The 57,671-nt window shown below is 73.3% G+C and carries 34 protein-coding genes (2 of these 34 cut by a window edge); 14 read left to right on the top strand and 20 right to left on the bottom strand.

Annotation, left to right across the window (positions count from 1 at the left end):
* Positions 1-1,089: the 3' portion of a DUF1552 domain-containing protein gene (locus NQZ70_RS20805; RefSeq protein ID WP_129581469.1), read on the top strand. 258 nt of this gene lie to the left of the window's left edge; the window shows 1,089 of its 1,347 coding nt (coding positions 259-1,347); the start codon falls outside the window, past its left edge; the stop codon is at positions 1,087-1,089.
* 20 nt (positions 1,090-1,109) lie between these two features.
* On the opposite strand, the gene NQZ70_RS20800 is transcribed toward NQZ70_RS20805, so the two are convergent.
* Together NQZ70_RS20800 and NQZ70_RS20795 are read right to left on the bottom strand one after the other, a co-directional pair.
* Positions 1,110-2,678 carry an FAD-dependent oxidoreductase gene (locus NQZ70_RS20800; RefSeq protein WP_129575765.1) on the bottom strand — a complete coding sequence of 523 codons (1,569 nt, stop codon included), beginning with the start codon at positions 2,676-2,678 and terminating at the stop codon, positions 1,110-1,112.
* 16 nt (positions 2,679-2,694) lie between these two features.
* Positions 2,695-3,843, bottom strand: coding sequence for a polysaccharide pyruvyl transferase family protein (locus NQZ70_RS20795; RefSeq protein ID WP_129575764.1), 1,149 nt, complete (start codon positions 3,841-3,843; stop codon positions 2,695-2,697).
* 480 nt (positions 3,844-4,323) lie between these two features.
* On the opposite strand from NQZ70_RS20795, the gene NQZ70_RS20790 reads away from it, so the two are divergent.
* Both NQZ70_RS20790 and NQZ70_RS20785 read left to right on the top strand, forming a co-directional pair.
* Complete coding sequence (locus NQZ70_RS20790; RefSeq protein WP_129575763.1) at positions 4,324-4,845, top strand: HPF/RaiA family ribosome-associated protein; 522 nt, start codon at positions 4,324-4,326, stop codon at positions 4,843-4,845.
* Between the two features lie 170 nt (positions 4,846-5,015).
* Positions 5,016-5,663 carry a histidine phosphatase family protein gene (locus NQZ70_RS20785; RefSeq protein ID WP_129575762.1) on the top strand — a complete coding sequence of 216 codons (648 nt, stop codon included), beginning with the start codon at positions 5,016-5,018 and terminating at the stop codon, positions 5,661-5,663.
* On the opposite strand, the gene NQZ70_RS20780 is transcribed toward NQZ70_RS20785, so the two are convergent.
* A complete protein-coding gene (locus NQZ70_RS20780) occupies positions 5,632-6,654 on the bottom strand; it encodes a phosphotransferase family protein (protein WP_272828933.1) in 1,023 nt (340 codons plus the stop codon). The genes NQZ70_RS20785 and NQZ70_RS20780 overlap by 32 nt on opposite strands.
* A 324-nt stretch (positions 6,655-6,978) precedes the next feature.
* On the opposite strand from NQZ70_RS20780, the gene nhaA reads away from it, so the two are divergent.
* Complete coding sequence (nhaA, locus tag NQZ70_RS20775) at positions 6,979-8,385, top strand: Na+/H+ antiporter NhaA (protein ID WP_129575761.1); 1,407 nt, start codon at positions 6,979-6,981, stop codon at positions 8,383-8,385.
* Positions 8,386-8,414: 29 nt separating this feature from the next.
* On the opposite strand, the gene NQZ70_RS20770 is transcribed toward nhaA, so the two are convergent.
* Both NQZ70_RS20770 and NQZ70_RS20765 read right to left on the bottom strand, forming a co-directional pair.
* The gene (locus NQZ70_RS20770; protein ID WP_129575760.1) at positions 8,415-10,130 is read right to left on the bottom strand and encodes a DUF389 domain-containing protein; all 1,716 of its coding nucleotides are present in this window, start codon (positions 10,128-10,130) and stop codon (positions 8,415-8,417) included.
* Positions 10,127-12,391 carry a bifunctional alpha,alpha-trehalose-phosphate synthase (UDP-forming)/trehalose-phosphatase gene (locus NQZ70_RS20765; RefSeq protein ID WP_129575759.1) on the bottom strand — a complete coding sequence of 755 codons (2,265 nt, stop codon included), beginning with the start codon at positions 12,389-12,391 and terminating at the stop codon, positions 10,127-10,129. The genes NQZ70_RS20770 and NQZ70_RS20765 overlap by 4 nt, the downstream gene beginning before the upstream one ends.
* Before the next feature lie 494 nt (positions 12,392-12,885).
* Between NQZ70_RS20765 and NQZ70_RS20760 the strand changes: the two genes are divergently transcribed.
* Entirely contained in the window at positions 12,886-15,816 is a 2,931-nt protein-coding gene (locus NQZ70_RS20760; protein ID WP_129575758.1) for a molybdopterin oxidoreductase family protein, read from the top strand.
* 94 nt (positions 15,817-15,910) lie between these two features.
* Here NQZ70_RS20760 and NQZ70_RS20755 read toward each other — a convergent pair whose 3' ends face one another.
* Complete coding sequence (locus NQZ70_RS20755; protein ID WP_165374076.1) at positions 15,911-16,339, bottom strand: CBS domain-containing protein; 429 nt, start codon at positions 16,337-16,339, stop codon at positions 15,911-15,913.
* A 672-nt stretch (positions 16,340-17,011) separates the two neighbouring features.
* Between NQZ70_RS20755 and NQZ70_RS20750 the strand changes: the two genes are divergently transcribed.
* Together NQZ70_RS20750 and NQZ70_RS20745 are read left to right on the top strand one after the other, a co-directional pair.
* Positions 17,012-19,060 carry a rhamnogalacturonan lyase gene (locus NQZ70_RS20750; protein WP_207217904.1) on the top strand — a complete coding sequence of 683 codons (2,049 nt, stop codon included), beginning with the start codon at positions 17,012-17,014 and terminating at the stop codon, positions 19,058-19,060.
* 176 nt (positions 19,061-19,236) lie between these two features.
* Positions 19,237-19,728 (top strand): DinB family protein, encoded by a 492-nt coding sequence (locus NQZ70_RS20745; RefSeq protein WP_129575756.1) that lies wholly within the window; start codon positions 19,237-19,239, stop codon positions 19,726-19,728.
* On the opposite strand, the gene NQZ70_RS20740 is transcribed toward NQZ70_RS20745, so the two are convergent.
* Positions 19,706-20,428 (bottom strand): AraC family transcriptional regulator, encoded by a 723-nt coding sequence (locus NQZ70_RS20740; protein ID WP_272828931.1) that lies wholly within the window; start codon positions 20,426-20,428, stop codon positions 19,706-19,708. The genes NQZ70_RS20745 and NQZ70_RS20740 overlap by 23 nt on opposite strands.
* Before the next feature lie 241 nt (positions 20,429-20,669).
* Between NQZ70_RS20740 and NQZ70_RS20735 the strand changes: the two genes are divergently transcribed.
* Entirely contained in the window at positions 20,670-21,128 is a 459-nt protein-coding gene (locus tag NQZ70_RS20735; RefSeq protein ID WP_129575755.1) for a hypothetical protein, read from the top strand.
* A gap of 8 nt (positions 21,129-21,136) precedes the next feature.
* On the opposite strand, the gene gspC is transcribed toward NQZ70_RS20735, so the two are convergent.
* Positions 21,137-22,174 (bottom strand): type II secretion system protein GspC, encoded by a 1,038-nt coding sequence (gene gspC / locus NQZ70_RS20730; protein ID WP_272483665.1) that lies wholly within the window; start codon positions 22,172-22,174, stop codon positions 21,137-21,139.
* 94 nt (positions 22,175-22,268) lie between these two features.
* Here gspC and NQZ70_RS20725 point away from each other — a divergent pair, with 94 nt between their 5' ends.
* From NQZ70_RS20725 to NQZ70_RS20715, 3 genes are read left to right on the top strand one after another with little or no spacing between them, the layout of a single operon-like run.
* Positions 22,269-22,586 (top strand): hypothetical protein, encoded by a 318-nt coding sequence (locus tag NQZ70_RS20725; protein WP_129575754.1) that lies wholly within the window; start codon positions 22,269-22,271, stop codon positions 22,584-22,586.
* 37 nt (positions 22,587-22,623) lie between these two features.
* Positions 22,624-24,138 carry an ATP-binding protein gene (locus tag NQZ70_RS20720; protein ID WP_129575753.1) on the top strand — a complete coding sequence of 505 codons (1,515 nt, stop codon included), beginning with the start codon at positions 22,624-22,626 and terminating at the stop codon, positions 24,136-24,138.
* Positions 24,135-25,508 (top strand): sigma-54 dependent transcriptional regulator, encoded by a 1,374-nt coding sequence (locus tag NQZ70_RS20715; protein WP_129575752.1) that lies wholly within the window; start codon positions 24,135-24,137, stop codon positions 25,506-25,508. The genes NQZ70_RS20720 and NQZ70_RS20715 overlap by 4 nt, the downstream gene beginning before the upstream one ends.
* A gap of 36 nt (positions 25,509-25,544) precedes the next feature.
* On the opposite strand, the gene NQZ70_RS20710 is transcribed toward NQZ70_RS20715, so the two are convergent.
* Positions 25,545-26,999, bottom strand: coding sequence for a hypothetical protein (locus NQZ70_RS20710; RefSeq protein ID WP_237245467.1), 1,455 nt, complete (start codon positions 26,997-26,999; stop codon positions 25,545-25,547).
* Between the two features lie 845 nt (positions 27,000-27,844).
* On the opposite strand from NQZ70_RS20710, the gene NQZ70_RS20705 reads away from it, so the two are divergent.
* Positions 27,845-29,320: a sensor histidine kinase gene (locus tag NQZ70_RS20705; protein ID WP_129575750.1), complete on the top strand. Its 1,476-nt coding sequence runs from the start codon at positions 27,845-27,847 to the stop codon at positions 29,318-29,320.
* An 80-nt stretch (positions 29,321-29,400) separates the two neighbouring features.
* The gene (locus NQZ70_RS20700) at positions 29,401-31,338 is read left to right on the top strand and encodes a TrkH family potassium uptake protein (RefSeq protein ID WP_129575749.1); all 1,938 of its coding nucleotides are present in this window, start codon (positions 29,401-29,403) and stop codon (positions 31,336-31,338) included.
* A gap of 64 nt (positions 31,339-31,402) precedes the next feature.
* On the opposite strand, the gene NQZ70_RS20695 is transcribed toward NQZ70_RS20700, so the two are convergent.
* Together NQZ70_RS20695 and NQZ70_RS20690 are read right to left on the bottom strand one after the other, a co-directional pair.
* Complete coding sequence (locus NQZ70_RS20695) at positions 31,403-31,738, bottom strand: DUF6968 family protein (RefSeq protein ID WP_129575748.1); 336 nt, start codon at positions 31,736-31,738, stop codon at positions 31,403-31,405.
* Between the two features lie 19 nt (positions 31,739-31,757).
* Positions 31,758-32,039, bottom strand: a complete 282-nt coding sequence (locus NQZ70_RS20690; RefSeq protein ID WP_129575747.1) for a hypothetical protein — start codon at positions 32,037-32,039, stop codon at positions 31,758-31,760.
* Positions 32,040-32,975: 936 nt separating this feature from the next.
* Here NQZ70_RS20690 and NQZ70_RS20685 point away from each other — a divergent pair.
* Entirely contained in the window at positions 32,976-33,500 is a 525-nt protein-coding gene (locus NQZ70_RS20685) for a GNAT family N-acetyltransferase (protein WP_129575746.1), read from the top strand.
* 87 nt (positions 33,501-33,587) lie between these two features.
* On the opposite strand, the gene NQZ70_RS20680 is transcribed toward NQZ70_RS20685, so the two are convergent.
* From NQZ70_RS20680 to NQZ70_RS20640, 9 genes are all read right to left on the bottom strand, one after another.
* On the bottom strand, positions 33,588-34,871 hold the full coding sequence (locus NQZ70_RS20680; RefSeq protein ID WP_129575745.1) for a hypothetical protein: 1,284 nt from the start codon (positions 34,869-34,871) through the stop codon (positions 33,588-33,590).
* 316 nt (positions 34,872-35,187) lie between these two features.
* A complete protein-coding gene (locus NQZ70_RS20675; protein ID WP_165374653.1) occupies positions 35,188-36,156 on the bottom strand; it encodes an aldo/keto reductase family protein in 969 nt (322 codons plus the stop codon).
* A 59-nt stretch (positions 36,157-36,215) separates the two neighbouring features.
* Entirely contained in the window at positions 36,216-37,826 is a 1,611-nt protein-coding gene (locus tag NQZ70_RS20670; RefSeq protein ID WP_129575743.1) for an MBL fold metallo-hydrolase, read from the bottom strand.
* Entirely contained in the window at positions 37,823-45,010 is a 7,188-nt protein-coding gene (locus NQZ70_RS20665) for a non-ribosomal peptide synthetase (RefSeq protein ID WP_129575742.1), read from the bottom strand. Before NQZ70_RS20665 ends, NQZ70_RS20670 begins: the two co-directional genes overlap by 4 nt.
* 85 nt (positions 45,011-45,095) lie before the next feature.
* Positions 45,096-46,136: a TauD/TfdA family dioxygenase gene (locus NQZ70_RS20660; protein WP_237245466.1), complete on the bottom strand. Its 1,041-nt coding sequence runs from the start codon at positions 46,134-46,136 to the stop codon at positions 45,096-45,098.
* 67 nt (positions 46,137-46,203) lie between these two features.
* Complete coding sequence (locus tag NQZ70_RS20655) at positions 46,204-47,553, bottom strand: radical SAM protein (RefSeq protein WP_165374075.1); 1,350 nt, start codon at positions 47,551-47,553, stop codon at positions 46,204-46,206.
* A gap of 86 nt (positions 47,554-47,639) precedes the next feature.
* Positions 47,640-52,259, bottom strand: coding sequence for a non-ribosomal peptide synthetase (locus NQZ70_RS20650; protein ID WP_129575740.1), 4,620 nt, complete (start codon positions 52,257-52,259; stop codon positions 47,640-47,642).
* The gene (locus NQZ70_RS20645; protein ID WP_165374074.1) at positions 52,256-56,773 is read right to left on the bottom strand and encodes a type I polyketide synthase; all 4,518 of its coding nucleotides are present in this window, start codon (positions 56,771-56,773) and stop codon (positions 52,256-52,258) included. Before NQZ70_RS20645 ends, NQZ70_RS20650 begins: the two co-directional genes overlap by 4 nt.
* Positions 56,774-56,778: 5 nt before the next feature.
* On the bottom strand, positions 56,779-57,671 hold the final stretch of the coding sequence (locus NQZ70_RS20640; RefSeq protein ID WP_165374073.1) for a non-ribosomal peptide synthetase. Its footprint extends 4,417 nt past the window's final position; the window shows 893 of its 5,310 coding nt (coding positions 4,418-5,310); its start codon lies off the right edge, out of view — the gene reads right to left on this strand; it ends in the stop codon at positions 56,779-56,781.

The following is a 57,671-nucleotide window of genomic DNA, read 5'->3' as shown; positions in this document are numbered from 1 at the left end:
GAGCAGCACCAGTGCGGGATCATCGCCTGGCTCACGGGCACGGAGCAGGAGGGCGCGAACAACGGCGGCTACGGGAGGGGGCCGTCCATCGATCAGGTGATCGCCTCACGGATCTCCGCCGGTCGGAAGGCGAAGGCGAGCATCCAGCTCGCGGTGCGCTGGGCGACGGGCAAGTCCCACGGCCTGATGTCGCCGATGAACGTCGTCAATTTCGAGGAGACCGCGCCGTACAGCCCCATCCCGCCGCGCCTCGATCCGGTGCAGATCTTCACCGAGCTCTTCGGCACGCTGAACCCCGGCGCCAGCGACGACGCCGCCCTCCGCCTCGCGCGGAAGCGCTCGATACTCGACTTCCTCGACGGGCGCTACGCCGCCCTCTCCGCGCGGCTCGGCGCGGCCGACAAGCAGAAGCTCGACCAGCATCTGACGAAGATCCGCGAGATCGAGCAGAGCCTCGGCAGCACGCCGGCTGCGGCGGGCGCTTGCCGGGTCCTGACGGGGGTCGACACGTCCGACTACGACCCGAGCTCGGGGCTCAACTCGAGCGATGACGGCACGATCGTGGACGCCTCGACCGACGCGGCCATCCCCAAGGTGGGCAAGCTGATGACGGACATGCTGGTGATGGCGCTCGCCTGCGACATCACCGCGGTCGGCACCCTGCAGTGGAGCGACACCGAGGCGAAGCACACGTTGCCGTGGCTGAACCTGACCGAGAACCACCATTTCTACCAGCACAACGGCGGCTACAGGCCGGTCGAGTGCGCGCGCATCCACACCTGGTACTCGCAGCAGCACCTCTATCTCTTGCAGGAGATGGAGAAGGTCGACATGGGCGGGCGCTCGCTGCTCGACGAGAGCGTCGTCTTCTTCGGCTCCGAGATCTCGGATCCGGCGGCCCACGCGAAGAAGGACATGCCGTTCCTGCTGGCTGGCGGCGGCGGGGGCCTGCGCACCGGGCGCTGGGTCCAGTACCCGAGCCTCCCGCACAACAATCTGCTCGTCTCGATCTTGAACCTGTTCGGCGACCCCCGGACCAGGTTCGGCTCGCCGGAGTACTGCACCGGGCCGCTCACGAACCTCACGTAGGCATTTCCCGCGATGCCGGCTCACACGGGCATCAGCGCCGGCCAGGCCAGCTCGATGCCCTCGCGGACCAAGAGCGCCTGGAGCTCCTCGCGAAGCGACCCCCGGGCGCGCACCTGCCGCGGCGGCACATGGCGCTCCAGGCAGAACGCGGCGAGCAGCCCCGCGGCCTCACCCACGCTCCACTCCACCGGATGGACCCGGAAGGCGCCGTTGGTGATGTGGGTAACGCCGAGGGCCTTGCCGCCCGGCAAGAGATTCTCCACCCGCACCGGGATCAGCGACCCCAGCGGGATCTGGAACGGCCAGCAGCCGAGGTCGAGGTACCCCGCGCCCCCGACGCGCGGATGCAGGTCGATGCGATAACACCCGATGCCCACGCTCTCTTCGAACGTCGCAGGGCCGTCGGGCCGGAGCGGATAGGCGATGTGCTGCTCGAGCACCGTGAGCTCGGCCCGGATCCGGCGGGACTCGCGGATGTAGGGCGCCGGCGCGAGGCCGTCGGCCGTGCCGCCGACCACGTCCCCGCGGAGCCGCAAGCCCGGGTAGCCGACCCCGCCGTCGGGGCGAGGCGCTTCGGTCTGCATCCAGTACAGAAGGCTCAGGCTGAGCTGCCGCGCCGCGTCCAGGTTCCGCGCGGCCTCCACCTCGTCGACGCCGCAGACGGGCCCGAACCAGTAATCGTTCTGCGGCCAGTTGACGATGGTAACGTCGCTCGGCGCGAACCCCGCCTCGAAGACCGTTCTGTCGAGGATCCGCCGGAAGGTCCACCACGGATGCCCGTCGTCCGCGACGAACAGACCCCGAGTCAGCGGCTCGTGCGTCTCGGGACGAACCGCCGTCCAGTCCAGCAGGCAGCCCGGCCAGCCGGGCGGCCGGAGAGAGCGCCAGAGCTCGTATTGACAGGGCCTGTCGATGGTATGGTCCTCCCCCGGGAGGTGCTCCATCGCAAAACATACGGTGATCGCCTGCTGGGCCCCCGGATCCGCGCGCTCGGCGGCGTGCGGCTCCCCCGTCTCCGCCCGCGACTCCGCCCCGAGCGCGTGCTCCACGCCCGCGAGCGCGAGGAGCTCGCCGTGCGGCGTGGCATCGATGAAGAGATCGGCGACGAGGAGGTAATTGCGCCCCGATTCAAGCCCTCGAACCAGGACGCCGGTCACCCGATCGCCGTGCGTCCACGCCGAGATCGGCCGGTGGGAAGGGAGCACGCGGAGGCGCCCGTTGAGCAGATGGGGCGCGAGCATCTCGCGCAGGACGGCCACCGCGACCCGCGGATCGTGGCACAGGCGGCTGACCCAGCCGTTGCCGGGGTTGAGCCCGGGGAGCGACCTGGCCGAGGCGGCGAGGGGCAGGTGCCTGCGGTAATACTCGCGGATCCCCTGGCGCAGCGCGCGGTAGCTCCGGGTCGCGCCGGTCTCCTCGATCCACGGGTGCTCGTCCGGAGGGACCGCCTGGTTCGTGAGCTGGCCTCCAAGCCAGCGCGTCGCCTCCGTCAGGACGACACGGCGGCCCATCCGGGCCAACGCCAGCGCGGCCGCGCAGCCGCCGAGCTCTCCGCCGATGACGGCCACGTCGGTCCGGATCACGTCCATCGCGCGCTCCTCGCGCTCACGCGCTCTTCCGCTCGAGCTGCGCCGCCGGGGCTCGCTGCGCGAGGATCTCGGTGACGAACCGGTTTGTCTCCCTGGCCCGAGCCTGAAGGCCGGGGAGCAGCCGGCGGATCTTGGCGCGGACCTCGTGACGCGTGTCCCACGAGCGATCGAGCCTCGCGATGAGCTGACCAGCGCTGATGCTGCCGAGCGGAGGCGTCTCCATCTCGAGATCCTCGATGAACCCCGTGACCTTGGCCGCGTAGGGCAGCGCGACGAACGGGGTCTCGCGGAGCGCCGAGAGGATGAGGAAGTGGAGGCGCATGCCCACCGCGAACTCGAGGTGTCCCACGAGGCCGAGGATCTGCTGCGGCGTGTACCGGCGCCTCAGGACCTCCGCCCGTTCGGCGTTCTTCATGTGGGCGGCGACGGCGTGGCTGTGCTGCACGTCCGTCCGTTCCATGGACACGAACACGACGTCGGCGTCGAGCCGCTCGACGACGAAGTCAGCCGCGTTGGCGAGCAGGCTGTAGTATTCGTCGGGGTCGATGTGGGGCGCCGCCGGGCCCGGCTCCCTGACGGAGAAGCCGACCAGGTGCCGCTCGAACTCGACGCCCTCGGCCCGGATGGCCTCGACCGGCAAAGGCTCCTCGCGCAGCAGCAGGGCCGGATCCGCGGTGAGGTGAATCTCGCGATCCACCCCGGCCTCTTCGATCAGGCGATATCCCTGCTTGTCGCGTACGGTGATGACGTCCGCTGCGTTCAGCGCCTCCCGCACGGCTTGCTTCGCGCTCGGGTCCGACAGCGGCCCGGCGCTCACGGCGTAGATCACCACCGGAACACCGAGCTCTTGCGCCATGAACACCTCTCTCAGGTAGAGCGCCGCGTCCTGGTCGTAGAGGATGCCGCCCCCGCCGAGGATCAAGAGATCGAGCCGCTCGACCTCGGCGGCCGCTTCCTTTCGCGTGAGGTTGCGGACGGCGACGGCGCGCTCCACCCGGTGGCGGATCCTCGTGTCCTCCGGGCACATCGAGAACACGGTGATCTCCGCTGGAACCGACTCCCGGAGCTGCGAGACGATGCCGTCGAGGATGGCCTCGTCGCCCAGGTTCATGCCGCCGTAGGACCCTGAAATACCGATTCGGAACGGTCGGTTCGCCTTGTCCATCGTGCGCTCCTCCACCGAGCGCCGCGCCGGCGCGGCGGGCGAGCGCGGCCCTCCGGTATCCGCCGCCAGCTCGGCTGTCCGAGATGGTCTGCGAGGTCGCGAAAGAGCTTGCCACCGCGGCGGCGAGGCGCAATGTCATGCGCGGAGGACGCGCCATGGGGGGCACGCAGCGGCGGGTGGCCCGGATTGACGCAGAAGCGCCGGGCGACGAGCGGCGTCGGGGCGAGGAGCCGCGCGCCGGGCAGGCTGGAAAAGCGGGCCTGCCGGCCAGGCCCCTGCGTGACACCGATGTCGTGGACGAGGCCTGTCAGCAGTCCTTTCCCGCGAGCGATCCGCCGGCGTGGACGCCTGCGATAGCCGGCCTCCCACGGAATCAGCTCGTGGCTGAGCTCGGCTCGGGCGCTGAGCTCGGCCCGGTGGTGAGGCGCATGCCGCGCTCCCGTCGAGGCAGCGCTCCCCGCAAGCTGCGGGGGACTCATCATGGCTGATCGAACTCGCAAGGTGGCGACGAGCAAGTCTCGGGCAGCGCTGCCGGCCGAGCTCCCGCGGCCCGTCAAGCGGACCGGGAGCTCCCGCGGGCAGCCGCCTGCCCACGTGCGCACGATCGGGGTGGACCTCGATCCCACGGACCGGGAGTACATCCGCCTCAAGCTGGGCAGGAGGCTCAGCAAGTTCGGTACATCCATCGAACGCATCAGCGTTCGCCTGACGGACACCAACGGGCCGCGTGGAGGAATCGACAAGATCTGCCGGATCAAGGTGGTCCTGTCCGGGCTGCCGAGCGTCGTCGCCGAGCATCGAGATGAGTCGAAGCGAGCCGCGATCGATGGCGCCCTCTCCAGGATCGAGCCGGCCGTGCGGTCGCGCGTCGGGCGTGCGCGCATGAAGCCGCTGCACGGAAGAGCTTCCCGCCCGCTCGTACGCACGCGCCGAACGCCGAGGCGGGGGAGCGAGCCAGCGCGTGAACCGGCCACGCCCCGCACCCGCAGCTCGGCCGTGTAATCGTTGCGCGCCAAGCTGGGTGGCCCCGCCCGGCCGGAACGAGCCGGGCGCGTGCGAGCGCGCGGCCGGACGACCGCGGCGCAGCGCTGCGCCCGCCCCGCCCGCGCGGCGCTCGATCGGGCCGCGGCGCACGCTAGCCTCCTGGCCGAGCGCCCCCGCTCCCCAGGACCATGCGACCCTGCCTCCTTGTCCTCGTGCGCCACGGCCGCACCGCCGGCAACCGCGCCGGTACCGCCTCGCCGATGAGCGGGTGGACCGACACGCCGCTCGACGCGCGGGGGCGCGAGGAGGCCGAGGCGCTGGGCCGCCGCCTGGCCCGAGGCCCGGCGTTCGACGCCGTGTACGCGAGCCCGCTGAGCCGCGCGCTCGAGACGGCGCGGATCGCGGCCGGCGCGTGGGGCCCGGTCCGCACGCACGACGGCCTGCGCGAGATCGGCTGCGGTGACGTGGACGGCGCGCCCATCGAGGAGGTCAAGGCGCGCCACGCCGCGCTCTGGGAGGCGAACCTGCGCCAGGACGACGACGACTTCCGCTGGCCGGGCGGGGAGAGCTACCGCGAGCTCCGCGCGCGCTCCCTCGCGGCGATCGGCGCGATCGCCGCGGCGCACCCGGGGCAGCGCGTGCTCGTGGTCACCCACGCGGGCGTCATCGGCCAGATCCTCGGGGCGCTGCACGGCGTCCCGGCCGCGCGCTGGGAGCCGTTCCGACCGGGCAACGCCAGCCTCACGTCGCTCGCGTGGCAGGGCGACCGCGGCGTCCTCCTGCGCTTCGACGACCGCGAGCACGTCAGCGCCAGCACGCGTCGGCCCGGCGGATGACGCGCAGCCAGTCCGCCGCGTTCCGGGCCGCGGCCGCGCGCGCGCCCGGCGTCGCGCCGGGATCGCTCGCGCGGCACGCCATGGCGAGGTGGTACCCGAGCGCGCCCGCGAGCGCGTTCGACGCGGCCGCGAACCAGTAAGCGTCGCGCAGCGGCCGGGTCAGCGCGGGGGCGAGGCCGCGCGCCGAGAGGTAGCCGGTGAGCAGCGTGTCGTGCCGGCGCCGCGCCTCCGGCTCCCAGTAGCCGAGGGCCTGGAGCCACGAGCTCACGTCCTCCAGCGGCGAGCCGATCCGCGCGCGCGCCCAGTCGAGCAGCACCGGCTCCGCGACGCCGTCGCGCCGGCGGACCATGACGTTCCCCGGGTGCACGTCGCCGTGGATCACCGCGCGGCCGAGCGGCTGGAACTCGAGGAGCTCGCGGCGCATCGCGGGCAGCGCCGCCACGACCCGCCGCAGCGCGGGCAGCGACCGCGCGAGCGCCGGGACCTCGCCGCGGGGCAGGCGCTCGGCCAGCGAGAGGGTGCCCCGCGCCACGGCCAGGTTCTCGGCCTCGTAGTCCCACGCCGGCAGGGAGGCGCCCGGCGCCGTCTCCGCGTGGAGGCGCGCCAGCCGTTCGAGCACCTGGGCCGTGTGCCCGCCGTCGGCCCAGGGCCAGGCGTGCGCCGGCTCGATCCGCTCGAGGTAGAGCAGCCAGCGCCCGCGACCGAGCCGCTCCGCGCCGAGCAGCTCGGGCGAGAAGCGCCGCGCGACCGACCTCGAGAGCCGCCGGTAGACGGCCGCCTCGCGCGCGGCGACGCCGTGCACGAGCTTGGCCACGAGCGCGACCCGGCGCTCCCCCGGGCCGCCGCGCAGCTGCGCGGTGATCAGCGCGACCTCCGAGCAGAGCCCGCCCTGCAGCGGGCGCACCTCGACGGCCGCGCCGCTGGCGGCGTCGCCGTGGCGCGCGACGAGAAAGGCCGCCACCGCGGCGGGATCCAGGGCACCTCGCGTCATCGATCACCTCCCGGACCCGACGATGCGACGAGGCCAGCTCACGATCCACACGGCGCCTCGAATCCGGTCCACGCCCGGAGCCGTGCGCCCGGCGACGCCGGAGCGGCGGCGCGCGGCCGCGCTGGAGCGTCGGCACCGGGCGGCAGCTCGCGATCGCGCCGGCGAGCGCACCCGCCCGAAGAGCCCGTTCCCACTGGCTTCGGTTGCCCGGATGAGTATTCTCCCGGGCGGGTGTCGCGACGGCAGAGCGCCGCGACAGGTCATCACGGGACGGTCGGGCCGCCTTCCCCCTTCGCGCGATGTCGCTCGCGCCGTGGCCGTCCCTTGAGTCGATCCCCGTCACAGCACGCCCCCGGAACCTGGGCCCCCGCGCGCCGCATCGCCGAGCGCGTCCTCGGCCCGATCGAGCGCTTCCTGCACGTGGAGGCCGCCAGCGGGATCGTCCTCTTGGTCGCGTCGGTCGTCGCCCTCGCGTGGGCGAACTCGCCGTGGGGCGACGCGTACGAGCACCTCTGGCATCTCCCGATCACGATCGGCGCCGGCTCGCTGGTGTCCACGCAGCCCCTCCACTTCTGGATCAACGACGGGCTGATGACGATCTTCTTCTTCGTCGTCGGCCTGGAGATCCGGCGGGAGATCCACGAGGGGGAGCTCTCGGATCTCAAGCGCGCGGCGCTGCCGATCGCCGCGGCGCTGGGCGGCATGATGGCGCCCGCGCTCCTCTACCTGTCGCTCAACGCGTCGCCCGTCTCGCGGCACGGCTGGGGCGTCCCCACGGCGACCGACATCGCGTTCGCGGTGGGCGTCCTGGCCCTGCTCGGCAAGCGCGTGCCCCCTGCCCTGCGCGTGCTCCTGCTCGCGCTCGCGATCATCGACGACATCGGCGCGATCATCGTCATCGCGCTGTTCTACTCGTCGGGCGTCGCGTGGAGCGGGCTGCTCATCGCCGGCGGCGGGCTGCTCGCGGTGCGGCTGCTCCAGCGCTTCGGCGTCCGCTCGCCCGCCGCCTACGTGGCCCCCGGCGCCGTCCTCTGGTGGGGCATGCTCCGCGCCGGCGTCCACCCGACGATCGCCGGCGTCATCATCGGGCTGCTCACGCCGGTGCGCTCCTGGTTCGGCAGCCACGGGTTCGTCGCCGCGGCGCGCGACGCGGTGGACAGGGTCGCCGCGCTCACCGAGCGCGACGAGCACCGCACGGACGAGCTCTTGAAGCCCCTCGGGCGGATCCGGCAGGCCCAGCTCGAGGCGCTGCCGCCCGTGGTCCGGCTCCAGGCGGCGCTCCACCCGTGGGTCGCGTACGGCATCATGCCGCTGTTCGCCTTCGCCAACGCCGGCGTCCGCGTCGACGGCTCCTCGCTCGGCCACGCGGCCTCGGGGACGATCCTGCTCGGGGTCATGCTCGGCCTGGTCGTCGGCAAGCCGATCGGCATCTTCCTCGCGAGCTTCGCGATGGTCCGGCTCGGCGTCTGCGCCCTGCCGCGCGGCGTCGGCTGGCGCGGGATCGCGGTCGTGGGCTGCGTCGCGGGCATCGGCTTCACGATGGCGATCTTCATCGCCGGCCTCGCGTTCGACGACCCCGCGCAGCTCGCCGCGGCCAAGCTCGGCGTCCTGCTCGCCTCGGCCGTGGCCGCCGTGGTGGGCCTCCTCGTCGGCAGGCTCGCGCTGCCGCGGGCCCCGGCGCCCGACGCGGCGCCGACGGCCACCGAGGCGGAGGCGTCGACGGAGCAGTAGCCCCGCGGGATCGCCCGCGCCGCCGAGCCTCAGCGAGCGCCGGCGTCCGCCGCGGCGCCAGCGTCCGCCGCGGCGCCGGGCGCCGCCGCGGCGCCAGCGTCGGCCGGCGCGGGCTCCGGCGGCGCGCACGGCGCGGCCGACACGATCGCGCGCCACCGCGCGCCCTCGCGGACGTGCACCCGATCCGAGCGGAGGGCCGGCAGCGACCGCAGCGCCGCGAGGACCGCCTCGACCTCCTCGCTCGGCTTCTCCCCGGGGCTCGGCGGCACCTCGACGCACCCGTGGAGCGCCTCCACGTCGTCCACCCAGGCGAGCGCGGGCTGGGCTTCCTGGAGCCAGGGCCACCCGCCCTCGGGCTCGGCGACGATCGGCTCGGGCGCGACGGCGCGGTCCTGCACCGCCACCTCCGCGCCGAGATCCCGCGAGAGCGCGCGCCCGAGCAGGTCGGCCGCCGGGGCGCCGAGCGCCGGGCCGACGTGCACGACCTCCACGACCGCCGGCTCGTTGTCCGGGAACCGGAGCCGCCACGCGACGAGCGGCCCCGCCGCGTGCGGCCACGCGCCCGCGAGCGACGCGGCGAGCTCCCTCTGAACGAGCGCGAGCTCCGGCTCCTTGGGCGCCACGTCGATGGGCGTCGAGCTCGCGCGGACCGACGCCGCCACCTCCTCCAGCGCGCTCGCGTCCAGCACCGCGATCACGTCGACCTTCGGGGTCATGCCCGCGACGGCGGCGATCTGGTCGCGCAGATCCCGCTCGAGCCGCTCGGCCTCGTCGGTCCGGCCGAGCATCACGAGGCGCACGGCGACGCTGCCGTGGTCGACGGTGACGCTCGACCGCACCGTGCTCTGCGGCAGCGCGTCCAGCATGCGCACGATCGCCGTTCGGACGCGCACCTGCCACGACACCCGCGCGAGCGCCTCCCGGAGCGGGAGGTACACGGCCCCGAGGAGCGCGAGCGGCATCATCACGCGGAAGATCCACCCGTGGCGCAGCTCGAAGAAGACCTGCAGCGCGCGCGCCACCCGGCGGATCGCCCCCGGCTTCTGCTTCGCGAGCTCCGCGTGCTCGAGCTCCGCGGTGCTGACCGCGCTGTAGCCGAGGAGCAGGAAGCAGAGGATGGCGAACAGGAGGATCGCGCAGAGGTTCGCCGTGAAGAGCAGCGCGGCGCCGCTCGCGATGCTCGTCACCCGCGTGCCGATCCCGTAGCCGATCACGCAGAGCGGGGGCACGAGCGCGATGCCGATGGCCGTGCCCGCGGCGGTCGAGGTCGTGTCCGAGCCGGGCCGCACCGTGGTGTACGCGGCCGCGATCGCGCAGAAGATCGCGATGAGCAGATCGAGCGCCGTCGGCGAGGTGCGCGCGGCGATCTCCGACGTCACCTCGTAGAACGGCAGCGTCAGGGTGAGCGCCGCGGCGCTCGTCACGACCATGACGACGCTGAAGGCGACGCGCGTGAAGGAGCGCAGCGCCAGGAACGGCGAGCCGATGGCGAGGCCCATCCCGAGCTCGACGATGGGCCCCATGAGCGGCGAGATCAGCATCGCGCCGATGACGACGGCCCCGCTGCCGAGCACGAGCCCGAGCGAGGCGATGCCCATGGCGAGGAAGAGCTGGAGCCAGTAGCCCGCCGCCCCCTTGGCGCTCCGCTCCAGCATGCTCCGGACGATGGCCTCGCGCGCCTCGGGCTCGATCCCGAACGCGGCCGCGATGCGGTCCTGGAGCGCCCCCCACGCGGCGTGCGTCAAGCCACGACCCCGGCGCCCCGCCCCGCGCGGCCCGCGTCCAGCCCCGCGCGGCCCGCGTCCAGCCCCGCGCGGCCCGCGTCCGGCCCCGCGTGGACCACGCGCAGGAGGCGCCGCACCGCGCCGGCGTCGGGCAGCCGGTAGGCGGCGCGGCTGCTCGCGTTGCCGACGTGGATGGTGCACGCGGACGGCGGCAGCGCCGCGAAGATGTCCTCGTCCGTGCGGTCGTCGCCGATCGCGATCACCGCCGCCCTCGCCGGCACGTCGTCCAGGATGAGCGGCACCACCCTGCCCTTGTGCACGCCGCGCGGCCGGACCTCGATCACCTTCGCGCCGGCGAGCAGCTCCAGCGCATCCATGGGGAGGCGCGCCTCGAGGCGCGCGCAGAGCTCGCGCACGTGCTGGCTCGCCAGCTCGGGCTCGGCCGTGCGGTAGTGCCAGGCCAGGGTCACCGTCTTCTCCTCGATGAAGGTGCCCGGCGTGCGCCGGGTGACGTCCTCGAGGATCTTCCGCACCTCGCCCTTCCAGGCGGCGGCGTCCGGCTCGAGCGCGACCCAGTCGTCGCTCGCCTTGGGCCGCGACCAGAAGCCGTGCTCGGCGTGGAGGTGGAGCGGCAGCGCGCCGAGCCAGCGCTCGATGTCGGCGCGCGGGCGGCCGCTCACGACGTGCACGCGGTCGCGCTCGGACAGCGCCCGGAGCAGCGCGAGCAGCTCCTCGTCCGGCGCGGCGAGATCGGGGACCGGCGCGAACGGGACCAGCGTGCCGTCGTAATCGAGGATCCACACGCGCTGCGGCGCCCGGCGGACGCCCTCGACGACGCTCTCGGGCATCCCCCGGCGCGACGGGGGGGCCGCCGCGGGCGCCGTCGGCGCGGCGCGGTCGAGATCGTCGAGGAACGACTGCGCCCAGGTGTGCACGTCGTGCGTGGCCACGCGGCGGCGCAGCGCCGCCATCCGGAGCCGCTGCTCGGCGGGCGGCATGGCGATCGCCTGCTTCACGGCGGCGGCGACCGAGCCGATGTCGTACGGGTTGACGGAGATCGCCTCCGCGAGCTCGGAGGACGCGCCCGCGAACTCGCTCAGGATCAGGGCGCCGTCGTCGTCGACCCGCGCGGCGACGTACTCCTTCGCGACGAGGTTCATGCCGTCGCGCAGCGGGGTCACCAGCATCACGTCGGCGGCGAGGTAGAGGGCGACCACCTGCTCGAACGGCAGCGAGCGGTGCATGTAGTGGATCGGCGTCGCGTACGTCGTCCCGTACTTCCCGTTGATGCGGCCGACCATCTCGTGGACGAGCCGCCGGAAATCGGCGTACGCGCCGGCCGACTCGCGCGTGGGCACGGCGAGCTGGAGGAAGCGGACGTGATCGCGCAGCTCCGGCTCGCGCTCGAGGAACCGCTCGATCGCGAGCAGGCGGCGCGGGATCCCCTTCGTGTAGTCGAGCCGATCGATCCCGAGCACGATCTTGCGGCCGCGCGCCTCGGCGCGGATGCGCGCCGCCTCCTCCCGGACGCCGGGGTGGCCCGCGAGCCGCTCGATCTCGGCGGCGTCGATGCTGATGGGGTGGACCCCCAGCGCGACCCTGCGCCCGTCGTGCTCGATGGCCGCCTCGCCCGGCTCGACGCCGAGCACGTGCGCCGCCGACGCCGCGAAATTCCTGCGGAAGCCGGCCGTGTGGAAGCCGATCAGGTCGGCGCCGAGCAGGCCCCGCACGATCTGCTCTCGCCACGGGAGGATGCGGAAGACCTCGGCGGACGGGAACGGAACGTGGAGGAAGAAGCCGATCCGCGCCCCGGGGAGGCGCCGCCGCAGGAGCGCCGGGAGGAGCAGGAGCTGGTAGTCGTGCACCCAGATCGCGTCGCCCGGCGTGTACTGCGCGGCGACGACGTCGGCGAAGTGCTCGTTGACGCGCCGGTAGGCCTCCCAGTCGAGCTCGGCGTCGAGGTTCACCTTGTCGAGCAGGTAGTGGAACAGGGGCCAGAGGACGCCGTTCGAGAAGCCGTCGTAGAAGCGGTGCTGCTCCGCGGCGCCGAGGTGCACGGGCACGGCGCGCATCCCGGCGAGCGCCGCGTCGGCGTCCCTCCGCTGCTCCGGGGTGAGGCTCGCGACGCTGCCCGGCCAGCCGATCCAGACCGCGCAGTGGCGCTCGTGCGGGCCGCGCATCGCGGCGGCGAGGCCGCCCGAGGAGCGCGTGAGGCAGAGCGCGCCGCGGTCGACGCGCACGCTGATCGGGAGACGGTTGGAGACGATGAGCAGTCGGGCCATGGAATTCCCCTCCTCTGCGGTGACGACGCGCCGCTCGCCGGGCGCGAGGCGCGGCGCCGCCCTCGTCGGCCGGGCGCGAGGCGCGCGCCGGCGTCGGGACGAGCCGCGCGCCGCGAGGCAGCGTGCCGTCGAATACAAACAGGGCGCGACGCTCGCCCGGGATTGACGCGGGCGGGCGTGGCTGAGCGAATACTTTGAACTCAAAACATATCGCGCGGCGTCGCGCAAGCTGATCCGGCGCGCCGGAGCGCCGCGCGCGTCGATCGGTCGTCCACCTCGCACCTCGCCGCGCAGGCGTGTCGCGGCGCGTCGGGCTCCGATGGATGTCAGGCACATCCTGTCAGGCGCGACTCGCTCGAGCATGTCTGTTCGATCGCGCGGTATCGAGGCGGTGCATCGAAGCTGGCAACCCACCGCGCCCCTGCTACGCCACCCGCCACGGATACCCACGCTGGCGACGTGGCCCACGCTGGCGGCATGGAAGGAGTCCAAGCATGGCCCAGACACGGAACAGCGTGACGAGCCCGTGGGGCGAGCGGACGCCGTACTTCGGCGAGCATCGATGGCCGGCGCGGGTCGACGAGCAGACGGAGGAGGAGCCGGAGCGATGGGTCCAGTCCTGCTGCGTGCTGTGCACGAACGGGTGCGGGCTCGACATCGGCGTCAAGGGGAGCAGGATCGTCGGCGTCCGCGGCCGGGCCCAGGACGTCGTGAACCACGGCCGGCTGGGCCCGAAGGGGCTCCACGGCTGGGTCGCGAACAACAGCCCCGACCGGCTGACCCGGCCGCTCATCCGCACCGGCAAGAAGCCCGGCGACGCGTTCCGCGAGGCCACGTGGGACGAGGCGATGCATCTCATGACCCGCCGGTGCAGGGACGTGGTCGCGCGGTACACGCCCAGCGCGGTCGCCATCTACAACAGCGGGCAGCTCTTCCTCGAGGAGTACTACACGCTCAGCGTCATCGCCCACGCCGGGCTCCGGACGAACCACATCGACGGGAACACGCGGCTGTGCACCGCCACGGCCGGCAGCTCGCTCCGCGAGACGTTCGGCCGCGACGGGCAGCCGTCGAGCTACCGGGACTTCGACGTCGCCGACTGCATCCTGCACGTCGGCCACAACATCGCCGCGACGCAGACCGTGTCGTGGATGCGCATCCTCGATCGCCGCCGGGGCCCGAACCCGCCCAGGCTCGTCGTGATCGACCCGCGGACAACCGACACCGCGCGGGAGGCGGACGTCCACCTGACCCCGCGCCTCGGCACGAACGTGGCGCTGCTCAACGGGCTCATGCACCTGCTCATCCAGAATGGGCATGTGGATCGGGCGTTCATCGAGGCTCACACGGTCGGGTTCGACGTGCTCCGGGAGAAGGTCGCGGGGTATCCGCCTCGGCGCGTGACCGAGATCACCGGCGTCCCCGTGGAGCAGCTCAACGCCGCGGCCCGCCTGCTGGGGACGAGCGAGCGGCTCCTGGCGACCGTGCTCCAGGGCGTCTATCAGGCGCACGAGGCCACGGCGGCGGCGTGCCAGGTCAACAACCTCGTCCTGATCCGCGGCATGATCGGCAAACCCGGCTGCGGCGTGATCCAGTCGAACGGCCAGCCGACGGCCCAGAACACCCGCGAGACCGGCGCGGACGGCGAGTTCCCGGGGTTCCGCAACATGAACAACCCGGCGCACGTGGCCGACCTCGCGCGCGTGTGGAACGTCGAGCCGGACGTGATCCCCACGTTCGCGCCCCACACCCACTGCACCCAGCTGTTCCGCCTGGCCGAGCAGGGGTCGATCCGGATGCTCTGGATCATCGGCACGAACCCGGCGGTCTCGGTGCCCAACCTGCCCCGCATCCGCAAGACGCTGGCGAAGGAGGATCTCTTCGTCGTCGTGCAGGACGCCTTCCCGACCGAGACCACGCGGTTCGCGGACCTGGTCCTGCCGAGCGCGATCTGGGGGGAGAAGACAGGCACGTTCACGAACACCGATCGGACGGTGCACATCTCGTACAAGGCCGTCGACCCGCCGGGCGAGGCGCGGCCGGACATGGATGTCTTCATCGATTTCGCGCGCCGCATGGGGTTCACGGACAAGGACGGTCAGCCGCTGATCACGTGGGACACGCCCGAGGGCGCGTTCGACGCGTGGCGCGCGTGCAGCGAGGGCCAGAACTGCGATTACAGCGGCCTGACCTATGCCAAGCTCACCGGCGGCTCAGGCATCCAGTGGCCGGTGAACGACGAGCACCCCGACGGGACCGAGCGTTTGTATGCGGACCTGCGCTTTCCGACCGGCGCCGACGAGTGCGGCAGCTACGGGCACGACATCGAGACCGGCGCGGCGGTCTCGCGCGAGGAGTACTCGGCCAACGACCCGGCGGGCCGCGCGATCCTCAAGGCCGCCGACTGGTTCGCTCCGCCGGAGTCGCCCGACGACGAGTACCCGTTGTGGGTGACGACCGGTCGGCTCGTCTACCATTTCCACACGCGGACGAAGACGGGCCGGTCGCCGGCGCTGCAGGCGGCGGCCCCGGACGTGTTCGTGCAGATGAGCGCCGAGGACGCCGCGCGCATGGACGTGAGCGAGGGAGAGATGGTCGACGTCGTGACCCGCCGTGGCCGGGTGCGCGGGGCGGCGAGGATCGGGGATATCCTCCCAGGGCACCTGTTCATCCCGTTTCATTACGGCTACTGGGACGAGGAGGGAACGGACGGGGCCGAGCCGGACGGGCGGCCGCGGGCCGCGAACGAGCTGACGATGACGACGTGGGACCCGGTGAGCAAACAGCCGGCCGTGAAGTTCGCGGCGGCCAGGCTGCAGAAGGTGAGCGCCGCGCGCAGCGCCGCCGCGAAGATCGCCGGCGCGGCGGAGCGGGCGGCCGCGCGCGCCGGCGCCGCGGCCTCGGCGGTCGCGTCGGCGATCGCGCGCCCTTCCGGCGGCACCGCGGAGCGGCAGCGCCTGGGCGACTACCTCGGCCTGCTCCGGCTGGCCCACGAGCGGTTCATCGCGGCGTGCGACGCCGCCTCCGAGCACGAGCTCAACGAGGGCGAGCTGTCGATGGGGCTCGCGCGGTTGCAGGAGCTCTCGCGGCAGTCGATTTCGTGGCTGGAGCCGGCGGCGCGCCCCTACGACCCCGCCCCGCCGGCCGGCGACGCGAACGAGCTCAGCTCGCTGCCGGAGAAGATCCGCCTGAACCGGGCCAGGGAGGGCAAGCTCGGGCAGCTCCGCGGGCTGCACGAGCTCTACGTGCTCGCGGCCGACCTGCACATCACGCTCGTCGCCGTGAAAAAGACGGCCATGATGCTGCTCGACCGCCCCCTCATGGCGAGCTGCGACCGGATCGAGGAGAACACGCGCCGCCAGCAGGCGTGGCTCCTGACCCAGGTCGGCGCGCACGCGCCGCAGATCCTGGGCGTCCCGTTCTGAGCCAGCACGCCGTCGCGCTCGCCCAGCCGCGCGCGGGGCGTCCCCGCCGGAGCGCGGCGGGCCGCCTTGACGCGCGCGAGCGGAGCGGCGGGCGCTACGCGCGGGCCTCTCGCTGAGAGATCGAGCTCAAGAGCTCTGATGACCTCGCCCCGCCGTCCCTGTCGGCGATGTCCGACAGGCTGATGACGCCGACAGGATGCTTCTGGTCGTCGACGCAGACGATCCTCGACTTCTTGTGGTTGCTCATGAGGCTCGCCGCCACGTTCAGATCCTCGTCCGGACGGCAGCAGACGACCTCTCGGGTCATGACGTCTTCCGCCCGCGTCGACGAGGCCTGACGGTGCTCCGCGAGCACCCGGATCGTGAGATCGCGATCGGTGAGGGTCCCGATGATGGATCCGTCATCGCCGCAGATCGGAACGAAACCGATGTTCCGCGCCTGCATCAGCTCGGCGACGCGCTCGACGGGCTCGCCCGCCTTGCAGCACGCCACGTCGGTCTTCATGATCTCGGAGCAGTTCATTGTCTCTCCTCCTGGCATCGCATTATGCTTCGTGTTCGAGACGCCCATCGTCTCGCCGCGAGATCCAGCACCAGCAAACGGCGGGCCATCGCGCCGCGAGGCACAGGTGCCGAGCTCGCGACGAACATGGGATGGCGCGAGATGCGATCTCGCGACGACCGCGCGGGCGCGAGGCGCCAGCTCTCTCCAGCGCTCGGTCGGGTCAGTCCCTTCGTCAGCCCATCCGCAGGTTGACCTAGCCGACGTGCGGCTCAGTCCGGCGCGACGATCGAGCCGCCCCGCGCGACGCCCGGCAGCGCTCGCTCCCTTCGACGGTCGTTCGGCCCGGGCCGTGTTCGGCGATGGGCAGCCGCGCTCGCCTCGTCTCCTGGACTATTCCGCTCGGCTACAAAATTCCATTTATGCAGCTCCTTCGGGTGCGCCACCCAAAAAAGTTGAGTAGACGCCTCAGAGTGGTGACCGAAAGCCAGCACCTCATCCCACAACCCCGTCGAGCTCTGGAAACGGTGATCTCGGACGTTCCGTGGCGGCGGCTCAGCGGGCCCTCGGTCGCGGAGTGATCCGCGACCAGCTCACGCGCGCCACGTCCGGCAGCGCCGGCGTCGGCGTTCGTCTCGTTTTCGATTGGCTTGAAAGGCGAGTACTACAATGAGAGCTATTGCTTATGGGACCATGGCCCTGGTCGTGGCGGGAGCCCTAAGTGCGTGCAGCGGGTCCGAGTCGGGCGATGACGGCTCCGGTGGCGCTCCGAATACAGGCAGCGCGTCGGGGCCGACATCCAGCGGCGCGGCGGGGCCGACATCCAGCGGCGCGGCGGGGCAGACGTCCAGCGGCGCGTCCGGGCAGACGTCCAGCAGCGCGGTGGGGCAGACATCCAGCGGCGCGGCGGGCGGTGGAGAGCCCGGCACCGGCGGCACCGACAGCCCAGGCGAGTCAATCTGCGGAGTGACGCCGGCCGCCGCGACCGGCCACGTCACGCTGGAGAACCTGTGCCGCGGCGTGGTGGCCGTGCGCTCGGGCGAAGGCAACTTCATCAGCTGGCGGTTGATGGGCTACGAGGATCCCGAGATCGGGTTCAACGTCTACCGCGACGGCGCCAAGGTGAACGACACCCCCATCACCGACTCGACCAACTACTTCGACTCGGGGGCCCCCGGAGACGCGAAGTACACCGTCCGCGCCGTGATCGATGGCGTCGAGCAGGGCGACTCGGCCAACACGCGCAGCGGGGGCGCGGGCACACCCACGTGGGAGCGAAACTATCTGACCATCCCGCTCAAAACGCCCAACAATTACCAGGCCGGCGACGCCTCCCCCGGCGATCTCGACGGCGACGGCGACTACGAGCTCGTGGTCAAAGAGCAGAACAACCCGCGCGATCCGTCGCAGGACGGTCGCACCGGCCAGCCCAAGCTCGCGGCCTACGACACCGACGGCACCTTTCTGTGGCGCATCGACCTGGGCATCAACATCCGAGAGAGCGAGCACACCACGCCCTTTGTCGTGTACGACCTCGACGGCGATGGCCGCGCCGAGATCGCCGTCAAGACCGCGCCCGGCACACGCGATGGGAAGGGAGCGTTCCTGCACACCGGCCCCGCCGCCGACGATGACGACTCGCGAGACTATCGCAACGGGGCGGGCAAGATCTTGAGCGGGCCGGAATATCTCACGGTCTTCAGCGGCGTCGACGGCTCGGAGCTCGCGACCATCGCGTACCACGCCCCCATCACGAGCGGCAGCTTCGGCGACAACAACGGCAACCGCTCGGATCGCTACAACGCCACGCTGGCGTTCCTCGATGACTCGGGCCGACCGAGCGTCGTCATGCAGCGGGGCTACTACGCCCGAACGACGTTCGGAGCGTACAATTACCGCGACGGCCGGCTGAGCCTGATGTGGAGCTTCGATTCGTCGGCGAACGGCAACGGTGCCTTCGCCGGCAAGGGCGTCCACAGCGTCATGGCGGCGGACACCGACGGCGACCTGAGGCAGGAGATCATCCCTGGCGCCGCGACGATAGGCCCCGACGGCAAGGGCAAGTGCGCCGTCGACTTCTACGGGCACGGCGACGCGCTTCACGTCGCCGACCTGGTCCCCTCGCGCCCCGGCCTCGAGGTGTTTCAGCCGACCGAAGCGGACGGCGTGCCCTCGTACTTCCTGCGAGACGCGGAGACCTGCGAGATCCTGTGGCGCGGCCCCAACAGCGACGGCGAGGGGCCGGGCCGCGGCGCTGCCGACGACATCTCTCCCGACAACCCCGGCGGCGAGGCCTGGACCAACACCGCAGGCCTGTTCAGTGCGGCGAGCGGTCGCAACATCGGCTCCCGCCCCCGCCAGGTGAACTTCCTGATCTGGTGGGACGGCGACGAGAGCCGCGAGCTGCTCGACGGCAACACCGTCACGAACTTCGACGGCGAAGGTCGGGGCTTCACCGCGAGCGGCTGCACCTCGATCAACGGCACCAAATCGGTGCCGACGCTCAGCGCTGATCTGTTCGGCGACTGGCGCGAGGAGGTCGTGTTCCTGTGTGGCGACAGCCTGCGCATCTACACCACCGATCAGATCACCAAACGCCGCATCTACACCCTGATGCACGATCCGCAGTACCGTGCCAACGTGTCGGCGCAAAACGCGACCTACAACCAGCCGCCGCACACCAGCTTCCACATCGGCGACGGCATGAGGGAGCCCCCCAGACCCGACATCACGGTGCGGTGATGCCGTCGCGCCGTCGTGCGGCGGCTCACGTCGCCGCCGCCGCGCGGCGGCCCGGCGCGACGAGCTGGAGCGCGCGATCGAGCAGGGCATGGGCGTCCCGGCCCCTGCCGTGACGTGGCGCCGGGTCCGCCGTTGCGTTCAAGCGCGCAGCCCGATCGCTGGCCACGCTCGGACGTATGAACCTTCATCTCCAAACGCTCGTCGATCACGCCGCGTGGGCCAACCGACAGCTCTTCGCCGCGCTTCGCGACATCGATTCCTTCGCGTCGCAGAAGGGCGCAGACTTGATCTTGCGGGTCCTCGACCACGCCCACGTCGTCAGCCGCATCTTCCAGGCCCACCTCCAGGGCGTCTCGCACGGCTACGAGTCCACGCAGAGCGCGGTCCTCCCTGCGCTCGAGGAGCTCGATCGCGGATCCGAGGCCATCGACCGCTGGTATGTGGAGACCGCGGCGTCGCTCGGACCGGAGGAGCTCGCACGACCTCGCGACGTGCGCTTCACCGACGGGAAGGTCGTGCCGATGACCGCGGCCACGATGATCCTCCACGTGGTCACACACACGACCCATCACCGCGGAAACGTGGACGCCATCATGATCCAATGCGGGATGCCGCGCCGGAGGGACGGATTCCCCGAGTTCCTCGTCAGTCGAGCGTCCGCCACGTGATCGAGCTCAGCCCCTGTGTCGGCGTCATTCCGAACTGCTCCCGGAAGACGCGGCTCAGGTGGGCGCTGTCCGCGAACCCGGCGGCGGCCGCGGCGGCGCTCAGGCTCGCTCCCCCCTCCACCGCGGCGATGGCGCGGCGCAGGCGCTTCCACCGCAGATACGCGCGCATCGGGAGCCCGACGTCACGCGCGAAGGCATGGCGCATCTGCCGCGGCGACAGCCCGGCCTCGTGCGAGAGGCTCGCGAGGTCGACCGGGTCGGAGCCATCGAGGTAGGCGCACATCCGACGCGCCGCCGGGTGCCGCGGCTCCGGTGGCTGACGCAAGTCGACCGCGGAGAGGATCGAGGCGATGAGAGCGCGCGCCATCTCCGGCGTGGGATCGCGAGGGACGCTCACGTCGAGCGCGCCGCGGCCCCACGTCTCGCACCGGGGCTCGGCGTCGCGAGAGAGCGCTCGGCTCGCCAGGTCGTCCCCGTCGAGGAACAGCATCGCAGCGTGTGCGCACGCGCCGTGTCGATGGGGCATGCGTGGGGGGATGACGGCGGCGCCGGCGTGAAGGTGTCCGCCGGCGCCGTCCTCGATGCACAGCCCCTGCGGCGCGATGACGACCTGGGCCGCGTGATGCGCGTGACGCCTCGTGGCAACGAGGGGGCCCACGTAGAGCATCCGTGTCTCCGAGACGAACAGCGTACCGCTCAACGTCGCCGGCGTGCTCAACGGTCGCTGGCTCCGTCGGGGGATGTCGACATCCGCTGGTCCATCAGCTCGCCATCCTAGCTCAGGCGCTCTGGGGGGCGAGGGACCTCCAGGGCGGCCGCGACGCGGACGCCGGGGCGCGGAGCGGGGCGGAGCCCTGAAGAAACGAGGCCAGGTCCGAACCCGAGCGTCCGCCGCGGGAATCGGTTTGATCTCAAACAATGAGCGAGCTAAGAATCCGGTCATGAGCCTGTCCTTCTCTGGACCCAAGGGGTGGATCGAGCAGCGCTGGATCGTGTACGCCCTCATGCGGGACAGCATCCAGCACCACCTCGAAGACGGGTGTCCGACCGCTGAGTTCGCGGCGGTCCACGGCGCGGCCGGGGCCCTCGGCGGGCAGCGGGTGGTGCTCCCGGCGCAAAAGCTCCACGAGGAGCTCCGGCGGGCGCGGGCCGCGCTCGCGGGCCGTCCGATCGACGAGCTGGCGATCAGCGGCCGGACCCGCGCGGTCCTCAGCCTGCGCTGGCCGCCGGCGGAGGAGCGCGAGACGATGCTCGTCAAGGACTGGGGCGACTCGGTGCCGCTGCTCGGCGCGCCGTCCGGCGACAGCCTCGACGACGTCTTCGGCCACCTGCTCGACGGCCTCTTGCGCATCACCGAGGGGGCCTCCGAGTCGGATCACGTCGAGGTCACGGACCTGTAAGCGAAGGCTCACTGGATCCGGAGGTCGATCGTCATGTCCTTTCCGCCCCGCTGGACGGCGATCGCGAGGTTGTCCGCCGAGCGCAGCCGGGCATAGGCCTGGAGGGCGCTCTGCGGGTCGGTCAGATCGAAGCCGTTGATCGACCGGAGGGTGTCCCCCTTGCGCAGGCCGACCGCGGTCAAGAGCGAGCCGGCCCCGACGCGCGCGAGGCGGACGCCGATCACCCGCTCTCCCTCGCGGGCGGGGACGATGCGCGCAGAGCGCATGAGCTCGCCTTGCTTCTCCAGGACGAGATCGATCGCCGTCCGGTCGACGATGAACTCGGTGTCGCTCACCTTCCGGATCTTCGACGCGATCTCGGGCGGGAGCGCGCCGCGCTTCGGCGGCTTCGGCGCGGCGCGGGGCGCGGGCGGCGCCGGCGCGCGCCGGTTGTCGCCGATGCGGACCTGGCAGCGCGCCCCCGGCTCGGCCAACCACACGCGGTCCCAGCCGATCGCGAGGACCGAGCGGCCCTCGACCGCATCTCCCGCCCGGCGGAGGAGCGGCTCCCCTCGCCCCACCGCGATCGTGGCGAACGACCAGGAGGGATCCTCCGAGGCGGCGATGAGCAGGACGCGCGCGCCCTCGCAGGTCGGATCCAGCAGCGGATCGCCGAACGCTGCGGGGTCCTCGTCCGCCTCCTCGTGCGCGGGCCTCGGCGTGAGGGGCCCTGTCCTCGAGTCGAACGGGTTCCGCGCGAGGATCGCCGCCGCGCTGGTCGCGTGATCGCTGGGCTCCAGGACGGGCGGCGGCGGCGGCGGCTCCGACCGAGCCGCGGGCAGCCCGGAGAGCCACGCTTCCTCGACGAGGTACGAGATCCCGGAGGCCTGCTGGTACGCAGCCGTCATGATCATCCCGCCGAGGAGCGCCGGGAAAGCTCGCTTGATGAGGACTTCCGGGATCAACGTCGTCTTCCAGATCGAGTGTCCGCGCGAGCGCCGGCGCCCCCAGCGGCCCGTGAGCGGCCACGGATGGAGCGCGGGCGCCCGCGCGGGTGTTCCTTGCACGCCTTGCGCGCCGCGACCCTCTCGCGAGCGCAGCCTGCCCGTGGTGGAGCAGCATCCGTGCCCACGTGGCTTGGGAGTTGCTGCCCGGGGGCGCATGACGAAGAAGACAGGCTCCGCACGGCTCCCCCGCCCCATCGCGCTCCTCGCCGCGATCGCCGCGATCGCCGCTCCGCTGGCCGTGGGATGCGCTCCGGACCCGCAGAACGCCCCCTGTTCCAGAGATGCCGAGTGCCGGCGCCGCGACGAGGATCTCAGGTACTGCATCAGCGCGAGATGCGTGGAGTGCCTCTCCAGCTCGATCTGCGGCGCAGGGAACGAGTGTGTCGACGGGCGCTGCGTGCTCCGGTGCCGGGACGCGCGCGACTGCCGATCCGACCAGCTCTGCCGCGACGGCACGTGCGAGGACCGGTGACGTGCGACATCGTGTCGCATCTGGGACAATGGATCGCATGAACGCGCGAAGCCGAGAGGGGCGGACCACCATGGGGCTGACGCTCCAGCTGTGGCTCATGCTCCTCGTGCCGATCGTCCTGGCCGTCGCGCTCTACGGGGCGGTCATCCACACGACGCGGCACCAGTTCCTCCGCAGCCAGGCGGCCGCCGAGCTGCGCCACCACGCGAGCCTGGTCGAGGCGGCGATCGGCGGCGCCGTCGAGCGGGGCCAGATCGAGCTGCTCAAGCACCGCATCGAGCGGCTCGCGCAGGCCGACCGCATCCTCGGGATCGCGGCGTTCGACGCGGCCGGGGGCCCGATCCTCGTGACCGATCCGATCGCCGGCGAGGCGACGGAGCTCGCGGCGCTGGCGCGGAGGGCGCTCGCGACGGGCGCCGAGATCGAGGAGGAGCGCACGCTCGGCGGGGCGCCGGCGCTCGTGCGCACCGTCACGTTCTCGCAGCGCGGGCTGTCGGTGGTCGCCGTGGTCGTCCGGGAGCTCCGCTACCTGGACGCGTTCGCGCGCAGCTCGAACCGCGGGCTGGCGCTCGCCGGGGCCGCGCTCCTCGCCGCCACGGCGCTGATCGCCGCGTTCGCGAGCCGGGCGACGGTCGGGCGGCCGGCAGGCGCGATCGTGGCGGGCGTCGAGCGGGTGGCGCGCGGCGAGCTCGGGGTGACGGTGCCCGAGGCGGGCGCCGAGGAGCTCCGGCGGCTCGCGCGGGCGTTCAACGCGATGACCGCCTCGCTCGCCGAGGCGCGCGCCCACCTGGAGCAGGAGCAGGCCGCCCGGGCCGCCGTCGAGCGCAAGCTCCAGCAGGCGCACGCGCTGTCGGCCGTCGGGCAGGTGGTCGCCTCGATCGGCCACGAGATCGGCTCGCCCCTCAACGTCATCCTGGCGCGCGCGCGCCGCCTCGCCGACCAGCCCGGCTGGCCCGAGGCGACCCGCGGCGAGCTGGAGACGATCGCCACGCAGTCCGAGCGCATCTCCCGCGTGGTGGCGCGGCTGCTCTCCATCGCCCGCCCGCCGCGGACGCTCGGCCGCGGCAGCGACGTGGCCCAGGTCGCGCGCGAGGTGCTCGCGTTCCTCGGGCCGGAGTGCAGGCAGCGCGGGATCACGACGCGGATCGACCACGACGAGGCGCCGCTCCACGTGGCGCTCGACGCGGACCACCTGTTCCAGGTGCTCTTCAACCTGTGCCTGAACGCGGCGCAGGCGCAGCCGAGCGGCGGCGAGATCGCGGTGCGCCTCGCGCAGGCCGACGCCCGCAAGGCGTCGTTCGAGGTCGAGGATCGCGGCCCGGGCGTCCCGCCGGGCGTCGCCGCGCGCATCTTCGAGGCGTTCTTCACGTCGCGGGGCGACGGCGGCGGCACCGGGCTCGGCCTGGCGATCGTCGAGGGGATCGTGCGCGACGCGGGCGGCTCGGTCGAGCTGGTCCGCACCGGCCGCGGCGGCGCCTGCTTCCGCGTCACCCTGCCGCGCGGCGCGGCCGCGCCGCTCGTCGCGCGCGGCGCGGCGGAGGCCCGCGCGTGAGCCCGCGCGCGAGGGTGCTCGTCGTCGACGACGAGCTCGAGATGGTGAAGCTCGTGGCCGACATCGCCCGCGACATGGGCCACGAGCCGACGACGCTGACCGCGCCGCTGCTCGCGCTGCCGCTCCTCGAGGAGCGGGAGTTCGATCTCGTCGTGACCGACGTGCGCATGCCCGAGATGGACGGGATCGAGCTCATCGAGCGGATCGCGCGCTTCGACCCGCGGGCGGCGATCATCGCCATGACGGCGTTCGGCTCGATCGACACCGCGGTCCGCGCCATGCGCGCCGGCGCGTTCGACTACCTGCCGAAGCCGTTCCAGCCGGCGGACATGGCGCTGCGGATGGAGCGGGCGCTCGGGCAGCGCGCGATGACGGTCGAGCTGACCGAGCTGCGCTCGGAGGTGGCGCACCGGTTCTCGATCGCGGGCATGATCGGCCGCAGCCGGGCGATCGAGGAGGTGATCGCGCTCGTGCGGCGGGTCGCGGACAACCCGGCGACGGTGCTCGTGAGCGGCCCGAGCGGGAGCGGCAAGGAGCTCGTGGCGCGCGCGCTCCACGGCGAGAGCCGGCGCCGCGGGCGGAAGTTCGTGGCGGTCAACTGCGCGGCGATCCCCGAGGCGCTCATCGAGGCGGAGCTGTTCGGGGTGCGCAAGGGCGCGTACACGGACGCGCGCAGCGATCGGCCCGGGATGTTCCAGGAGGCCGACGGCGGGACGCTCTTCCTCGACGAGGTGAGCGAGCTCGCGCTGCCGCTCCAGGCGAAGCTCCTGCGCGCGCTCCAGGAGCGGGAGGTCCGCCCGGTCGGCTCGGTGTCGTCGGAGCCGGTCGACGTGCGCGTCATCGCGGCGACGAACCGCGATCTGCGCGCGGCGGTCGCCGAGCGCGCCTTTCGCGAGGATCTCTTCTACCGGCTCGCGGTGATCGAGATCGCGATCCCGCCGCTGAAGCACCGGACGGACGACATCGTGCCGCTGGCCGAGCACTTCCTGGCGCGCGCGGCCGCGAACGCGGGCAAGCCGATCGCGGGGTTCTCGGGCGCGGCGCTGAAGCGCCTGCTCGCGTACGACTGGCCCGGCAACGTCCGCGAGCTGGAGAACGCGATCGAGCGGGCGGCGGCGCTCTGCGACGGCGGGCGGATCTCCCCGGACGACCTCCCGGAGTGCGTGCGCTCCCGGCGAGGCGCGCCGGATTTCCTGGAGGCCGCGGCGGATCGGCTGATGACGCTCGACGAGCTCCAGCGCGAGTACGCGCAGATCGTCCTCAAGCGGGCGGGCGGCAAGAAGCAGCGGGCGGCGGCGCTGCTCGGCGTCGACCGGCGGACGCTGCAGCGCTGGTTCGGCGGGGGGAGCGACGGCGAGGAGGGGGCGTGAGCGAGCGCCCGCCATCGCGCGCCCGTCGTGGCGTGATCAGCTCGCGGGCACGACGGTGATCTCGCCGGTCGTGTACAGGGCGGAGGTGTCCCAGGCGAGCCCCGGGGCGAGCGGCAGGTCGATGATCACGGCAGCGAACGTCCCCGCGAGGTCGCCGCCCCAGCCGAGCAGCACGATGGAATCCCCGGCCTGGAACGACACGGAGCTGTCGGCCGGCGCGACCTCCAGCGCCCCGTCGAGGAGGAGGTCCCCGTCCACCTGGAGGAGCGGCGATGGACTCGAACCCCCGACGGTGATGCGCAGGGTGGACCCCGGCCCCTGGCTGTAGCTGCCGACGATGGTCGTCGAAGCGTGCTCCTCCCCGACCGCGAGCTCGCCGGCCTGCAAGTTGGCGAGATCGCCCACGAAGCTGCCGATTGCGAGGCGCCCGCCGGCGAAGTCGAAGTCGCCCTCCTCGACCTCCATGGCGCCCGCGACGAGGTCGCCGTCAGCGAGGCGCACGGAGGGCCCCAGGTAGGGATAGGTGCTGACCACCGGCGCGGCTCGGAGGAGGCCGCCGATGCTCACGAAAGCGTCCTTGTCGACCAGGAGCGACGGAGACGCATTGCCCCTGGCGAAGATGGTGACGTCGCCGCTGTTGAGCCATGACGCATAGACGTCGTTCGCCCTGATGAAGCCCCCGCCGAGCTCGGAATGGATCTCTGTATCTTCCGTCACGAGGGTCCCGTACGCCCCGACGGTGAGCTCGCCATATCCACTCGCCGCCCCCACGCGAAGGAGCCCCTGGTTGGTCCACGTACCACCCCAACCGCGCACGCTGACCTTGCTCCTCATGAGAATATCCCTGTGGCCGATCCTGGCATTGTTCGTGAAGACCTGGGCCCGCTCGATGTCCAGCGTGCCCGGGCTGTTCACGCCCACGGCGAATTCTCCCGTGCTCACCCACCTCGTCGCGGAGCCGGTCACGGTGACGTGGCCATTGCAGCTCGTGCAGCCCGACGCGCCGCTGCCGCCGCCGATGTAGACATTGTTCGAGAAGAAGGCCCCCCCTTTCTTGAGCTCGACGCGACCTTTCGCCCTGAGGCCGACGTACGTGTTCGCTCGGCTCGTCACGGTGGCGTCATACCCTTCGACGAGCAGGACACCATAGTTCTCGGAGGAGCGCTCACCCACCACGAGGTCATCGGTGAGCACCTCGGCGCCGTCCCGGACGAAGAGCTCCCCATGAGAAAGAGTGCCGCGGAGGCAGATCTGGATGGATCCGCTGTTGGTCCACTTCGAGCCGTACCCGGTGACCTGAACTTTGCCGGTGAGACCATTTCCTATCAACGCGTTCGCGCTGTTCAGCTGCCCGCCGTTCGCGACGGTCACTTCCCCTCCATTGTAGGTGGGCTCCCAGGGGTTGCTCGCGCCGCCCACGACGAGCGTGCTCGACCCCAGATCCCACGGATCACTCGGGTTTCCGGGCGACACATCCCCCGTGACGGTCACGTCTGCATGGGCTGCCCCTGCCACGCTCAGGGACGCTGCCGCGAGCACGGCGGATAGAGCGAATCGTACGTGCTGTTCCATGGTTCGTACCCCTCCAAAGAAGATTCAGTTCCCATGAGAGACCACGGCCAGCGTGATGCGCCCGCAATGCAGGAGCGATACGCGAACGTGATCTCCCATGGTGGTCTAAATAGGGGACTCGGCCAACTATTGCAACACCATTTCTTAAGTGATCGCGATTTCTCCATCGGCCGCGATCTCGGCCCGGCCGGTACGGTCCGGACCGCGGAGATCAGGCCATGAGGCGCCGCGGCTCCCGTCGCAGCGGGTGCTGCAGACCCGACCCCACGCGATGCGGCATGGCGCAGCGTCCATGAGAGCCCACGGTCAGCGCGAGGCTCCCGCAACGCAGGAGCGACACGCAGACGTGATCTCCCATGATGATCTCAATATGAGATTTGGTCCACCATTGCAACACCATTTCTTGAGCGATCGCGATTTCTCCATCGACCGCGATCTCGGCCCGGCAGCACGGTCGGAGGGGCGATGTCAGCCAGGTCGACTTCTCGACCGGCCGCGGAGGGTCACGAGCTGCTGATGCCCACCTCGGGCGAGGCGGCGCGGGCCGGTGCCTCGGCGCTCCAGGAGATGGAGATGTTGTTCAGCACGACCTGGCTCCTCGGGAGCGCCGCAGCCGGGCGTGATCGAGGAGCACCCGCACCCCCGCGGGGGAGCGCCCCGATCCCGGGCGACCTGTGCACCGAGGTCGCCGGGGCGCCAGCGGGCGGGCGGCCGGAGGAGCGCGCCGGATTTGCCTCGGGCGCGAAACCGGATCAAGCGGGTTCATGGCATCCACTGCGACGCAGCGACCAGAGGAGCTCCGCCAGCCGAGGCAGCTGAGCCTGAGCACGCTCCTCGCGGTCGCGACATGTCTCCTCACGGGCACGGCGATCGCCGTCGTCGCCGCGCTCTTGGTCGCCTCGACGACCATGCAACAGGCCACCCAGATCCTCGGCGACGCGAGCGAGAGCGTCCGCCTGGCGGACCGGCTGCAGGTCGACCTCTTCCTCGATGCGCACCAGATCAGCCGGAGGGCCGCGCTCGGCAGCCTCGGGGTGATCGCCGACGACCATGCGTGGGAGCGCGAGCTGAGGGGTGGCCTCGCGGAGGCGCACCGCTACGTGAGCAGCCCGGAAGAGGGCAGCGTCCTCGAGGACGCGCAGCGGCGCGTCGACGCGTACCTCGCCCAGCGCCGCGCCGCCGACGCCGAGAGCCCTCCCCCCTCGCCGGCCGCGGCGGCGCCCGCCGTGGACGCGCTCGCCTTCGACGACGCCTTCAGGGCCCTCGATCGCCTGGTCGCGATCAACCTCGAGCAGGCCAGCGCGTCGAAGGCGCTCGTCGCACGCCTGGGCCAGCGCGCGACCTCCGCCGGCGTCGCGGCCGTCCTCTTCTTCATGGCCGGCGCGTCCCTGGTCCTCCTCAGCGCGCGGCGGCTCGTCTACGGCCCCATCGTCGCGATCCAGGAGGCCATCGGCCGCTACGGCGCCGGGGATCGCGCCGCGCGCGCGCCGCTCGTCGGGCCGCGCGAGCTCGACGACATCGCGCGGGCCTTCAACAGCACGGCGGAGTCGCTCGAGCGCCAGCGGCAGGCGCAGCTCGCGTTCCTCGGCGGCGTGGCGCACGATCTCAGGAACCCTCTCTCGGCGCTCCGGCTGTCCGTGAGCTTCCTGAGCCTCGACGGCCCCCCGCCGGATCCGCGCGTCCAGCGGACCATGGCGCTCGTCGGGCGGCAGGTCGATCGCCTCGAGCGCATGGTCGGGGATCTCCTCGACGCGTCGCAGATCGAGGCGTGCAAGCTCGAGCTCAAGGCCGAGGAGCGCGACCTGCGCGAGCTCGCGCAGGAGGCGGTGGAGCTCTACCGCCCGGTCTCGCCGGAGCACCCGATCGAGCTCTCGCTGCCCGAGGCGCCGGTGCCCGTCCGCTGCGACGCGACCCGGATCGAGCAGGTGCTGAACAACCTCCTCTCGAACGCGGTCAAGTACTCTCCCGCCGGCGGCCAGGTCGACGTGACGGTCCACGGCGGCGAGGGCCGCGCCGAGATCGCCGTCCGCGACCGGGGGGTCGGGATCGATCCGACCGATCTGCCGCAGCTCTTCGAGCCGTTCCGGCGCCTCAAGGCGTCGGCGGGCGCGATCCCGGGGACGGGCCTCGGGCTCGCCGTGGCGAAGCGCATCGTCGAGGCGCACGGCGGCCGCCTCCTCGTCGAGAGCGAGCCCGGCGCCGGCTCGGTGTTCCGGGTCGAGCTGCCGCGCGCCTCCTGACGGGGCGCGCCGCCGCCGCCGTCGCGGGCGCGTGGACCGCCCGGGACGGCGGCTTGACACCGGCGGTCGCGGCGGCGTGAATGCGGCGCGTGGATCCATCGCCGAGCCCGTCGTCGCGACCGAGCGCGCCGCGCGCCGATCTGCCCGGCGAACCTGCCCCGCCGCAGCTGACGGTCGCCTCGATGCTCGCGCAGCCCGCGAAGGGGGTCGCCGCCGCGGGCGCCGTCTCGGTCCCGCCCCGGCGGCGCGCCGCGTGGATGCGGCCGGCCTCCCTGCTGGCCGGCAGCGCCGCCCTCCTCGGGCTCGATCTCGCCCTGGCGATCGCGCCGCGGGCCTCGGCCGCACTGACCGCGGTGGAGACGCTGCTCGTGCCCGCGTGGATCGCGGCCGTGGTCTCGCTGGAGCGCCTGCGCAAGGCGCTCGCCGGTGCCAGGGTCCAGGGTAGGAAGCCCCGGCTCGCCCTGTTCCTGCTCGCGCTCGTCCTGCTGCTCGCGTGCCTCGGCGAGAAGTGGCTCCTCGTGCTCGGGCAGCCGGCCGGGGATCCGGGGCAGCGGGTCGTCGCGCTCTACCGCACATACACGGTGCTCGCGTTCTTCGTGGCGCTCGGGGGTCTCCTGGGACGCAGGCCGCTCGAGCGGCTCCTGGCCACGGCCGCGGAGCACCCGGCCCGGCTCATGGTGGTGTCGTTCGGGGTCGCCACGCTGCTGGGCAGCTTCCTGCTCACCCTGCCGCAGTCGCTCCGGGACATCGAGCACGCCTCGTTCATCGACGGCCTGTTCATGTCCGCGAGCGCGGTGTGCGTGACCGGGCTCGCCGTGCACAACGTCGCCGAGACGTACACGCCGTTCGGCCAGGCGGTCCTGCTCCTCTTGATCCAGGTCGGCGGGCTCGGGCTCATGGTGCTGTCGACGTTCTTCGCCATCGTGGCCGGCAGGCGGCTCCGGCTCCGCGACGCGGCGGTGATGGCCGAGATGATCGACGCCGAGTCGTTCGCCCAGCTCCGCCGCAACGTCGCCGCGATCGTCCTGTTCACGCTCGGCATCGAGGCGGTGGGCGCGCTCGCCTTGCTGTTCAGCTTCCTGCCCCACCACCCGATCGCCTCCGGGCCCGTCGCCGGGGAGCCCCTCTCGGGCGCCGGCGATCACCTCTGGGCGGCCGTCTTCCACGCGGTCAGCGCGTTCTGCAACGCGGGCTTCTCCCTCTTCCGGGAGGGGCTCGTCCCGCTGGTCGGCTCGCCCGCCGTGTCCTTCGTGGTGGCGGCGCTCGTGATCCTCGGCGGGCTCGGCTTCCCGGTGCACGACGAGCTCCTGCGCCGGGCGCGGCTGCGGCTCCGGGGCGAGCGCCCGCCGCGGCTGTCGCTGCACAGCCGGGTCGTGCTGATCACGACGGCGGTGCTGCTCGTGGTCGGGGCCGCGGGCTTCTTGTCGCTCGAGTGGCGCCGGTCGATGGGCGGCCTGTCGTGGCCGGTGAAGGTGCTGGCGAGCTTCTTTCAGTCGGCGATGACGCGGACGGCAGGCTTCAACACGGTGGATTACGGGCTCATGGGCCCGGCGACGTGGATGCTCACGTGCATGCTGATGTTCATCGGCGGGGCGCCGGGCTCGACCGCGGGCGGGGTCAAGGTCACCACGGTCGCCGCGCTGTTCGCGACGCTGCGCGCCGAGCTGCGCGGCGACGAGGCGCCGAGCCTCCTCGGCCGGACGCTCCCGGCGGGCACGGTGCGCCGGGCCCTCGGGGTCGCGTTCCTGATGGTGGTGCTCGTCTCGGGGTTCTTGCTCGTGATGCTCGCCCTGGAGCCGCACAACCCGATGGGGCTCGCCCTGGAGACGGTCAGCGCGTTCGCCACGGTCGGGCTGTCGGCGAACATCACGCCGTCGCTGAGCGCGCCGGGGAAGCTGGTCATCACGCTGGCGATGTTCATCGGGCGCATCGGGCCGCTGACCTTGGCGCTGGCGCTGGCGAACCAGGCGAGGGCGCGGAGCTATCGGCTGCCGGAGGAGCGCGTGGGGATCGGGTGAGCGGGGGGCGGGGCGAGCAGGAGCGGGGGGCGAGTGAGTGGCCCGAGCACCAGCGACGTCAGCGTCAAGCCGGGATGGCCGCTGCAGGAGATGCCCCGAACCCGAGGTCGTCCTCCCCGAGCCATGTCAACCTGGCGCCAGGTGGGGCAAGGGCATTCAGGATTTGCGGCACGAGCCAGCACCCCGCGAGGAACGCCTGGAGCTCGTCGACGCCATGTACATGGCGAGAGTACGGTTCATCGAATCCCCCGATCTCAACGAGCACCCGGAAATCCCCGCCCGTGACGGGATCGCGCTCTGGCAACGCGATACGAACGACGATGTCGCAGACGACGTCCGAACCCCCCAGGGCCATCTGGAGCGTGCGTATCAGAACTCTTGGAGACATGTGCATATCCATGGGGTCGCTCAGCCAAGACTCATGATTCCGGAGGAAGAATGGGCGGTTCCAGCGTTCCTCCGCCCGCAAGCTCCACCTTGTCCGTCACCATCCGCTTGATGAACCGCCCGGCATCCTCAATTGCGGTCGCCCAGTCCACTTGTTTCAGGCGCACACTATCATCATACTTGAACCCAAGCACGTCAACGGCGACGGACCACGTGAAGCCATCTGGATCAGGGCGCACGTCGCTGATCCGGAGGGTGATGGTTCGAGGCGGGCTCCCATCTGCGGGCGTAAATACCGTAACGAGCTCAAGCATCGGCCCTCCTAGCAGTCTCGACCGCATTCCCTAAGACACGAGGCGTATTCGTCGTTGCACTTTTTGCGACAGGTCTGAGTACTGTAATTCTTATTACAGTCTTCGTGACATCCCCAAATCTCCAAACAGGCCCGGCGGTAACCATCGCCATCAGATCGCCGTGAAGCACACGGCTGCTCCCGCCAGCCCAATCCACATTGGCGCTCACGGACGCCCCAAAACGCTCGGAGAAGTACAAGTCGGCCTGGGCGTGGCCGCCCGAAGCTACCCCCACCACCCGGTTGCAGACCGTGGCTCCACATACCGGCATCGAATAAATCGACAAGGAAGGACCCAGACTGACATTGCCGGTCCTCCAGGCGTGCACGAGCGTGACTGCGGTTCGATCGCAGGCCCCCACGCGCGCGCCTGGAACGACGCTGAACATGTTGTGGACTTCGAGCAGGAGCTCTTTCTCCTGGCGCCAGAGCAAGCCGACGAAAGGACTCAGCGCCAGCCTGGGACCGGTCCCGATCTGGATCCCGCCCACGCTCACGCCGCCGCTGAGCTCGAAAGCGGCCACCGAGGTTGGAGCGGCGACGAGCGTACACAAAGAGCCGCACACCGCGAGCGCGCGCGCCATCACCCTCCGTCCGTGCCCCATGCCTCCCCCCGGCTCGGATGGTTCTCCCAATCGAAAGGCGGCGTCAACGGTAATCCAGGCCGCAATTATGTCCTCGGCGTCATCACGTAGGCAGCTTGAGCGCGGCGGGGCCGTGGCGAGGGTTCCTACCCCGCGCTCGCGGGCATCGGCCCGGGCTCGTTCGGCATCGCGGAACCCCGCGCGCGACGTCAGGGCGGAGCGGGCGCCGCTGATCGCAAGCGATGCCGGCCAGGCCGCGCCGATCGGGTATCTCAGGCAGGCCGATCAGGCTACGCTCCAGCCATCGCCACGCCATGACATCAGCGTTCGTGCGGCCAGCCATCGAGTCCGATCTCCCTCACCTCCCCGCGATCGAGCGCTCGGCCAGCGAGGCGTTCCGGGGGACGGACCTCAACCTCGACACCCTCGCCAGCGTGACGCCGGCGGACGGCTGGCGGGATGCGCTCCGGGCAGGGACGCTCTGGGTCGTCGACGACGGCGCCGGCGCGCCCATCGCGTTCCTGGGCGCCGAGGCGATCGGCGACGAGCTTCACATCCGCGAGCTCGACGTGGCGCTCGAACGCCAGGGCCAGGGGCTCGGTCGGCGCCTGCTCGGCCACGTCATCGCGTGGGCGCGGAGCGCGAAGCTCCAGGCGATCACCTTGACCACGTTCCGGACCGTCCCCTGGAATGGGCCGTTCTACGCCACCATGGGCTTTCGCGAGCTGTCGCCAGCCGAGACGCCGGCGCGGCTCGCGGCGATCCTGAAGAACGAGGCGCGTCAAGGCCTCGACCCGGCGCAGCGCTGCGCCATGCGGCTCGATCTCGGCGCGACATGACGGCCCGCGGCCCGCGCCGACTCCCCGCGCGCAGCGGCGCGCGCGGCCAGCGGTCGCCCTCGAGCACGTCAGCGCGGCGCCCGGAGATCACTCGTCCGACAGATACGCGACCATGAAGCACATCTCCTGATTCGTCCCTTCCCCCCAGTGCACGTCCTGCGGCGGGAGCTGGAACTGCCCCTCGCTCTCGGCCGCGTTGTCCCAGGTGCACTCGGCCACGAACCGATCTCCCGTCCCCCAGCGCAGCGGCTCGTCGAACATGTAGAGCGCCTGGTGGTGGAACTCGAACTCGCCGCGCGCCGCGCACTCCTCCTCACCGCCGTCGCGCTCGACCCAGGCCCGGTAAGAGCGGCCGAGCAGGTGCATGTGCGGCAACAGGCCGTAGACGAGCCGCGGCGGGCCCTCGTTCTGCGTGCTGCTCCGCTCGGTGTGCCCCTCGACGCCGGCGGGGATCGTGAAGGGCACCGGGCCGAAGACATCCATGGTGACCTCGGCGCGGGGCGGCTCGCGCGAGAGCTCCAATCGGTATCCCGATCGATCGCGGGCGCTCGTGCCCCGGCGCCCGAAATAATGCATCTGCAGGACGAGCTGCTCGCCCGGCTCGACGCGGACCCCGGCGCCCTCCGGCAGCCGCGTCACCCCGACGCCGGGCGCCCAGCTGTGGAGGAGCTGCCAGTCGAGCTCGATGACCGGATCGCGGCACGGGAAAGCGCGCGTCCCCGGCGGGACGCCGTATCCGACGCCCGCATCGCCCGCGAGATCCCGATACACGGCCATGTGGTGCACCACCGCGGGATCGCCGACCATCGCCTCGAACGCCGTGATCCAGGCCGGCTCCGTGAAGGGGTTGTCGATGATCGCGCAGAAATACTCGTTGCCGTCGTCGTCGAGCGTGACGTCGTGCGCCTCGGGCATCTCGAGCGTGGCATCGGGCTCCTCGATGGTGTCCTTCGCGCGCTGCGGCGGGGGCGCATCGGCCGGATCGCCGAGCGGCGCGCCGTCGCGCGCCCAGGCGTCGAAGCGGGAGCGCTCCTCGACGGTGAGGCTCATCCGCTCCGCGCCCTCGTAGCTGCGGCAGCTCGGATCCAGCACCGGCGGCGGCATGTCCCCGTCGCTCACCCGGAGGGCGATGAGCTTCGCAAGCCGCTGCGCCGTCGCGGCGTCCGTCAGCGCCACCCCGCCGACGCCCGCGCCGTCGTGGCAGGAGGCGCACGAGCGCTCCACGAGCGGCTGGATGTCCCGATACCATGTCACCTCCGACCCCGACGGCGAGGGCGCTTGCTCATCGTCCCCGCAGCCCGTCACTCCCATCACCCCGAGCACGAGCGCCGCCGCGCCCCGCGCGCTGCGCACGGTCTTGCACCACGTCATCGCACACCTCCGCTCTGCACGGCCGAACCAGGAGCCGCGGCTCTCCGGCAGGCTCCAAACGATCAAACGTTTCAAACAAACGTTTAAACTGCGCGCGAGGGCGTGTCAAGGACAGGGCCGACGGCGGCGCGCTGCGCGCAGCTTTCCAGCGGAGCGAAGGGGTGCGGGGACCGGAGCCTGGCGGCGTCCGCGCGCGGGGGCAGCGAAGGTGCGCTCGGGAAGGTCAGCGCGAAGGCGCGCTCGCGAACGTCAGCGCGAAGGTGCGCTCGGGAAGGTCAGCGCGAAGGCGCGCTCGCGAACGTCAGCGCGAAGGCGCTCAGGAACCGGCGTGCAGCGATGACAGCACGTCTTCCACGGCGCGCACCAGCGACGGATCGAGCGTCACGCCCGCGGCGCGCGCGTTCTCCTCGATCTGCTCGACCCGCGTCGCGCCGATGATCGCCGAGGCGACGCCCGGCTGGCGGAGGATCCACGCGATCGCGAGCTGCGCGAGCGTCAGGCCGGCCTCCGCGGCCAGCGGCCGGAGCCGCTGCACGATCTCGAGGACCCGCGGCTCCAGGAAACGACGGTACAGGAACGAGCCCGCCGGAGACGTGCCGCCGACGCTCGTCGCCCCCCGCGACTCGGGCGGCAGCGGCTTGCCCGGCAGGTACTTCCCCGTGAGCACGCCCTGCGAGAGCGGCGACCACACGATCTGCCCGATCCCGAGCTCCTCGCACAGCGGGATGACCTCGGCCTCCGGCGCGCGCCACAGCATCGAGTACTGCGGCTGGCTCGACACGAACCGCACGACGTTCGGGATCGCCGCCGCGGCGCGGATCTGCGCGGGCGTCCACTCGCTGAAGCCGATGTACCGGGCCTTGCCCTGCCTCACCACCTCCGTGAGCGCGGTCATCGTCTCCTCGAGCGGCGTGTCGGGGTCGAAGCGGTGACATTGATACAGATCCACGTAGTCCGTCCGGAGCCGCCGCAACGACGCGTCGATCTGCTTGTGGATCTGCGCCGCAGACAGCCCGCGATCCGTGTCGCTCATGGCGAAGAAGACCTTCGTCGCGATGACGTAGCTGTCGCGCGGGACCCCGCGGAGCGCCTCGCCCAGGAAGCTCTCACAAGCGCCGCGGCCGTACACGTTCGCCGTGTCGAGGAAGTTGATCCCGAGCTCGAACGCGCGGCGGATGCACGGGACGGCGCGCTCCCTCTCGACGTGCCAGCCGTACGTGAGCCACGAGCCGAGCCCGATCTCGGAGACCCGAAGGCCGCTCCTCCCGAGCTGGCGATACCTCATCCCCGTGCCCGCGCCGACCGCAGGCGGCGGCAGCGAGGCGGCCTCATCCGTCGCCACGATCACGGCTCCCCTCCCCCGCGGCCCACGCTGATCCGCTTGCAGCCATAGAGCCTCTCGGCGGTGATCCCCGCCTCGCGACACCGCGCGACGAGCTTGTCCGACTCGACGATGGGGCGCGACTCCGGCGTGTACTGCATCACCATGATATGCCCCATCCAGGGCTCCTGCCCCATCGCATAGACGTAAACCTGCTTCGGCCGGAACCGCTCGACGATCGGCCAGCCGCGCTCGAAATCCGAGCCCGTGAACCGGCGCGACTTGTCGTGCTTCCGCAGGAGCGGCTTCGTGAGCAGCGGGCCATAGAGCCAGCTCATCTGCGCGCCGTCGCACTCCATGCCGATGAAGAGGACGTCGGCGTCGCCGATCCGGTCGTGGATCCGGTCGTACAGCTTGGGATCCAGGTTGTTCGAGTCCGCGAGGAACAGCGCGGTGCGGCCGTCCATCGCGACCGCGAAGCCGGCCTTCGTCCGGATGTCCAGGTCGGCGTGCTCGCCGAGGAACGGAAGCGCCGTGATCCGGCCGCCCGGGATCGACAAGGACTCCATCGGCCCGAGCTCCAGCACGCGCGGAAAGCCGATCCGCTCGAGCGCGAGGCGCAAGGACGGGTCGACGCGGCAATCGCCCTTGCTCCGCGGGACGACGATGGTGCCGATCTTGTGGCGCAGATCGATCAGCGTCTCGAGCAGGCAATGGTCCTGGTGGTTGTGCGTCAGCACGACGTAATCGATCCGCTCGGGCAGATCGTCGTGCGTGAGGCGCTCGCCGGGGCCGCCGTGCTGGTAGGCGATGATCGGATCGAACAGGACGCTCGTCGACGCGCTCTCCATCAGCACGCACGCGTGGCCATAATACGTGAGCCGCGGCTCGGAAGAGCGGTAGTCCGGCCGGCGCGGCGGCCGCTCGGCCGAGAAGAAGCTGCGGAAGAGCGGCTCGTCCCCGGCGCTCACCCCGAGCCGCTCGCGGATCTCGCCGTACGATCCCGGGGTGTGGCGCATGCGGAAGAGCGCGTCGAGGTGCTCCGACGCGAACGGCACGTCGAGCATGAGCACGCCGGGGCGCGGGAGCCGCGGCGTGCTGAGCCCGTAGCCGCGGACGTCGCTCGCCGCGAGGAAGATGGCGAAGCTCTGCGCGGCCGGCTCGTAATACTCGCTGTCGTAGAACAGCGGCTCGAAGTAGCGCACCGCGGGCTGGCCGTTCACGTCGTAGGTCAGCTCGACCATCCCCCGCAGCGGCGCGGGGATCTGCGCGTAGAGCGGCTCGAGCGACATGCCGTCGCCCCGCTCCGCCACGAGCCGGTCGAGCTCGTGAATGGCGTCCGCGAGCGAGAGGAGCCGGGCGCGCTCGCGGACCGTGCGCTCGGCGAGCGCGCGGACGGCCCCCGCCGCCTCGGCGCCGTGGCCGATGAACGGGCCGCCGGCGAGCGCGGGGTTGGTGAGCGCGGCGACGTGGATCTGCGGGTCCTCCGCGAAGGACTGCATGAGCTTCACGTGGCTGTTCGCGAGGAACATCGCCGCGCTCGGCGGCGGGATCAGGTAGATCCACGCATACCACTGGTTGAAGAGCGGCTCGGCGATGGCATTGGGCCTCAGATGGACTTCGTCGCTTCTCATGAATGCTCCACGCCTGGCCCGGGCACGGGCGCGCTGGGGGATGGATTGAGCCCTGCGTCGTGCAATCGCGCCTCGATGGCGCGCGCGACCGCGGCGACGGCGGGCGCGCGCAGGACGCTCGCGTGGTCGGCCTCGACGTCGCGCACCTCGACGACCCCGGCGAGGGCGCGCCACCGGCGCGCCGCCTCGGCGGGGTCGGCGAGGGTCGCGGTCGCGCGCAGCAGGAGGAGCGCGCCCGGGAAGCGCGCGCCCTCGTAGGCCGACGCCGCGCGGACGTGGGCCGCGTACACCGCGTACATCCGCTGGATCTGCTCGTCCGGCACGTCCTCGGGCAGGACCGCGCTCGACCTCGCGCGCGCAAGCACGAGGTCGAGCCGACCGGACGGCTCGGTCGCGACGAGATCCGCGAACAGCGTCGGGCCGACGAGCCCGAGGTCGGCCGCGAACCCGCCGACGAGCCCGAGGTCGGCCGCGAACCCGCCGACGAGCGCCCCCTCGTCGAGGGGCGGCGCGACGCCGGGCGGCCGGCTGTCGATCAAGGCGACGAGCGGGACGTCGCGCCCGGCATGGGCGAGCTGGCGCGCGAGCTCGAAGGCCAGCACGCCGCCGAGCGACCAGCCGCCGAGCAGCAGCCGCGCGCTCGGGCAGACCTGCTCGATCAGGGCGCGGTACGGCGCGACGATCGCCTCGACGGTGGACGCGGCGGTGGGCGCGGCCTCGGCGGAGAGCCCCGGCGCGCGCAGCGCGTACACGCGCCGCCGGCCGCCGAGGCGGAAGGCGAGCTCGCGGTACATGTCCACGCCGCCGCCCGCGGCGTGGACCAGGAAGAGCGGCGCGGCGTCCGCGGGGCCGTCCTCGAGCAGCACCAGCGCGGTCGCCTCCGACGGGCGCCGCGCGCGGATCGCGGCGGCTAGGCCGTCGATCGTGGGCCGCGCGTAGAGCGCCGAGGCCTCCAGCGCGACGCCGAACCGGGCGCGCACGCGGAGCATCATCCGCATCGCCGAGAGCGAGTCGCCGCCGAGCTGGAAGAAGTCGGCGCGCGGGTCGATCGCGGGCCGGCCGAGCACGCCGCGCCAGATCTCCACGAGATCGCGCGCCACCGGGTCCTCGGGCTCGGCCGGCGCGATCTCGGCGGCGGCCGCCGCGGGCGCGGGCAGCGCGGCGCGGTCGACCTTGCCGCTCGGCATGCGCGGGATCGCGTCGAGCGCCACGAGCTCGCCCGGCACCATGTGCTCGGGCAGGCGCGCGGCGAGCGCGGCCGCCACCGACGCCGCGGTCGCGCCGGGGTCGAGGACCACGTACGCCACGAGGTGCGCTCCGCCCGCGGCCGCGTCCCGCCGGACCGCGCACGCGGCGCCGCGGACGCCCGGGGCCGCGAGGAGCGCCGCCTCGACCTCCTGGATCTCGATGCGGTAGCCGCGCACCTTGACCTGCCCGTCGCGGCGGCCGACGAACTCGATCTGCCCGTCCGGCAAGAGGCGGACAACGTCGCCGCTCCGGTACATCCGCGCGCCCGGCGTGGAGGAGAACGGGTCGGGCACGAACCGCTCGGCCGTCAACCCGGGCCGGTTCCAGTACCCGCGGGCCACCGCGACGCCTCCGATGCAGAGCTCGCCGATCGCGCCGGGCCGGATCAGGCGGAGATCCTCGTCGACCACGTAGCAGGACGCGTTCCCGATCGGGCGGCCGATCGGGACCACGTCCGACGCGCGGGCGCACGGCCACTGGGTCACGTCGATGGTGGTCTCGGTCGGGCCGTAGGTGTGCACGAGCTCGGTGGACGGGAGCACGGCGAAGCACCGGTCCCGCGTGCTCCGCGCCAGCGCCTCGCCGCCCGCGAAGACGCGCCGGAGCGTCGCCGCGCAGCGGCGCGCGTCGGGCTCCGCGAGGAAGTGATCGAGGAGCTGCGGCATGAACCACAGCTCGGTGACCTCCGCGGCGACGATGAGGCGCGCGAGCGCCATCGCGTCGCGCTGCACGCCCGGGGGGGCGATGACCATCGTCGCGCCGGCGACGAGCGGCGCGAACAGCTCCCAGAGCGAGATGTCGAAGCTCAGCGAGGTCCGGTGCAGGAACCGGTGCCCCTCGGCCAGGGGGAAGCGCCGCTGCCGCCAGAGCAGGTTGTTGCAGAGCTGCCGGTGCGGCACGACGACGCCCTTCGGCTGCCCGGTCGAGCCGGAGGTGTAGATGATGTACGCCGCGTCGTCCGGCGAGCGCCGATCCGGCGCCGCGCGGGGCGGCGCGGGGCGGCGCGGATCGCGCGCGAAGTCCGCGGCGACGACGGCCTCGACCCCGGTGCCCGCGACCTTCTCGGCGCCGCGGCGGTCGACCAGGACGACCGACGAGGCCGAGTCGCGGATCACGTAGGCGATCCGCTCGGCGGGGTACTCGGGGTCGAGCGGCACGAACGCCGCGCCGGCGATCAGCACGCCGAGGACGCACACGACCGTGTCGACCGACCGGTCCATGCAGATCCCGACGTGGCCCTCGCGGCCGATCCCGCGGCGCGCGAGCTCGGCCGCGACGGCGGAGGCGCGGGCCCACAGGCCGGCGTAGGTGACGCGCTCGTCGCCGGCCCACACCGCGACGGCCTCCGGCGCCCTCCGCGCCTGCGCCTCGACGAGGGCCTCGATCCGCATCGGCCCCGGCCACTCGACGCGGACCGCGCCGTTCGAGAGGGCCAGCGCGCGCTGCTCGGCGGTGAGCAGATCGAGCTCGGCGTGGGCGCCCTCCGGCGCGCGCGCCATGGCGTCGAGGACGCGCCGGGTCGCGCCCGCGACGAGCTGCATGTCCTCGTCCGAGAAGAGCGACGCGTTGCCGCTGAACAGGATGGACAGGCCGCCGTCCGCCGGGCTGAGGCTGCACGCGACCGAGAGCGCGAGGGGCGCCTCGCCGACGTCGTGCTCGTCGAGGACCGTGAGCCCCGGGATCGAGAGCGCCGCGTCGTAGGCGTGGAAATGGGCGAAGTTGAAGAGGACGTCGAAGAGCGGCTCGCCGCCGTTCTCCCGGACGAGCCGCGCGAGCGGGTACCGGCGGTGCGCGTCCATCGCGCGCTCGGCCTCGTGGACCTGCCGGACGAGATCGCGAAAGCTCCCGCGCCCCAGCGCGACCCGGAACGGGACCGTGTTGAGGAACATCCCGACGGCGCGATCGCCGTCCTCGGACTCTGGGCGGCAGTTGACCACGAGCCCGGTGACCACGTCCCGGCGGCCGCACAGGTAGGCGAGCACGCGGAGGTGGGCGGTCAGGAGCACGGTCTTGAGCGGGACCCCGAGGTCGGCGGCGAGCGCCGCGAGGCCCGCGTGGACCGGCGCCGCGACCCGCTCGCGCACGTTGCGGACCGGCGCCTCCTGCGGCCGGCCGCCAGTCGGGGCCGGCGCGGCGGCGACCGGCGCGAGCGCGGCGCCCTCGAGCGCCCGCCGCCAGTGATCCCGCGCCGCCTCCGACGCGAGCGCCTGCCGCTCGAGGGCGGCGCACTCGCGCTGCCCGACGCGCGGGGGCGGCGGGAGCGCCGGGACGTCCATCCCGAGCTCCCGCGCGTACAGCTGGAAGAGCTCGGTGACCATCTGGGCCGAGCTCCAGCCGTCGAGCAGCACGTGGTGCTGCGCCCGGGTGAACTGGAAGCTGCCCGGCCCGCGGCGATGGACCGAGATCCGGAGGAACGGGCCGCGCTGCAGGTCGAACCCGCCCGCGCGCGCCCGCTCGAGGTGCTCCGCGAGGGCGACGGCCTGCGCGGCCTCGGTCAGACCGGTCCAGTCGTGCAGCTCGACGGGGATCTCGGCCCCGGCACGCACGATCTGCAGCGGCTCGCTGAAGCCGGTGAGATCCACGGTCGACCGGAGCGCCGGGTGGCGCCGCGCGAGCTCGCCGAGCGCGCGGCGGAAGGCGGCCTCGTCGAACGGCGCCCGCAGGTGGTAGCTCGCGACGTCGTGGTAAAAGACCGAGCCCGGCTCGCCCAGGCTATGCGCGAGCACGCCCAGCTGGAGCTCGGTGAGCGGGAAGGCGTCCTCGGCGTCGGCCGGCAGGCGCGCCCGGTCGGCGTCCTGGAGCTGCGCGAACGGCGCGAGGGGCGCAAGGCCGCCGGCGGCGCCGCGGCCGTGGGCGTCGAGCCACGCGGCGAGGGAGCGCACCGTCGGGTGATCGAAGAGCTGCGCCGGCGTGAAGTGGAGCCCGCGCCGGGCCGCCTGGGCCTGCACCCGGATGCTCCGGATGGAGTCGCCGCCGAGGGTGAAGAAGTTGTCGTCGACGCCGACGCGCTCGGCCCGCAGGACGAGCGACCAGATCTCCGCGAGCGCCCGCTCGGTCTCGGTCCGCGGCGCCACGCTGGCCGGGGCCGCGGGCGCGACCGGCGCCGGCAGGGCGCCGCGATCGACCTTGCCGTTCACCGTGCGCGGCAGGCGATCGAGCCGCACGAACGCCGACGGCACCATGTACGAGGGCAGCCTGGCCGCGATCCGCGCGCGCAGGTCGTCGTCCGAGGGGCCGCCCGGGTCCACGGCGAGGTAGGCGTAGAGCCGGGCGCCGTCGCCGTCGTCGCGCGCGACGACCACGGCCTCGCGCACCGCCGGGGAGCCCCCGATCACCGCCTCGATCTCGGCGGGCTCGACGCGGTAGCCGCGCACCTTCACCTGGTCGTCGACGCGCCCCATGAACTCGAGCGCGCCGTCCGCCCGGAAGCGCGCCCGGTCCCCGGTGCGGTACATCCGCGCGCCCGGCGCCCCCGCGAACGGATCGGGGCAGAAGCGCTCCGCGGTGAGGTCCGGGCGGCGCGCGTAGCACCGCGCGACGCCGAGCCCGCCGACGTAGATCTCGCCCGCGGCGCCGAGCGGCGCCGGCCGGAGGTCGCGGTCGAGCACGTAGATCCGGGCGCTCTCCGCGGGGCGGCCGATCGGGACGCGGGCGGCCGCGGCGTCCTCGGGCAGGCACGCGCGCGCCGTGCACCAGACGGTGGCCTCGGTCGGGCCGTACTCGTTCAGCAGCCGCGTCCCCGGGAGGCGCTCGACGTGCTTGCGCACGAGGGCCGGCACGCAGGCCTCGCCCGCGACGATCGCGAACCTGTGGAGCGCGAGCTCGGCCTGCGGGACGGCGTCGAGCAGCGCGCCCCACAGGTTCGGGTTGCAGTAGGTGACGGTGATCCTGTGCTCGCGGATGAGCCGCGCGATCGCGGCGGCGTCGCGCTGCGCGCCCTCCTCGGCGATGACGAGCGTGCCGCCCTCGCACAGCGTGTTGAAGATGGGCGCGACCGAGCTGTCGAACGCGAACGAGTAGAGCAGCAGGCAGCGCTCGGTCGGCTCGCCGAACAGCGCGCAGCGGGCGCGCATCGAGGCGTGGAGGTTCGCGTGCGTCACCTCGACGCCCTTCGGCTCGCCCGTGGAGCCCGAGGTGTAGATCACGTACGCGAGCGAGCCGGGCGCGGGCCCCGGCAACGCCGCGGGCGCCGCGTCGAGGGCCGCGTCGACGAGGAGCAGGTCGGCCGCCGGGGCGCGATCCGCGGTCGCCGCGTGCGCGACCACGACCTGCGTGGTCGCCTGCTCGAGGAGGAAGCGCCGACGCGCCTCGGGGTAGCTCGGGTCGACGGGGACGTACGCCGCGCCGGCGCGCAGCACGCCCAGGATGCCGACGATCAGATCGATCGAGCGCTCGATCAGGACCACGACGCGCGACTCCAGGCCGACCCCGCGCGCCGCGAGCGCCGAGGCGACGGCGCGGGTGCGGGCCTCGAGCGCGCGGTAGGTGAGGCTCGCGCCGCCGGCCGTCACCGCGACGCGCTCCGGGCGCCCGGCCGCCCGCTCCAGGATCTCGTCGACGACGGTGCGCCCGGCGGCCGCGGGATCGCCCCCGCCGTCCCCCAGCGCGAGGAGCCGCCGGAGCTCGGCGGGCCCGACGAGATCGAGCCGCGCCACGGAGCGATCCGGCTCCCTGCTCGCCGACGCGATCAGCGTCGCGAGCCGCTCCGCGAACAGGTCGGCGAACGCGCCGCCGTACCGCGCCCCCGCGAAGCGCAGCGCGCACGCGAGCCGCGGCGCCTCGGGCGACCACGTGAAGCCGACGCGGATGCCGGCCGCAGGCTCGTCCACCTCGCACGCCGCGACGCGGGCCGTGACGCCCGCGCGCTCGGCCGGCGCCGGGGCGCGCTCGAAGCAGAACGCGACGCCCGCGGTCCCCTGCCCCTCCGCGGTCTCCTCGCCCTCGCGCGCCCCCAGGCACGCCTGCCACTGGGCGTGCTCCCGGAGGCGCGCGTGCACGTCCGCCGCGAGCGCGGCGAAGGTCGCGCCGGCGCCGACGGGCGCTGAAAAGGGCGCGAGCTGCGCGAACGGGCCGACCGCGCCCGCCAGGTCGGCGAGCTCGCGGCCGCCGAGCAGCACGTCGAGGCGCACCTCGCCGCGGCCGGTGTGACGGTCCACCGTCGCGGCGACGGCGGCGAGCAGCAGGGCTTCGAGCGACGCGCCGCGCTCGGCGGAGGCCCGCTCCAGGGCGGCGAGCGTCGCGGCGTCGACCTCGAAGGACCGGTCGATCGCGCCCTCGGACGGGGGCTCGTCCAGGCCGGGCACGACCGACGCCTCGACCGACCGATGCCGCTGCCAGTGCGCGATCCCGGGGACGGCCTCGTCGGACGCCGCCAGCTCGGCCACCCAGTCGGCGTAATCGGCGTGCTGCACGGCGGGCTCGAGATCGTCGCGGGTGTGCCCGGCGCGCGTCGCTGCCAAGGCGCAGAGCTCGGTCGCCAGGTGCCCCGCGGTCTCGCGGTCGGCGCACAGGGCCGACGTCCGAAGGCCGATGACCCACCGGGCGCCGCCCGCGCGCGCGATCGCCCACGTGGTCTCCGGGCCGCCGGCGGGGGGCGGCGGGAGCGCGGCCTTCGTGCGCGCGACAAGCGCGGGCTCGGTCTCGCCCTCGGCGAGCGGCGCGATGACGACGGGCGCCGGCGCAGCCTCGAGCACGACCTGCAGCGGGTGCGCCATGCCCGCGAGGCACGCGAACCGCGTCCGGAGGATCTCGTGCCGGCCGGCGAGCTCCGCGATCACCGCGGCGGCGCCGCCCTCCCCGGAGACCCCGTCGACCACGAAGACGAAGCGCGCCTCCGGCGCCGTCCGCGCGGACGAGAGCCGCCTCTGCTGCGGCGAGAGCCGAAAGCCGCGAATGACCTGCTCGTCGGGCGCCGGTGTCTGAATTTGCCTAGCCATCGTATCCCCGGTCCATGGTGCTCAGCACGAAGTCTCCCCGCGTCCGCGGCGCGCGGCGGTCCTGGAGGTGCGCGCCGCGCGCGGCTCACGACACGGACTGCGGCTCCGAGAGCGCGACGACCACGCGGCGGGCGCCCTCGAACGGCTCCCGGCCGTGCGCGACGGTCATGTTGTCGAGCAGGAGCACGTCGCCGCGCGCCCACGGGAACAGGATCCTCTCGGCGTCGTAGGCGTCCAGGATCGTCCGCACGTCCGCCGGATCGATCGGTGAGCCGTCTCCATAGAACGTCTGGAAGGGCAGCCCGTCCTCTCCGTAGGTCGACACGAGCGCCTGCCGCACGTCGGCCTCGCGCGCGGCGAGGTGGAAGAACGCCGCGTGGTTGAACCAGAGCCGCTCTCCCGTGATCGGGTGGCGCTGCACCGCGGGCCGGACCGCGACGGTGCGCAGCCGCTCGCCGTCGAGCCACTCGACCTCGATCGCGTGCGCCTTGCAGTACGCCTCGACCTTGGCCCGGTCGTCCGTATAGAACGCCTGTTGCCAGGTCAGCCCGACACCCGCGTTGTAATTGCGCACGTACCGCACGCCCCTCGCCTCGAAGCGAGCCTGGATCTCCAGCGGGATCCGCGCGAGCACGCGGCGGACATCGCAGATGGGCGTCTCGCCGCGCCCCCCGGGCGCGGTGATACAGCAAAAGAAGATCTTCCGCGGCCACGTGAAGCAGTAAGCCCCCTCGTTGTGCATGTCGATCGTCTGGTGCTGCGGGTAGAACGTCGAGGCGTAGACCCGCTTCGCGCCCGCCTCGGCCCGGGGCGTCGACTCGTCGCCGGGCGCGTCGAGCGGATCGCCGTCCGACGCCGCGGCCACGACCTCGGCGAAGCGCTCTGGCGCGTCGACGCCGAAGCCGCGGAAGAGCAGCGCCCGGTGCTCCAGGAGCAGCGCGTCGACGCGCGGCCGGTGCGCGCGGATCCACGCGGCGAGATCCACGTAGCCCGCCGCGGCGGCGGGGCTCGCGACGGCGAGCACCGAGCGCGCCTCGCTCCACGGGCGGACGTCGACGAGCGCCGCGCCCGACAGGACCACTTCTCGACGACGATCGCCGCGGAGCGGCCGATTGGAGATGCTCATGACGAATTCCCGGAGAGATAGAGTTGCCCGTCACCGCGCCTCGCGCGCCTGCCCGTCGCTTCCATGATCACAAGAGCGGGAGCGAGCGGCGGTCATCCAGCCGCTCGGGCGCCGGGCGCGACGTCGAGAGCTGCTGGATGAGATCGCCGAGCAGCCACTCGAGCAGCGACTCCCCGGCGGGGGTGAGCGACAGGACCGCCCCGGCGCTCGTGAGCAGCCCCCAGTCGACGTACCGCGCGGTCGACGCGGCGAACCGCTGCACGAGCGCGTCGTCGAACGACGCGCGCAGCTCGGCGAGATCGACCGGGCGGTTCGATTTCCAGAGCGCGAGGACCAGGATGTACATCCGCTCCAGCGGCCCGAGCTCGTACTTCGTGCCGATGGGCAGCGAGCGGGCGTTCACGCGCGCGATGTACTCTTCCTTGTCGTCGACGTTGATATAGAAGTGGCCAGGGCCGTAGTTCTGCACGTGCGGCCCGAACGCAACGCACGGGGTCTGCTTCTCCCACCGCTCGCGGTAGACCTTTGTGTCGGCGACCTTCGGCTTGAGGAACCAGCCGACGAGGTTCTCGCGGTATCCGGCGCTCTCGAGCAGCGCCTTCGCCTCGGCGCGCATCACGCGGCACTCGACCTCGCTCGGGAAGGCGCCCGGGTCGGCCTCGTACTCGCGCACGAGCGGCGGATCGTCGCGGACCTCCAGGCGATAGAGCGTGATCGACGGCGTCTCCAGCGCGATCGCGGTCTCGACCGACTCCAGGAACTCGGCGCGCGTCTGCGTCTTGAGCCCGTACAGGAGGTCGATGTTGACCGACGGGATGCGCGCGATCGCCTCGCGCAGCACGTCCATCGCCTTTTCGCGCGAGAACGTGCGCGCGACCATGCCGAGGAGCCGGTCGTTGAACGCCTGCACGCCGATGCTCAGGCGCGTGGCGTACCGCTCAAGCACGTCGAGCTTCTCGCGCCCGAGCGTGCCGATGCTGGCCTCGACGCAGACCTCGGCGTCCGGCGTCAGGCGGTAGCTCGTGAAGAACGCGAGGTGCTCCTCCAGCATGTCGCGCGGGAGGACCGTCGGCGTGCCGCCGCCGAAATAGATCGAGGGCACGCTCTTTTCGCGCAGGCCGCAGAGCTCGTCCATGAGCCGCGCGTGGGCCCGCTCCGCCTCGAGCAAGCGCTGCATCTCCGAGCGCTTATCGATCTTCCCCCAATAATAACAGTACGTACACTCCTCGACGCACCACGGCACGTGGGCGTAGAGCGCCACGCTCGGGGTGCTCGCATAGAGCGACCGGAGCCAGGGGAGCGCGGCGTCGTCGTACCGCGAAGGCCGCGAGCAGGCCTTGACCACGTCCTCGAAGATCCTGAACCGGAACTGCCGCGCAGTCCGCTGCTCGAAGAAATCACCCGGGAGACGACCCATTCCCAGTCGCTCCAATACGGTCCTATCGGCCATCGTCCATTCCTCTCTTCACCGCTCGTCCGCCGCGTTGCACGGGTCGTCGGGCGTTAAGGTTTCTCGAGATGAGGCCCGTCCACGCGCGCCTCATGAGTCGCGGATCGCTCCCGCTCGGGCGATCGCTTGCGCAGCTGGCCGGCGCGCTGCCGGAACGCCTCGGCCTCCTCCTTGCGCAAAGCCGCGTCCTCCTGGCGAACGAACGCGGCGAGCTCGACGACCGAGGCCCGGGGTCGCTCGACCACCGCGGAGAGCAGCCGCAGGAAGACCCTCGGCAATCGCGCGACCGCCGCCGCGTCGAAATGGCTCCGGCGAAACTCGAAATATCCGCGCAGGCCGCCCTCCTCCGTGGGCCACAGGAGGATGGAGAGATCGAACGGGACGATCGGCGGGTAGAGCGGGATCAGGTCGGCGCGGAGGCCCGGCACGATGACGGCGGCCTTCGGCGTGTTCTGCAGGGCGAGCCAGACGCGGAACAGCGGGTGCTGGGCGACGTCGCGCTCGCGCCGGAGCTCGTTCACCACGAGGTCGAACGGGACGTCTTGCCGGGCGAACGCGTCGAGCGCGGTCTGCCGGCTGCGCGCGAGGAGCTCGGCGAACGTCGGCTCGCCGGAGACGTCGACGCGGAGCACGACCGGGTTCACGAGCAGGCCGACGAGCCCCTCCAGCTCGGGACGCCGCCGGTTCGCGAGCGGCGTGCCGACGGGGATGTCGGTGTCGCCCGTGAACGCGTGGACCAGCACGTCGAGCGCCGCGAGCAGCGCCATGAAGAGCGTCGCGCCCTCGGCGCGCGCGAGCTCCTCGAGCGCCCGCGCGAGCGCCGGCGCGACGCCCACCTCCTCGCTCACGCCCGCGCGGTCCTCGCGGCCCTGCGCCTTCCGCCCGTCGTTCGGGAGGCCCAGCGCGAGCGGCAGGCCGCGCAGCCGCTCGCGCCAGAAGTCGAGCTGCGCCGGGTCCACGGGCGCCTCCTGCTGCCAGGCCGCGTAATCGCCGTACTGCAAGGCCGGCTCGGGCAGGGCGGCGCCGGCGTAGAGCGCGAGGAGCTCCCGCACCAGCACGCCCATCGACCAGTCGTCCGACGCGATGTGGTGGAGGGTCATCACGAGCACGTGCTCGCGGGCGTCGACCCGGAAGAGCGCGGCGCGCAGGAGCTGCCCGGTCGAGAGGTCGAACGGCCGCCACGCCTCGGCCGCGATCGCGCCCTCCAGCGATCGCGACCCGCCCCGCAGGTCGATCACGACGAGCGGCGCGGCCGGCGCGGGGCGCACGACCTGGACCGGCTCGCCGTCGACCGACACGAGCGCGGACCGCAGCGACTCGTGGCGCGCGAGCAGGCCGGCGACGGCGCGCTCGAGCGCGGGCACGTCGAGCGCGCCGGTGAGGCGCACCGCCGTCGGCACGTTGAACATCGCGGTGCCCGGCGTGAGCTGCTCGAGGAACCACATGCGCCGCTGGGCGTGCGAGAGCGGCGCGCGATCGATGCGGCGCCGCGGTATCGCCGGCGCCCCGGCGGGCGCAGGCACCGCGGCCGGATCCGCGGCGGGCGAGAGCGGCGCGGCGCCCCCCGCGGAGGCGGCCGCCCTCGAGGCGAGCGCCTCGACCGCGGGCGCGAGCGCCGCGATCGTGGGCCGGTCGAACAGGAGCTGCAGCGGGACCTCGACGCGGAGCGCGCGCTGCGCGCGGGCGACGACCTGCGTCGCGAGGAGCGAGTGCCCGCCGAGGTCGAAGAAGTTGTCGAGCACGGAGACCTCGCCGGCGCCCAGCACCTCGCGCCAGATGCCGGCGAGCAGGGCCTCGGTGGGCGTGCGCGGCGGGACGCGCGGGGCCGCCGAGTCACCCGCCGTCGGGTCCGGGGGCGGCAGGGCCGCGCGGTTCACCTTGCCGTTCTGCGAAAGCGGCAGCGCCCCCAGGGCGACCACCGCGGACGGGAGCATGGCGCTCGGGAGGCGCCCCCGGAGCGAATCACGCAGGTCCGGCGGGAGCGACGCGCCCGGCGCCGGCACCACGTACGCGACCAGCCGCGGGTGCCCCGGGGCGTCCTCGCGCAGCATCACCACCGCCTGCTGCACGCCCGGCAGGGCCTCGAGCGCGGCCTCGATCTCCCCGAGCTCGATCCGGTGGCCGCGCAGCTTGATCTGGTGGTCGGTGCGCCCCTGGAACTCGAGCGTCCCGCCCGGGAGCCAGCGCGCGAGATCGCCGGTCCTGTAGAGCCGCTCGCCCGGCATGCGCGCGAACGGGTGCGGCACGAACCGGAGCGCCGTCTGCTCGGGGCTGTTGCCGTAGCCGCGCGCGAGCGGGACGCCGCCGATGTACAGCTCGCCCGTCACGCCGAGGCCCACGCGCCGCATGCCGGCGTCGAGCAGGACGATCTCGCCGTTCGCCACGGGCTCCCCCATCGAGACGACCGAGCCGGCCTCGCCCCGCGGCAGCGAGCACCCGGTCACCGCGATCGACGCCTCGCTCGGGCCGTACATGTTGATCAGGTCGGCGTGGGCCGCCGCCGCGAAGAAGCGCCGGGTCAGCTCGGCGGGGACGGCCTCGCCGCCGACGAGGACGCGGCGGAGGCTCGCCGGGAAGGCGCCCGGCGCGTCCGCGAGGAACGCCGAGAGCATCGACGAGACGAAGTAGGCGATCGTCACCCCGTGCCGCTCGATGGTGCGGCGGAGGTACGCCGGGTCGCGGTGGCCGCCGGGGCGCGCCACGACGATCCGCGCGCCGGCGAGGAGCGGCCAGAAGACCTCCCAGACCGAGACGTCGAAGCCGAACGGCGCCTTCAGGAGCATGCGGTCGCCCTCGCCGAGCGGCCACCGCTCCTGCACCCAGCCCATCTGGTTCACGATCGCGCGGTGCGACGTGAGCGACGCCTTCGGCCGGCCCGTCGAGCCCGACGTGTAGATCACGTACGCGACGTTGTCCGGGAGCGCGCGCGGGGCCGGGCGCGCGCCGCTCGCGCGCGCGATGGCGGCGGCGTCGCCGTCGACGCAGACGACCGCGCACCCGCCGGTCGGGAGCTCGTCGGCGATGGCCTCGTCCGTGACCAGGATGCGCGCGCGCATCTCGCGGAGCATGTGCTCGACGCGCTCCGCAGGGAGCTCCGGGTCGATCGCGAGGTAGCCAGCCCCCGCCTTGACCACGCCGAGCACCGCGATCACGAGCTCGATCGAGCGCTGCAGGCAGACGCCCACGATGGTCTCGCAGCCAACGCCCATCGACGCGAGGTGATGGGCGAGCTGGTTCGATCGGCGCTCGAGCTCGGCGTAGCCGATCGAAGCGTCGTCGTGCTCGACCGCGACGGCATCGGGGGTGCGCGCGGCCTGTCGGGAGACGAGCTCGTCGAGCGTCGCCGGCTCGCGCTCGCGCACGGGCCCGCGGGCCAGCGCGTCGAGGCGGGAGAGCTCGCGCGGGCCGAGGTACGCGCGTTGGTCGACCGGCTCGGCGGGGCGCGCCGTGAGCTCGGCGAGCAGCGTCGCGAAGCGCTCGCCGAGGCGCGCCGCGTCCTCGTCGCTGGCCACGGACGCGTCGACCTCCAGCTCGAACGCGACGCCCTCGGGCGTCTCGGAGCAGAGGAGCTGCGCGGCGAACGGCTCGGTGGTCACGCGGTGCGACGCGAGCGCGAGCCGGAGCCCCGCGGCGGCGCGCGGCGGCGCCGCCTTCCGGAACGAGAAGCCGAAGGCCCCGAGCGGGAGCGCGTCGGGCACGTAGTCCTGCAGGGCGCGGGCCTCGCGCTCGGCGCGGGCGACCCGCGCCGCGAGGCCCGCGAGCGGCTCGCCGCGCGACGGCGCGACGCGGAGCGGGACGTACCGCTCGTACGGCCCGCACGCGGCCCCGAGCTCCGGGTGCGTCCGCCCGTCGAACAGGGTCGCCACGGTCACGCCGGCAGGGTCCTCGCCGCTCGACCGCCACAGGACCGCCGCCCAGGCGGCGAGGCACGCGACCGGCAGCGGGACGGAAGCGGCCTCCGCGGCCGCGCGCAGCCGCGGCTGGACGGCAGGATCGACGGCGATCGCGGCGCGCCGCGGCCGGAAGCCCGGCCGGGCGTCTGCCGGCGGCGCGAAGAGGAGCGCCGCCGCGGGCGCGTCCGGGAGGCGCTCGCGCGCCCAGAGCGCCTGCGCCTCGGCCGCGTGGCGGGACTCCAGGAGGCCGTCCTGCCAGTCGGCCACGTCGGCGTACTGCCGCGCCGCGGCCGACGCGGCCTCGTCGGCGAGCGGGGCGCCGCGCCCGAGGGCCACGGCGAGCTCGGCGACGATGTTCTCGAGCGAGGCGCCGTCGACGCAGAGCGCGGGGGCGCTCAGCACGAGATCGTGGCGCTCGGGGGATCGCCGGACGAGGGCGGCGCGGAGGGGCGGGTCGCCGAGCGGCTCGCTCGCGGCGCGGGCCAGCGCGGCGCCTGCGCCGCCGGGGTCCGCCTCGACGCGGAGGTCGACGCGCGGCCCGCCGACGATCTGGACCCCGGGCGCGCCGTCGGGCAGCTCGAACGTCGTCCGCAGGATCTCGTGCCGCGCGACGACCTCGCGCAGCGCGGACGCGATCCGCCGCTCGTCGCACGGCCCGTCGATGGTCACGTGCGCGACGGCCCGGTACGGCGACGGCTCCGCGGCGCCGCGCGACCGCGCCGCGAGCCGCCGCTGCTGCGGCGAGAGCGCGAACCCGCCTGTCTCGAGGGTCTCTGTCATGGCTCCTCTCGGCCGAGGGCCTGCCCCTCGGCGCCCTGGGTGGACGGCCTCACGGCGCGGCGCCGGGCGCTGCCGAGCCGCGCGAGCTCCGCGCCGCGGGCGCGCTCGAGCTCGCGGGCCCTGCGCTCCTCGACGCCGGCGTCGATGTGCTCCCGGAGCTCGGCGAGCGTCGCCTCCGGGCGCGAGGTCGCGCGCTCGAGCGCCCGCGCGTAGTCCTCGAGGAAGTCGCGCACGGTCTCCTGCCGGTAGAACTCGGTGCTGTACTCGACGCCGAAGACGAAGCCGGACGTCCCCTCGGCGACCGTGAGCACGAAGTCGAACGGCGCCGCCTCGGCCTCGACCTCGAGCGCCTCGAGCACGACGCCGTCGAGCTCGACGCTGGGAACGCGCACGTTGCGCATCACGAACTTGGCGTCGAAGAGCGGCGCCTGGCCGGCGACGCGCCGCGGCCGCAGCGCCTCGACCAGCCGGTCGAACGGCAGATCCTGGTGCTCGAACGCCGCGAGGGTCACGTCCCTGACCCGGCGCACGAGCGCGGTGAACGCGGGATTTCCGCTGAAATCGGCGCGGATGACGAGCTGGTTGACGAAGAAGCCGATCATCCCCTCCGTCTCGATCCGGTTGCGGTTCGCGACGTCGGTCCCGACGACCATCTCCTCGACCCCGGTGCGCTGGTGGAGCAGCGCCTTGTAACAGGCCAGGAAGATCATGAACGGCGAGACCCCCTCGCGCCGCGCGAGGCCCCGCACGCCGTCGGCCAGCGCCGCGGGCGCCGGGAGGCTCTCGCGCGCGCCGCGCCAGGTGCGCGCGCCCGCGGGGGCGTGGTCGGCCGGGACGCGCACGCGCGGCAGATCGCCGGCGAGCTTCCCCCGCCAGTAGCCGAGCTCCGCCTCGAGCCCCTCGCCCGCGAGCCACGCGCCCTGCGCGGCCGCGAAGTCGACGTACTGGACCGGGAGCTCCGGCAGCGGCGAGGCCAGCCCCCGCGTGAACGCGCGGTAGAGCGCGCCGAACTCGGCGACGAAGACGCCGACCGACCAGACGTCGAACACGATGTGGTGCACGACCAGCACCACGATGTGCTCGCGCTCGGCGCGCCGGATGACGTGCGCGCGGAGGAGCGGGCCCGAGGCCAGGTCGAAGACCTCGAGCGCCTCCGCGGCGATGGCGCGCCGGGTCTCGGCCTCGAGGTCCGCGCCCGAGAGGCGCGCGAGGTCGGACACCCGCCACGGCACCGACGGCGCGGGCGCGACGACCGGCACCGGGCGGCCCTCGACCGCGGCGAAGGTGGTGCGCAGCGCCTCGTGGCGACGGCAGATCTCCTCGAGGCTCCGGCGCAGCGCCGCGAGATCGAGCCGCCCGGCCGCGCGGACCGCGAACGAGACGTTGTACGCCGGGCTGCCCGGCTCGAGCTGGTCGAGGAACCAGAGGCGCTGCTGCGCCGATGACACCGGCAGCCGCCCGCCGCGCGGGATGGGGACGATCGGCGGCAGCGCGCTGCGGGCGGCCCCGGCGCCCTGCCGCCGCTCGATCTCCGCGGCGAACGCCTCGATCGTCGGCCCCTCGAAGAGCGCGCGGACGGGCACGTCGACGCCGAGCCGCGCGCGCACGCGGGAGACGAGCTGCGTCGCCATCAGCGAGTCGCCGTGGAGCGCGAAGAAATCGTCGGTCACGCCGACGTCCTCGACGCCGAGGATCTCGGTCCAGACGCGCGCGAGCAGCCGCTCCATCTCGGTGCGGGGCGCGACGCGATCGGCGCGCCCCTCGGCCCGCGCGCCGCGACCGTCGGCGCCGCCCGAGGGCGCGGCGGCCGGCGCGCCCGCGCCGCCCTCGTGGCGCGCATCGTCGACGGCGGCGGGCGCCCGGGGCCCGCGCGCGAGCGAGACCCAGTGGCGCGTCCGCTCGAACGGGTACGACGGGAGCGGCACGCGGCGCCGGCCCTCCCCCTCGTGCAGGCGCTGCCAGGCGACCGGACAGCCGGCCTCCCACAGGCGGCCGAGCGCCTCGAGCGCCTGGCGCTGCTCGCTCGATCCAGCCTCGCGCTCGCTCCGCAGCCCCTCGATCCCGAGCGCCGATGGCAGGGTGCGCCGCGCGAGCGCGGTGAGCGAGCGGCCCGGACCGACCTCCAGGAAGACCGCGTGCCCCTCGGCGCGGAGCGCCTCGATCCCCTGCGCGAAGCGGACCGGCGCGCGCAGGTGCCGGGCCCAGTAGTCCGGATCGACGGCCTGCTCGTCCGTGATCGGCGCGCCGGTGACGTTGGAGATGAACGGCACGCGCGGCGGCCGGAGCGCGGCGCGGCGGACGCGCGCGCGGAACGGCTCGACCGCGCCGTCGAGCAGCGCCGAGTGGAACGCGTGCGACGTCTCGAGCCGGCGCGCGAACACCCCCTGCGCCTCGAGCGCCACCTGGACCCGATCGATGGCGCCGGACGGCCCCGAGAGCGCGACGAGCCCCGGCGCGTTCCACGCGGCGATCTCGACCCCGTCGCGGAGGAAGGCCTCGATCCGCTCGGCCGGCGCGCCCACCGCGAGCATCGACCCCGGGGGCATCGCCTGGGTCAGCCGCCCGCGCTCGATCACGATCGCCACCGCGTCCTCGAGCGTCACCACGCCGGCGAGGCACGCCGCGACCCACTCGCCGAGGCTGTGCCCGAGCATCGCCGCGGGCTCGACGCCCCACGACATCCAGAGCCGCGCGAGCGCGACTTCGACCGCGAAGAGGACCGGCTGCACGCGCTCGGTCGCCGTGAGGCGCGCGCCGTCGCCGTCGCCCGCCTCGAAGGCGACGCGCACGAGATCCATCCCGGCCACGTCGCCGGCGATCCGCGCGCACGCGTCGAAGGCCCGCCGGAACTCGGGCTCGGTCGCGTACAGCCCGGCGCCCGCGCCGAGGCGCTGCGAATGCTGCCCGGGGAACAGGAACACGGCCCCCCGCCCCGCCGCGGCGGGCGCGCCCTTCCGCGGGGCGCGGAGGGCCTCGCGGGCCTCGTCGAGCGAGGCCGCGACGATCGCGCGGCGATGCGCGTGCTCGCGGCGGCCGACCTGCAGCGTGAACGCCGCGTCGGCCAGGTCGAGCGAGGGGCGGGCGTCGAGGTGGGCCGCGAGCGCGCCGCACGCGGCGTCGAGGGCGCGGTCGCTGCGGGCCGACAGCGTGAGCACGCACGCGGGCCGGCGCCACGGCGCCGCGGCCGGGGCGGCCGGCGGCTCCTCCAGCACGACGTGGGCGTTCGTGCCGCCGATGCCGAACGAGCTCACGCCCGCGCGCCGCACCGGCTTGCCCGCGGGCCAGGGCCCGGCCGACGTGGGCACGAAGAACGGGGTCGACCCGAAATCGATGTGCGGGTTCGGCGCCTCGAAGTGGACGCACGGGGGGACCACCCCCTCGCGGACGACGTGGATCGCCTTGATCAGCCCGGCCACGCCGGCCGCGGCGTCGAGGTGGCCGACGTTGGCCTTGAGCGCCCCGAGCGCGCAGGAGCCGACCGCGTCGGTGCGCCGCCGGAACGCGGTCGTCAGCGCCTGGATCTCGACCGGATCGCCGAGCAGCGTGCCGGTGCCGTGCGCCTCGACGTAGCCGATCGAGCCCGGATCGACCCCCGCGACGCGGTGCGCCTCGGTGATGACGGCGGCCTGCCCGGAGACGCCCGGCGCGCTGAAGCTCGCCTTCCTGCCGTCGTTGTTGACGGCCGAGCCGCGGATCACGGCGTGGATGCGGTCGCCGTCGGCGAGCGCGTCGGCGAGGCGCTTGAGCACGACCAGGCCGACGCCGCTGCCGGCGACCGTGCCCGCCGCGCGCGCGTCGAACGCGCGGCAGCGGCCGTCGGGCGACATGATGCCCCCGGGCACGTGGACGTGGCCGCCCTTCTGCGGCACCGCGACCGAGACCCCGCCGGCCAGGGCCACGTCGGTCTCGAAGCCGAGCAGGCTCTGGCACGCGACGTGGACCGCGACGAGCGACGTCGAGCAGGCGCTCTGCACGAGCACGCTCGGCCCGCGGAGGTCGAGCTTGTACGAGACGCGCGTGGTCAGGTAGTCCTTGTCGTTCGCCAGCGTGAGGGCGCGCAGCCCGACGGCCGCGACGAGATCGGGGCGCGAGACGACCTGGAGCAGGTACGCGCCCGGGCCGCACCCGCCGAAGACGCCGATCGCCCCCGGATAGCGCGCCGGGTCGCAGCCGGCGTGCTCGAGCGCGCTCACCGCGCACTCGAGGAAGAGCCGGTGCTGGGGGTCGATGAGCTGCGCCTCGCGCGGCGGGATCTCGAAGTACGCCGCGTCGAAGTCCTCGATTCCATTCAGCAATCCGCCCGCACAAACGACGGAGACGACGGGGGCGCCCGGCGCGTCCGGCAGGGCGGCGTGCGCCTCGCGCTCGTGCTCCGGGAAGAACGTGATCGACTCGACCCCGTTCACCACGTTGGCCCAGAGCGCGTCGACGTCGTCCGCGCCGGGGAAGCGCCCCGCCATGCCGATGACGGCGACGGCGCCGCCCAGGTCCTCGTGCTCGTCTCCGGGTGCCATCGCGCTCATCCGTTCGACCGCTCCCCGCGCGCGGCCTGCCGGCGGCGCGCCGCGTCCCGGCGCGCGTCCGCGCGCTGCTCGGCCGCGTCGGTCGACCCGCGCCCCGGATCGCTCGCGTCGACGCGCGCGGCGAGCGCCTCGATGGTCGGCGATTGGAACAGGTCCGCCACCGCGATCGGGGCGCGCAGCCGCTCCTTGAGCAGCCGCTGGGCGCGCACGGCGAGCAGCGACGTCAGCCCGATCTCGAAGAGGTTCTCGTTGACGCCGATCTCCTCGACCTGGAGCACCTCCTTGAGCGCCCCGACGATCGCGCGCTCCGTCGCCGTGCGCGGCGGGATCCGCGGCGCCTCGCCCTGGCCGCCGCGCGGATCGATCGCGGCGAGCGCCGCGCGGTCGACCTTGCCGTTCGCGCTCAGCGGGAAGGCGTCCACCGGGACGCACGCGCTCGGGACCATGTACTCGGGGAGCGTCCGCCGCGCGAACCCGAGGAGCGCCTGCGGATCCAGGCCGCCGGCGCCGATGACGTACGCGACGAGGCGCCGGTCGCCCGAGGGGTCCTGCTTGACGGCGACCACGGCCTCCTTCACGTCCGGGTGCCGGAGCAGCACCGCCTCGATCTCGCCGAGCTCGACGCGGTAGCCCCGCACCTTCACCTGGAAGTCGACCCGCCCGAGCAGCTCGACGGCGCCGTCGCGGAAGTACCGGGCGAGATCGCCGGTGCGGTAGAGCCGCTCCCCGGTGGCCGGGTGCGCGACGAAGCTCGCGGCGGTCCGGGCCTCGTCGCGGAAGTAGCCGAGCGCGACGCCGACGCCGCCGATGTAGAGCTCGCCCGGGACGCCGATCGGGCACGGCTCGAGCGCCTGGTCGAGGACGTAGACGCGCTGGTTCGCCATGGGGC

It is taken from the genome of Sorangium sp. So ce836 (genome assembly GCF_028553905.1).
Taxonomy (GTDB): Bacteria; Myxococcota_A; Polyangia; order Polyangiales; family Polyangiaceae; genus Sorangium; species Sorangium cellulosum_D.
Note: the sequence above shows the minus strand (reverse complement) of the source record. Positions and strands in the feature narration are given on the sequence as shown.

Bases quoted from the DNA above. Each gene is read 5' to 3' on its own strand.
- NQZ70_RS20800 (WP_129575765.1), bottom strand. From the start codon at position 2,678: ATGGACGTGATCCGGACCGACGTGGCCGTCATCGGCGGAGAGCTCGGC.
- NQZ70_RS20795 (WP_129575764.1), bottom strand. From the start codon at position 3,843: ATGGACAAGGCGAACCGACCGTTCCGAATCGGTATTTCAGGGTCCTAC.
- NQZ70_RS20790 (WP_129575763.1), top strand. From the start codon at position 4,324: ATGGCTGATCGAACTCGCAAGGTGGCGACGAGCAAGTCTCGGGCAGCG.
- NQZ70_RS20785 (WP_129575762.1), top strand. From the start codon at position 5,016: ATGCGACCCTGCCTCCTTGTCCTCGTGCGCCACGGCCGCACCGCCGGC.
- NQZ70_RS20780 (WP_272828933.1), bottom strand. From the start codon at position 6,654: ATGACGCGAGGTGCCCTGGATCCCGCCGCGGTGGCGGCCTTTCTCGTC.
- NQZ70_RS20765 (WP_129575759.1), bottom strand. From the start codon at position 12,391: ATGGCCCGACTGCTCATCGTCTCCAACCGTCTCCCGATCAGCGTGCGC.
- NQZ70_RS20760 (WP_129575758.1), top strand. From the start codon at position 12,886: ATGGCCCAGACACGGAACAGCGTGACGAGCCCGTGGGGCGAGCGGACG.
- NQZ70_RS20755 (WP_165374076.1), bottom strand. From the start codon at position 16,339: ATGAACTGCTCCGAGATCATGAAGACCGACGTGGCGTGCTGCAAGGCG.
- NQZ70_RS20750 (WP_207217904.1), top strand. From the start codon at position 17,012: ATGGCCCTGGTCGTGGCGGGAGCCCTAAGTGCGTGCAGCGGGTCCGAG.
- NQZ70_RS20745 (WP_129575756.1), top strand. From the start codon at position 19,237: ATGAACCTTCATCTCCAAACGCTCGTCGATCACGCCGCGTGGGCCAAC.
- NQZ70_RS20735 (WP_129575755.1), top strand. From the start codon at position 20,670: ATGAGCCTGTCCTTCTCTGGACCCAAGGGGTGGATCGAGCAGCGCTGG.
- NQZ70_RS20725 (WP_129575754.1), top strand. From the start codon at position 22,269: ATGACGAAGAAGACAGGCTCCGCACGGCTCCCCCGCCCCATCGCGCTC.
- NQZ70_RS20720 (WP_129575753.1), top strand. From the start codon at position 22,624: ATGAACGCGCGAAGCCGAGAGGGGCGGACCACCATGGGGCTGACGCTC.
- NQZ70_RS20705 (WP_129575750.1), top strand. From the start codon at position 27,845: ATGGCATCCACTGCGACGCAGCGACCAGAGGAGCTCCGCCAGCCGAGG.
- NQZ70_RS20700 (WP_129575749.1), top strand. From the start codon at position 29,401: ATGCGGCGCGTGGATCCATCGCCGAGCCCGTCGTCGCGACCGAGCGCG.
- NQZ70_RS20695 (WP_129575748.1), bottom strand. From the start codon at position 31,738: ATGGATATGCACATGTCTCCAAGAGTTCTGATACGCACGCTCCAGATG.
- NQZ70_RS20690 (WP_129575747.1), bottom strand. From the start codon at position 32,039: ATGCTTGAGCTCGTTACGGTATTTACGCCCGCAGATGGGAGCCCGCCT.
- NQZ70_RS20685 (WP_129575746.1), top strand. From the start codon at position 32,976: ATGACATCAGCGTTCGTGCGGCCAGCCATCGAGTCCGATCTCCCTCAC.
- NQZ70_RS20680 (WP_129575745.1), bottom strand. From the start codon at position 34,871: ATGACGTGGTGCAAGACCGTGCGCAGCGCGCGGGGCGCGGCGGCGCTC.
- NQZ70_RS20675 (WP_165374653.1), bottom strand. From the start codon at position 36,156: ATGAGGTATCGCCAGCTCGGGAGGAGCGGCCTTCGGGTCTCCGAGATC.
- NQZ70_RS20670 (WP_129575743.1), bottom strand. From the start codon at position 37,826: ATGAGAAGCGACGAAGTCCATCTGAGGCCCAATGCCATCGCCGAGCCG.
- NQZ70_RS20665 (WP_129575742.1), bottom strand. From the start codon at position 45,010: ATGGCTAGGCAAATTCAGACACCGGCGCCCGACGAGCAGGTCATTCGC.
- NQZ70_RS20660 (WP_237245466.1), bottom strand. From the start codon at position 46,136: ATGAGCATCTCCAATCGGCCGCTCCGCGGCGATCGTCGTCGAGAAGTG.
- NQZ70_RS20655 (WP_165374075.1), bottom strand. From the start codon at position 47,553: ATGGGTCGTCTCCCGGGTGATTTCTTCGAGCAGCGGACTGCGCGGCAG.
- NQZ70_RS20650 (WP_129575740.1), bottom strand. From the start codon at position 52,259: ATGACAGAGACCCTCGAGACAGGCGGGTTCGCGCTCTCGCCGCAGCAG.
- NQZ70_RS20645 (WP_165374074.1), bottom strand. From the start codon at position 56,773: ATGGCACCCGGAGACGAGCACGAGGACCTGGGCGGCGCCGTCGCCGTC.